A 57671-nucleotide genomic window follows, 5' to 3' on the forward strand; every position below is an offset into this window, starting at 1 on the left:
TTTTTTTTATGCCCGAACGCGCCCGCCGGATCCTGAGGAATGCTCAGTCCGCGAGCCGTGGATCGGACTGTTCGTGAAAGGACTTGCCGTGAGAGCACAGCTCCACTCGTTTGCTGCCTGCGGTGATGAGCTGGTCAGTGCGAGCCACAGAGACACCTCCGCGACACAGTTCCGCTGTTCGAACCGGTTGTGCCGTACAGGCGGGAGTCATCAGCAGGTGGCCGGGTTCCACACATCACGAACGAGCCGTGGGACAGGTCCTCTTGCGTAGGGGATGGGTAGACTGATCCGTCGTGTGGACTGTTGTGCCGCACGGGAAACCTGATGTCGGTGTCGACCAGTTCGCCGCCGGCCCACCAGCCATCCGCGCCGGGGGAATCACGCTGTGAACACCCCGCCGACTTCCAGGAGAGCCATGCCGTCCTCGCTGCCGGTCGTCCCCGAGATCGATGAGCAGCTCGCATCGCGCGTCGCCGAGCAACTCGCGATCATCGAGAGTCGACTGCGGGAGTCCGTGGCCACCTCGGATGACATGGCCCGCTGGACCGCTCGGCATCTGATGGACGCCGGGGGCAAGCGGGTGCGTCCGATGCTCGTGCTGCTGGCCGCTTCTCTCGGGGAGATCGACCGGGAGAGCGTCCTGGACGCGGCTGTCCTCGTCGAACTCACCCATCTTGCGAGCCTCTATCACGATGACGTCATGGATTCCGCGCCCACTCGGCGCGGAGCTGACAGCGCCCACTCCCTCTGGGGCAACAACGTCGCGATCCTCACCGGTGACTTCCTCTTCGCGCGAGCCAGCGGGCTGAGCGCGAAGATCGGCGTCGACGCGGTGCGCGTCCATTCCGAGACTTTCGAGAGATTGTGCCTGGGGCAGCTGCACGAGACCGTCGGCCCCTCGGAGGATGACGATCCCTTCGAGCACTACATCTCGGTGCTCGCCGACAAGACGGCCTCGCTGCTCGCCCTTGCCGGCGAACTCGGCGCGCTGCTGTCCGGGGCCCCGTCCGGGACGGATGACGTGATGCGTCGTTACGGGGAGAAGGTCGGCGTCGCCTTCCAGCTGGCCGACGATGTGCTCGACCTCGGAAGCGATGCCGCGACGAGTGGGAAGACTCCTGGCATCGACCTTCGTGAGGGTGTGCCGACGATGCCGACCCTGCTCGTGCGTCGGCGCGCCGCGCAGACAGCGGACGCGCGGAGCCTGGAGATCGTCGCTCGGCTGGATGGTGACCTCTCCGAGGATGATGCGCTGGACGAACTGGTGACGATGCTCCGTGAGGATCCTGCGCTCCAGGAGACGCGCGAGCTTGCCGAGCGCACAGCCGATGAGGCCGTGGAGATTCTCGGCGAGCTTCCGTCAGGCCCCGTCCGTGACGCGCTGGTGGAGTTCACCCGGTCGCTGGTGCAGCGCCGTCGATGACAGGTGCGGGGGACCGTGCCATGGCGGAGTCGCTCTGTCACCAGCGCACTGTGGATGAGTAGGCCCCCCGGTCCGGGCTCGCACGTACTCTGAGGCGGCTTCGCGCGCAGCGGAGCCGGGACCGCGGTTCGGCCCTGGCTGAGGACCGTGGGTTCTCCGTCAGCTGCGACGCACCCGTCGTCGCTTCTGGGGGATCCGACCATGTCCGTCACGTCAGCGCAGATGCTCCGGCGACGGCGCTCCACTGCCGTCTCCTCCGCGGTGCTGGCCGTGATCGCGCTGGTGATCACCGGGTTCGCCGTCAGATATCCCGGGCAGTCGTCCTCGGAGGTCGTGGTCTCCAACGGTGGAGTCTGGGTGATGAACCACGAGGCCGGTCTCGCGGGGAGGATGAACGTCGATGCTGCGGAGCTCGATGCTCGGCTGACCGCGGTCGGAGCGGAGCTCGAGCTCCTCCAGGACGGGTACACCGTGCTCCTGACCAGCCCCCGGGAGATCACGCCCGTGAACACGGCGAGCATTGACCGTGATCAGCTCGTCGAACTCGCCCTCGGCTCCACCGTACGGATGGCCCGTGACCGGGTCGCCATCGCGTCACAGGAAGGCAGGGTCTGGATCCTGTCTGCGGGACAGCTGCCGGCATTCAGCCCGGTGGACGTGGAACCGGCCTATGCGACCGGGGGCAGCGCGGCCGAGATCGCCGTGGGCCGGGACGGGACTGTCTGGGTTCTCGACGGGACCACCCTGATGTCGTTCCCGGACACCGATGATCCTCGCGGTTCCTCAGCGGAGGACCCGATCGTGGTCGACGGCCTGTCCGCCGCGGCGGACCAGGTGCAGCTGAGCGCCGTGGGCGAGGAGCCGGTGATCCTCGACAAGGAGCACAGCGTCCTTCGGCTCGGGGTCTCGGCCACGGTGCACGACCTCAGCGCGGACGGAGCCGGCCCCCTGGACACCGCCCAGCTCCAACAGGCCGGGCCTGCGGCCGACGACGTGGCTCTCGCGACGGGATCGACCCTCCTCAGGGTGCCGCTGGACGGCGGGAGGGCTCGCACGACCGAGGCCGGAGCGCCAGGCACCCCGGTCCCGCCGGCCCAGGTCGGTGAGTGCGTGTATGGGGCGTGGACGCAGTCGAACCTCTACACGCGAGTCTGCGACGGCCTCGACCCCGTCGTCGGGCCGATTCCCGGGGCGGACTCCGCAGCGGATCTCACCCTTCGGGTCAACGGCGATCTGGTGGTCCTGAACGATCAGCAGTTCGGCCAGTCCTGGAGGATCACCGAGAACATGGAACCGGTGGACGACTGGGTCCTGACGCACCGCACCACCTCCCGACAACCCACGAACGCAGGCCCTCGCCGTGACCATGACTCCTGAGCAGGCCCGTTGGTTCGCCGAGACCTTCGACAAGCTCGTCCAGAGCGTCGGTCAGGCGGTGCTCGGCAAGCACGAGGTGATCCGCCTGGTGCTGACCGCGATGATGGCGCCCGGGCATGTGCTGCTCGAGGACGCCCCCGGCACGGGGAAGACGTCTTTGGCCAGGTCGATCGCCGCCACGGTGCGGGGCACCAGCAGCAGGATCCAGTTCACCCCGGACCTCCTGCCCTCCGACGTCACCGGTGTGACGATCTACGACCAGAGCTCGAAGTCCTTCGTGTTCCACCAGGGGCCGGTGTTCGCCGACGTCGTGCTCGCCGACGAGATCAACCGTGCCTCGCCGAAGACCCAGTCGGCACTGCTCGAGGTGATGGAGGAGGGCCGGGTCACCGTCGACGGCGTCACCCATGATGTCGGCAGCCCGTTCATCGTGATCGCGACCCAGAACCCGATCGAGCAGGCCGGGACCTATCGCCTGCCCGAGGCGCAGCTGGATCGCTTCCTCCTGAAGGCCTCGATCGGTTACCCGGACCATGCCTCGAGCGTGCAGATCCTGCAGGGTGCCGCCATCCGTGATCGCAGCAGCCAGCTCTCCCCGCGGATCTCTCTGCAGGCCGTCGACGACATGACTCAGCTCGCCTCCACGGTGCACGCGGACCCGGCGGTGCTGGAGTACGTCTCCCGACTCATGGAGGAGACGCGGATGGCACCGGAGGTCCGCGTCGGAGTCTCCATCCGGGGCGCGATCGCCCTGATGCGTGCGGTGAAGGTCTGGGCGGCGGTCAACGGTCGCCACTACGTGGTCCCCGACGACGTCAAGCATCTCGTCGAGCCGGTCTGGCTCCATCGCTTCGTCCTGGATCCCGAGGCGGAGTTCGCCGGATCCACCGCGGCGTCGGTCATGGCGAAGATCCTCAGCGAGGTGGCACCGCCCCAGGCTCGACAGCACACGTCATGAGTTCGCGGAGCGCCCGCTGCTCGAACGCGGAAGAATGCCGGGCGCACGGTACTGCAGACGGCGGAACGCTCGGCACCACAGACGGCCGGGAGCGCAGCACAGTCGGCCTGTGGAGTCGCCGCGTCGAGCTCGTGCTGGACCACGTGTCGCCGATCGGCCGGGCGGTCGTCGCCGCTGCCGTGGGCTGCTGGACGCTCGGGCTGCTGCTCCACGTCACCGAGCTGAACGTCATCGCCCTGACGCTGACGGTGATGCTCGTGCTCGCCGTGCTGTACGTGCTGGGCAGAGCCGACTATGTGGTCACCCTGGATCTGCAGGCGCATCGCGTCGAGGCCGGCGCCCGGGCCGTTGGCCGTATCAAGGTGGCCAACCCCTCCGGACGCCCGATCCTGCCCTCCCGGGTCGAGCTCACCGTCGGCCGAGCCACCGCCCAGCTCCTGGTGCCGCGACTCACCCCGGAGGGTACGCATGAGGAGCTGTTCGCGGTCCCGACCACACGACGTGAGGTGCTGATCATCGGCCCCGTGCGCTCGATGCGCGATGATCCGCTCTCCCTCGTGCGCCGCCAGGTGACCTGGGCGACGAAGCAGGATCTGTTCGTTCACCCGCGGACCGTGCGCCTCGACGGGGCGTCCAGCGGGTTCCTCCGCGACCTCGAGGACACGCCGTCGGCCGATCTCTCAAGCTCTGACATCGCCGTCCACACCCTGCGGGAGTACACCCCCGGCGACGACCGGCGCCACGTGCACTGGCGGACGACGGCACGCACCGGCACTCTCATGGTCCGTCAGTTCGAGGAGACCCGCCGCTCCCATGTCGTGGTGGCCCTGGACAACCTGTCCGCGCAGTACGAGAGCGCTGAGGAGTTCGAGCTGGCCGTGTCGGTCGCCGCCTCGATCGCCGTCCAGACCCGGCGCGAGGAGAAGGAGCTGACCGCCTTCACGGTCGATGACCGCCAGCGCACCCGCACCCATCGCCAGCTGATGGACGACTTCACGGTCGTCGATCAGCTCCGCGACCGCTTCCCGTTCCACGTGCTCGGGCGGAAGGCCGCGGATCTGGCGCCCGGGGCGTCGGCCGTCCTGATGGTCACCGGCCCCCGGACGACCGCGAGCGAGCTGAACACCGCGGCTGGTCAGCTCCCGGTCGGTGCCATGGCGGTGGCGATCCGCTGCGAGGAGGGCGCCGACGTGAGGCGCTCCGCCATCGGCAGGCTTGACGTGGTCACGGTGGACTCCCTCGATGCCCTGCCGCGGGCGCTCCGGGCGCTCCGGGAGGTGGGACGGTGACCACAGCGACGACAGGTCCCCGCCCCTGCTCCTCGAGCATCCGGAACAGTCGCAGGGCCATCGACATCGCTCTGCTCGGGTGTCTGTTCTTCCTGGCCCTTGCCGGATTCCAGCCCGCCTACGGGGGCGTCGGCTATCTCCGCACCGGTGTCATGGCGACTGTTCTCGGCACGGTGGTCGCCCTGATCGGCGCACACTTCCGCTGGGGCCCGCTGCGCATCACGGCGCTCCTGGTCCTCGTCTACGCCGTGTTCGGCTCGATGTTCGCGGCGCCCGTCAGGGCGCGGTGGGGTGTCCTGCCCTCCCGAGGATCGCTCCGGGAACTTCTCGCCGCCCCGGTCGCCACCTGGAAGTCCGCCCTCACGGTGACACCTCCGGTGGGCACCGCCGAAGGAGTGCTCGGCGTGGTCTGGATCAGCACCCTCCTGCTGACGGTGCACGGGATGAGCGTGGTGCTGCGCAGTCGTCGCTATCTGACCGCCTGGCTCTTCCCGCTCGCTCTGCTGCTGCTGTCCATCGCCTTCGGCACCACGGAGTCCTTCCTCCCGGTAGTCCGGGGAGTGTGCTTCGCGGTGCTGTCCGTGGGGTGGCTGACCTGGCGCTTCGAGGGCGAGAGGCCGGGTGGCGCGCGATCCACGATCATCTCGGATCCGAGGCGACCCGGGGCCAGAGGGTCCCCGGTGCTCCGGCAACGGATGATCGGCGGCGCACTGGTGATGCTGCTCGCGGGGGCCACCGCCGTCGGTGCGCACTCGCTGCTCGATCCGCCGGAGGGGTCCGGACGATTCGCGGTGCGCGATCGGATCACGCCGCCCTTCGATCCGCGGGAGTACGTCTCTCCCCTCACCGAGTTCCGGGGTTATCTGAAGGACCAGCGTGATGCCGAGCTGTTCTCCATCAGCGGGGTCGCGCCGGGGGAGCACGTGCGACTGGCCGCGATGGACCAGTACGACCTCCAGGTGTACAACGTCGCGGGAACCGTCGAGGAGGACAGCCCCTCCGGAGCGTTCCTGCGGATCGCGGACGGGGTGGATCTGCAGCGGCCGACCGACCAGCAGCGCACCTCCACCGTGCGGATCAAGGACTACACCGGGGTGTGGCTGCCGACCGTCGGCGAACGGACGAACCGCGTCGAACTCGAGGGCATGCGGTCCACGAGAGCCGGAGCCACGTCCGAGAACCTGTTCCTCCAGGGCGGATCCCAGACCGCGGTGAACGCCGACGGGGTCCGGGAGGGAGACATCTACGAGCTCCGGTACGAGCCGTACACGGCGCCGACCACCGAGCAGCAGAACGCCGCGACGTTCGCCGACGTCCCACTGCCCGAGAACGCGGATATCGACGCGATGACCGAGCTCGCCGAGCAGTGGGCCGGCGACTCGGCGTCGGACTACCAGCGATTCCAGAACCTCTCCCGCTCGATCACGGCAGACGCCACGTTCTCCCACGGCATCGATGATGACGAAGCCACCTCCTTCTCCGGCCATGGCGCGAGCAGGCTGCTGGCGATGCTCGAGCCCGCCGGCTTCGACGAGGGCACCGCGGACGCGCAGCCCCTCGGCCGCATCGGCGACCAGGAGCAGTTCGCCGCCCTCACCGCGGTGATGGCGAGGTCGATCGGGATGCCCGCTCGGGTCGTGATGGGCTTCGAGGTCCCCGAGGTCCCCGAGGTCCCCGAGGTCCCCGAGGTCCCCGAGGTCCCCGCAGGGGCGGCGGGCGCCACGGGGACGGCGACGATCACCGGCGCGGACGTCACCGCATGGGTCGAGGTGAAGTTCGAGGACCTCGGCTGGGTGCGCTTCGCCCCCGCGCCCGACGAGGACCAGACCCCGACGGAACCGGCTCCCGAGACGGTCGATGAACCGCTGCCCCTGGTGGCGCAGCCGCCCCCGTCTCCGGGCGCCATGAGCGGGGACTCCGAGGACGACGGGCTGCCGACGGCAGGGTCCGCACCCTGGACGGTGAACGTCGCCTCGACGGTGATCCCGGTGGCGCTCGCGCTCACCCTCGTGGTCGCGATCCTTGCGGCCAAGACGGTGCGGCGAGGCCGTCGTCGGACCCGGGGCACGGTGGCCGACCGCGTCGGCGGCGGGTGGCAGGAGATCCTCGACCTGCTCACGGATCTCGGGTGCTCGCCGGATCCCATGCGGACTCGTGCGGAGACCGCGGCGCTCCTGGAGGGCGATCTCCCAGCGATGGGTGCCACGGCGCTCGCCCGGGACGCGGATCGGGCGGTCTTCGGGCCCGACGACCTGCCCGATTCCTGGGGCGAGGAGTACTGGTCGCAGGTCATGGCCTCGTGTCGCTGCCTGACCGGTTCGGTCCCGTGGTACAGGCGACTGCGAGCGGCGCTCTCCCTGAGATCGCTCCGTAGCCGGGCCCCGAGGAGCGATGACCTCTCCAGGTCGTCCGCCACCAAACCGCCTGTGACCAGGCAGTCCGCCGCCAAACTGTCTGTGACAGGGCCGTCCGCTCCCAGGACGTCGACTACTGCAGCGCGGGAGGGCCGGCCCTCATGAGCCAGACGCGATACTGCAGCACCTGCGGATCCTTGCTGTCCGAGGACGCGGCTCTGTGCGGGGAGTGCGGTGCGCGTTATCGACCCTCGCCCTATGAGCGACGCGCCACCGACGCCCCCGGGTCCTGGACGCATGCGCCCCGCCCGCGGTCCCGTGACCGGGGCCCCGAGGGCCGGCCGACGGAGCCGGTCGAGCAGATCGAGCTGATCTCCCGGGACTTCGTGGACCCGCGGAAGCAGCGGACGACGGCACCGAGCCCTGCAGAACAGTACGATCTGATGATGGTCACTCAGCCACCGCCCACTCAGAACGGTCCCGGAGCTCCCGTCGGGCAGCCCAGCGGCCCCGGCTCGCCGGGCCCTTCAGCGGACGCCGCGATCCCGGCCACGGGCACCTCAGCCGAGATGGAGCCGCCGTTGGACGGCTGCCGCCCCGCCTCGCCGGTCAAGCGGCTCGCGGCTGCCGTGATCGACGGGGTGATCGCGACGGTCCTGCTGATCCCGCTGATCGTCGCGATCGTGCTGCTGGCCATCCAGGACCCGATCACCCTGTTCACGCAGATCCTGTCCGGGTTCAGCGTCGCGCTCCTCGCCGCTTACACCCTTCTGGTGGTCTGGCTGACCGGCGCGAAGGGGTTCTCGTTCGGCAAGCTGATCATGGGCCTGCGCATCGCCCGGACCAGCAACGGCACGGGGATCGGCTTCCTCCGCGCCGCCGGACGGTGGGTGCTCTACGGCATCATCCCGTGGCTGATGGGGCTGTCGATCTTCCTCGATCCACGATCGCACCTGCGCGGCTTCCACGACCGCGCGGTGGATTCCGTGGTCGTCGACGTCAAGACCGGGCGGAATCCGTTCGTGAAGCGGGCCGATGACTACGAGCGCGCCGATGCGGACCACTATCTCGGCGATCCGTCCGTGGCAGTGGGCGCTCATCAGAATCTGCTCGCCGAGCCCGGAGCGGCGTGGACGGGCGGGTACCAGGGCACCGCTGCCGAGGCTCAGCCCGTCGGGGCCGGCGTGGACGGTCCCGCGGCGAGCGGTGACCGCTCAGTTCCGTCCAGCGGTGCGAGCCCCGTTCCGTTGAGCGGTGCGAGCCCGTACGCGGTGAACGACTGGGCGCCTCCCCGCGAGGAGCCCGCCGGCCACCAGCAGTGGGGACCTCCCGCTCCTGCTGCTCCCCAGCCGGCCCAGCAGTGGGGATCGCCGGCGCCGCAGTCGTCGGCAGCGCCGTCCTGGGACGCTCCCGTCGAGGAGCGGACCGAGGCTCTTGACGAGCCGATCGCGGCCTCGTGGGGTGCGCCGGATGGCGGCATCGACGAGCACACCCGCCTGGTCCCGAGCGAGGAGCCCCACGAGGACCTCGAGCAGACGAGGGTCACCGCCGTTTCGCCACCGGCCCGGAAGAAGCTCCGTCTGATCGCGGACGACGGCACGGAGCATCTCGTGGACACCGCGGCCGTGATCGGCCGCAACCCGGCGGCCGCGGACGGCGCCGGGCAGCTCGTGCTGAAGGACAGCACCAGGTCGGTCTCCAAGACGCACCTGCGCATCGACGATTCCGGAGAGGACATCACCGTCACCGACCTCGGCTCGACCAATGGATCGGCCATCCTGCACGAGGACGGCTCCCGGGAGGCCCTGGTCCCGGACGCCGTCACGATCCTGCCGCCCGGCGCTCAGCTCACGCTGGGCGACCGGACCCTGTCGGTGGAGCGAGAGCAGTGATCGACCGCTCCCTGTCGGACCCGGACGTCCACGGCACGGTCCGGGTCGTCTCGGCGGCTGCCACCCACGTGGGCCATGTCCGCGCCACCAATGAGGACAGCATCCTCAACGCCACCCCGATCTATCTGGTCGCCGACGGGATGGGCGGGCACAACGCCGGCGAGGTGGCCAGCGCGATCGCCGTGGAGGAGTTCGAGAAGCTCACTCTGCAGGAGAACGTGACCGTCGAGCAGCTGGGCGAGTCGCTCGGCTCCGCTGCCGAGCGGATCGCGGATCTCGGGGGCGAAGGCACCCAGGGTGCTGGGACCACGGTCGCCCTGGTCGCGACGATGGTGCTCGACGGAGTCGGGTACTGGGTGGTCATGAATCTCGGGGATTCCCGGGTCTACCGTCTCTCGGGAGATATCTTCGAGCAGGTCAGCGTGGATCACTCCGTGGTCCAGGAGCTGATGGACCGGGGTGACATCACCCCGGAGGAGGCTCGAGTCCATCCGTACCGGCACATGGTGACCCGGGCTCTCGGCGCCGGACCGGATTCCGATCCGGACTACTGGCTGATCCCCGTCGAGGTGGGGGACCGGATGCTGGTCTGTTCCGACGGACTGACGGGGGAGATCAGCGACGCCGCGATCGAGCGTGTGCTGCGCAGCTCCTCGGACCTGCGCACCCTCAGCGACGACCTCGTGCATCAGGCCCTCGACAGCGGCGGGCGGGACAACGTCAGCGTGGTCCTCGTCGAGGCCGTCGAGGTCGTGGGCCTCGCGCCGACGGTCGAGGACACCACCGCAACCGCTTCGTCCCCTGCTCCGGAGGACGAGGTGGACGAGGACACGCTCCCGAGAGCGGGCGCCGACGACACGGCCAGCGCATGATGACCCCGGCGAGGGATGCCTCTCCTGGAGCTCTTGCAAATCCCGGAGTTCCCGGAGTTCCCGGAGATCCTGCAGACCTGCTCGGGACCGGTCTCTGGACCCGTCAGGGGCCTGCCACTCTGGTGGCCAGGGAGACGGGATGGGTGGTGCTGGTGCCCGGCGCCCCCGCGGAGCTCGTCGAAGCGGGCTGGAGCCTGCTCGGTGAGGCGCCGCCCGCCGAGGGGTTCGTCGACGAGCTGATCGCCGCTGCCGGCCTGGACAGTGCTGACGCCGTCACCGCGATCCTGTTCGCGATCTTCGACGGCACCACGGCGACCCTCGGGGTGAAGGGCAGCACCCCGCTCGCGGTCTTCACCGCCGACGGCGCGCAGCGGATCGCCGGGACCGAGAAGGGTCCTTTCGTCGTGCAGGCGTTCCAGGACGTGCACCGCATCGCCTTCGGTGACCTTCCGCCGGAGAAGTCCCTCGGTGCACCCCGCGTCGTGGCCGGCGTGGCCCGCGTGCGCGGATTCGTGCACGCCGTGGTGGACCCTGCTTCCCTGGACGAGGAGGCCCGCGCCGCGCTCGCCGGGCAGGTCGAGGCCGACGGCAGGTCGATCGAGGACCCCGAGGAGACACGTCGTCGCACCGAGCGGGCAGCTCCGGCTGCGGCGAACCCGACGAACGCAGCTCCGGCGACGGTGAATTCGACGAGCGCGGAAGAGCGCCCGGCGGCCACGGACGAGCGCCCGGCGGTGAGGCCCCGTCCGCCCGCCTTCGCCGATCGGGGACAAGATGCGCTGCACGCGCTGCACGCGCTGCACGCGGTGCCCGGGCACGGCAGCTTCTCGACCGCGTCGGTCACTGCGGCGACGGACTCCGATCAGCCCAATGTGTTCGACAGACTCCTCGTCAGCCCCTCGTCACCGGCCGCAGCCCCTGTACCGGAACCGGCACAGGATCCGCCAGGACAGGTTCCGCAGGGCCGATCGGGCCCGCGCCCGGACCCCGCTGAGCTGGATCAGGCTCCGCGACGTCCCCTGGTGCGCACCTCGCTGTTCGATCGTCCGCGTCATGTCCCCGGAGGACAGGCGGGGAGCACCGGTGACGCCGAGAACGGACGGGCGGCCGCGCCTGCTGCCCCCACGGCGTCGCCTCCGTCGACCGCCTCGACGACCACGGCATCGCACGCGGACGACGACGCCCGGGCAGCGGACACCCTGATCGTCCCGATCGACGACGGGGAGGGGACCCAGGCGGCCGAGGGCACGGCGCCGCGATATCGATCCCGATCCCGCAGCAGCTCGCTGTCCCGCAGCGACCGGCCGGCACCGGATCCTGGCCAGGCGTCCGCCGCCATCGGGACGTACGACGACCTGTTCGGCGAGACTCTGCACCGCCGGGTCGAGGATGCGGCGGTGCGCCGGCCCGAGCAGGTGACGGCCCGCCAGACCGAGGGCGACGCGATCGTGACGCCGTCCGCGCCGGCGCGGCCCGACGCATCCACCACACCGGCCTCCGCGTCGGAGACGCCGTCCGGCGACTCCGCGGCAGCCCGGCCGGCTCTCCGCTCGCAGGGCGTCGACTCCGTCACTGCAGGTCCTGACACCGTCCCCGTCAGCGGCGAACCGGGTTCGACGCCTACTGGCTCGGGCACGGCGACGAGCCCCGGCGGTGATCTCATCGACTGGGTGCCCGGTGTCGGGCGCGCAGCGCCGGAGATCTCCCAGGCCGCCGCCCGACGCCCGTCGGCGCCGCAGCAACCGGCCCGTTCAGGGCAGCCCAGCACTGTGCAGCCTCGAACGGTGCAGCCCCCAACAGAGCAGCCTCGAACGGTGCAGCCCCGAACGGTGCCGTCCGGGACCGGGTCCACGCCGACCCGGCCGGTGGCCCGCCCCGCGGGCACGGCCACGACGCCTTCTGCCTGCTCGGACTCGTCCGCGCACGGGCACAGCACTACGGGCGCCATGAGCGCGACCGCCGTTCTGCTGTCTGGCCTGGTCTGTCCTCACGGTCATGCCAACTCGCTCGAGCGCATGACATGCGGTCCTTGCGGCGCGCCGCTGACCGGCACCCCGCGCACGGTTGCACGCCCGCCGCTGGGCGTCATCGAGCTGTCGACGGGAGCGCGGATCGTGCTGGACCGCTCGGCGATCCTGGGGCGTCGGCCGCGCGCCTCCCGGGTGAGCGCGCACGACGTTCCCCAGCTGATCGCCGTTCCCAGCCCGCAGCAGGACATCTCCCGGTCCCACCTCGAGCTGCGCCTCGAGGGCTGGCACGTGGTCGCCTTCGACCTCGGCACGACGAACGGCACCACGCTGCTCCGGGAGAACACGGAACCGGTGCGTCTGCGCCCGCGCGAGGGGGTCGTGCTCCGCGAGGGGGACACCATCGATCTCGGCGACGGGGTCCGGCTCCGGCTGCGGGAGCGCCGGTGAGCTCCCGCCCGCCGTCGCCGCCTCCGCAGCTGCCGGGCTATGAGCACGAGCAGCTTCTGGGCTCCGGCGGGTTCGCCGATGTCTTCCTCTACCAGCAGTTCCGTCCGCGTCGCCAGGTCGCGATCAAGGTCCTGCTCGCGACCGCGCTCGAAGAGTCCGTGCGGCGTCAGTTCGACGTCGAGGCGAACGTCATGGCCCAGCTGTCCACGCACCCCTCGATCGTCACGATCCATCAGGCGGAGGTCTCCGGCGACCATCGGCCCTACCTCGTCATGGAGTACTGCCCCCGCCCGAACTACGGGATCCGTTTCCGCCGGGAGCGCATCACCGTCGCCGAGGCGCTGCGCGTGGGCGTCCAGATCGCCGGTGCCGTGGAGACCGCGCATCGCGCAGGGATCCTCCACCGCGACATCAAGCCCGCGAACATCCTGGTCACCGACTACAACCGGCCCGCCCTGACAGATTTCGGGATCTCGATCGCCGCCGGGCAGGCACATGAGGTCGACGACTCCCAGGGCCTGTCGATCCCGTGGTCGCCCCCGGAGTTCTTCGCGGATCCGCCGCGCGCCGATGTGCGCAGCGACGTGTTCTCCCTCGCCGCGACGGTGTATTCGCTGCTCGCCGGACGGACCCCGTTCGAGGTGCCGGGGCGGCGCAGCACGGCCGCCGATCTCGTCCACCGGATCGAGTCGGAGCCGCTGCGGCCCCTGAACAGGCCGGATGTGCCGCCTGCGCTGAACCGGGTGCTGTCGATCGCGATGGCGAAGGATCCGGCGAGCCGCTATGACACCGCGCTCGCCCTGGGGCGTGGTCTGCAGCAGGTCGAGCAGGCGCTGTCGCTGCCCGTCACCCAGATGGACGTCCTCGACGAACGGGGCCCCGATCCCGCGCACGATGACGACGAGCTGGAGATGCATACGCGGATCCGGAAGGTCGCGACCGTCGATCCCGACGCAGGATCCTCCACGGCGGGCCGGCGCCGACCGCCGGACCGATACGCCGGGATCGCTCCAGCGCTCGTACCGCACGCCGCCCCGCGTCCGGTGTCGAGGGGCCCCGCCACACAGCCCTCCCAGGGCGCGACGGTGCTGCGCCCGGCTGGGGCCCCGGCACCGGCGGATGACAGCTCAGCGCCCCCGCCCGGTGCCGCCGGGTCGGGGGAGGGCGAGGACGAGCGACCCAGGGCGATGTGGCCCTACGTCGCGCTCGCCACGGTGGTCGTCATCGCGCTCGGCGTGGGCACGACCCTGGGGGTGCGATACTTCCTCGTCGAGGAGGAGCCCGAGCTCGAGACCACGGATCTCAACGTCGTCCAGACCCCTGTCGAGCCGCCGGGTGAACCCACGGGAGTGTCCGTCGAGATCACGGTGCCCGAGGCCCCTGGAGGGGTACGAGGCCGTGCGCAGATCTCCTGGGAGTATCCGACGGGGTACTCGGAGGGGGACTTCTTCGAGGTGCGATGGAAGGACATGCCCGAGGAGTACCAGGAGTACGGCACCTCGACGCCCGTCATGGGGCGGAATTCGACCGTCCGCTTCGTCCCGCCGGGCTTGACCGGACGATGTGTGGAGGTGCGGACCGTCACGACCAGCGGTGTTGCGAGCATGTGGGTACAGGACTGCCTCGATGGCGACTGACCGGTACGGTTCAGGGACGGCGAGAGACCGGACGCGTCGATCCGACGGCGCGACCGAGCACAGCAGGAACGACAGAGGGGAAGCCTGACGATGGCGTCGACGATTTCGGTCGAGTTCTGCGGGGAGTGGTACCGCGTCGAAGAGGGCGAGGAGCTGACGATCGGCCGGGAGGCCGATCTCGACGTCGACGACGACAACCCCTTCCTGCACCGACGGTTCCTCACGATCGTGCAGGTCGAGTCGATGTGGTGGCTGGTGAACGTCGGGTCCCGGCTGTCGGCCACTATCACCGACGGCACGGGCTCGATGCAGGCCTGGCTCGCGCCGGGAGCCCGGATCCCGCTCGTCTTCGACGAGACGAAGGTCGTGTTCACCGCGGGCCCCACCACGTACGACCTCTCCGTCCACGCCGACTCCCCGGAGTTCGCCCGTATCGCCGGGCAGGACGACCCGGCGGGGGAGACGACCATGGGGTCGGTGCAGCTGACCGCGAGCCAGAAGCTCCTGATCCTCGCCCTGTCCGAACCGATGCTTGCGCGCGAGGGTTCCGGCATGAGCTCGGTGCCGACGTCGGCGCAGGCCGCCGAGCGGCTCGGCTGGCAGATGACGAAGTTCAACCGCAAGCTGGACAACGTGTGCGACAAGCTCGACCGGCTCGGGGTGCGTGGGCTGCGGGGTGGCCCGGGGAAGCTCGCCAGCAACCGTCGCGCGCGGCTGGTCGAGCACGCCGTGCTCTCCCGTCTCGTGGTCCGGGAAGATCTCTCGCTTCTGGACCAGGTGGACGAGGTCGACGAGGACTGACCACGACCGTCGGGTCGGGGCGGACCGGACCGGGTCGGATCGGCTCCTCGAGAACCGGACCACGGGCTACGACGGCGTTCGCCAGGGGGAGGATGACCGATGCGTATCAAGCTCACGCTGCGCAGACCCGAGGACCGGATGACAGACCTCGAGGTCACTGCTGATGCCACCGCGACGGTGGCCGATGTGGCCGACGCGCTGTACCTCGCGGACCCGTTGCGCTATGTCTCCGAGCCCCCAGAGCTGTTGACCCTCCAGGTGCAGGACCCGGGCGCCGGGACAGGGGCGGATGGTGTGCGGAGCCTGGATCGGGAGATCGATCTGATCCAGGCCGGGCTGCGCTCCGGCAGCGTCGTCTCGATCGCACGGTCCTCGACCACCTATCGGACCCGTTCCGAATCACGCGGTGCCGCTGTGGCTCTGATGCGGATCCTCTCGGGGCCGGAAGCCGGCCGCGAGCATCCGCTGCCCAGCGGGTCGAGCATCGTCGGCCGCGAAGGTGATCTCGACATCCGCATCGCCGACCCGATGCTCTCGACGCGCCATGCTCGGATCAACGTCGGCGCGTCCATCGAGATTGTCGACCTGCAGTCGGCCAACGGGGTCGTCCTCGGCGGGGAGCAGGTGCACCGAGCGGTGATCGGTCCGGCGGACACCGTCCTGATCGGTCAGACCACGTTCTCCGTGACCGCCCTGCACCGGCTCGGAGGGACCGCCCCCAGTTCCCCGGTGGTCGAGTTCAACCGGTCCCCGCGCGTCGTGCCCCGGTTCCCGTACCGTCCCCTCAAGGCACCGACCCCGCCCAAGGAGCCGACGCCGCCGTTCTTCCCCGTGTTCATGATGTTCGCCCCGCTGCTCCTGGGCGGGCTCATGTTCGCCATGACGCACAGCCCGTACTCGCTCATGTTCGTGGCCATGATGCCGATGATGGCGACCGCCGGATACCTCAACCGGAAGCTCCAGGGCACGAAGCAGCTCGAGCGGCAAATCGCGAACTTCGAGGACGCCCTGGCATCCCTCAAACGCCGGGTGAGCGCCGCCCAGGAGCTGGAACGCGCCGTGCGCCTCGTCGAAGCCCCCTCGGCGGCGGACACCGTCGACGCCGCCTTCCGTCTTGGGCGGCTGCTGTGGACCCACCGTCCCGAGCACAGCGCCTTCGCGACGCTGCGCCTCGGACTGGGGATCGCGGAGTCCCGGGTCGGGATCGAGATGCCGGGGGAGAACGACGCGATCCCGCAGTACTACGACATGCTCGACGACATGCACGAGGAGTACCGGCTGATCGCCGGGGTGCCGATCGTCGTGCAGCTCCGCCACGCCGGGAACATCGGCATCGCCGGCGGCGGAGAAGAGGCCGACGGCGTCGCCCGCGGCATCGTCACCCAGCTCTTCGCCCTGCACTCCCCGGCCGAGATGGCGATCGCCGCGATCACGTCGCGGTCCAGCCGCGACAGGTGGGAATGGCTGAAGTGGCTCCCGCACACCTCGAGCCCGCACTCCCCGCTGCCCGGTGACCACCTCGCCGATACGCCGGGACGCGGAACAGCGCTGCTGGCGCGGATCGAGGAGCTCATCGAACAGCGCACGAGCGGTGCGGCTCCGGCGCTGCGCACCCCGGCGACCGTCGACATCACGGAATCGCCCGAGACCCCTCCGGAGCCGATCACCCCGATCCTGGTGGTGATCATCGAGGACGATGCCCCGGTGGACCGAGCCCGACTGGTGCGCATCGCCGAGCGCGGCCCCGACGCCGGCGTGCACGTGATCTGGAGCGCCTCGAACATCGCGGCCCTCCCGGCCGCCTGCCGCACCTACGTCTCGGACGAGGAGACGGCGGACGGGGCGAACGCCGGCCATGTGCGGGTGGGGGAGCGGTTCTCTCCGGTGGCGGTCGAGACCGTGTCCGTGGAGGTGGCCGCCGGGGTGGCGCGCCATCTCTCCCCGGTCGTCGACGCCGGGGTCCCGATCGATGACGACTCCGATCTTCCCCGGGCGATCTCCTACCTCGCGCTCGGCGGCATGGAGCTCGCGGAGGAGCCCCACGTCATCATCGAACGGTGGAAGGAGAACGGCTCGCTGACCACTCGTGACGGCTACGCGCCCCAGCGCCGCACGCAGGATGCGGATCTGCGCGGACTGATCGGACACAACGGGCAGGAGGCATTCCACCTGGACCTGCGCTCAGATGGTCCCCATGCCCTGGTGGGCGGCACCACCGGCGCCGGCAAGTCCGAGTTCCTCCAGGCCTGGGTGATGGGCATGGCCACCGCCCACAGCCCTGACCGGGTGACGTTCCTGTTCGTGGACTACAAGGGCGGTGCGGCGTTCGCCGATGCCATCGAGCTGCCCCATGCGGTCGGCCTGGTCACCGACCTCTCCCAGCACCTGGTGCGCCGAGCGCTCACCTCTCTGCGCGCTGAGCTCCACCACCGCGAGCATCTGCTGAACCGTAAGAAGGCCAAGGATCTGGTGTCCCTGGAACGCACCGGCGACCCCGAGACCCCGCCGAGCCTGATCATCATCGTGGACGAGTTCGCGGCCCTGGCCCAGGAGATCCCGGAATTCGTGGACGGCGTCGTGGACATCGCCGCCCGGGGTCGTTCACTGGGCCTGCACCTGATCCTCGCGACGCAGCGCCCCGCCGGAGTCATCAAGGACAACCTGCGCGCGAACACCAACCTCCGCATCGCTCTGCGGATGGCGGACGAGGCCGATTCCCAGGACATCCTCGGAGACCCGATGGCGGCGCACTTCGACCCGGGCATCCCGGGCCGAGCGGCGGCGAAGACCGGCCCCGGCCGGGTCGCGACCTTCCAGACCGGCTATGCGGGCGGCTGGACGACGGACGAGCCCGACCATGCGCGCATCGACATCGTCGAGAAGGACTTCGGCACCGGCGAGCAGTGGGACATCCCGACCCCGCCCACCACGGAGATCGCGGACCCCGGGCCCCACGACATCTCGCGAGTGGTCGCCACCGTCCGGGCCGCCTCGACGCAGGCTGGTGTGCCGGCTCCGCGCAAGCCGTGGCTCTCCGAGCTCGCCGACGCCTACGACCTGTCCCGTCTGCCGTCCCGGCGGACCGACGAGGAGCTGCTCCTGGGCGTCCTGGACAAGCCCGAGGACCAGGCGCAGCCGACGGTGGCGTACTACCCGGACAGGGACGGCAACATGGCCATCTACGGGACCGGCGGGTCCGGCAAGTCCACGACGCTGCGCACCATCGCGATCTCCGCCGCCTCGACCGTGCGCGGCGGACCCGTCCACGTCTACGGCCTCGACTTCGGCGCCTCCGGACTGACGATGCTCGAGGAGCTCCCGCACGTGGGATCCATCGTCCCCGGGGATGACGAGGAGCGCGTGATCAGACTGCTGCGCACCGTGCGCGAGCTCATCGACCGCCGTGCCAAGGAGTTCGCCCGGATCAGGGCGGGATCGGTGACCCAGTACCGCGAGCTCGCCGACGAGCCCGGTACCCCGCGCATCCTGCTCCTGGTGGACGGGATGGCGGCATTCCGCGAGGCGTACGACTACTCGAACCTGTCGAAGTGGTTCACCGCCTTCGTGCAGATCGCCACCGACGGACGACAGGTGGGCGTGCACGTCGTCGTCACCGGGGACCGTCCCACCGCGATCCCGACCTCGCTCGGCTCCTCGATCCAGCGTCGACTCATCCACCGCATGTCCAGCCCCGATGACTACGCAGGCTTCGGCGAGGCCAGGGACGTCCTGGACGGCAGCTCGCCGGCCGGCCGAGGGATCCTGGATGGGCATGAGGTCCAGGTCGCCGTCCACGGCGGCGACTCCAACGTCGCCATCCAGTCGCGGGAGGTGGCCAAGCTGGCGGAGGCCATGCGTCGGGCCGGAGTCCCTGAGGCACCCTCCATCGGACGGCTGCCCGAGCGGGTGGAGCTGTCGGACCTGCGACCGGTGGTCGCGGGACGGCCGGTGCTCGGGCTGGCCGACGAGACGCTCTCGGAGATCGCCCTCGAGCCCCGGGGATCCTTCATGGTCTCCGGCCCGACGGGTTCCGGCCGCACCACCGCGATGCTGACGATCGCCAGGGGGCTCCAGGCGCTGGAGGACCCGATGCGCCTGGTGCGTTTCTCCGCCCGCCGCACACCGCTGACCGGGCTGCCGATCTGGGACGTGGAGGGCTCGGACCCGGACACGGTCCGGGAGCTCGCGGCGCAGCTGCACCGGACCGTCGAATCCGGCGCCGTGGGGGAGGGACGGCTCGCGCTGTTCGTGGACGGCGTCGCCGATTTCACCGGGACCGGTCTCGAGGCGGACCTCGACAAGCTCGTCCGTGCCTGTATCCGGGAGGGCCAGTTCGTCGTCGGCGAGAACGAGTCGGCATCGTGGTCGCAGGCGTACGTGCTGGCCCAGCCTTTCAAGGCCGGGCGGCGAGGACTGCTGCTCCAGCCGGGGGAGATGGACGGCGAATCCCTGCTCGGCACAGGACTGGGGAGGATCCGTCGGGCGGACCTCCCCGCTGGGCGAGGATTCCTGATCCACGGCGGTCGAGCGATGAAGCTGCAGGTCGCGCAGGTGACTGGCTGAGCTGTCCGCTCGGGGGCGACGCACGGCGGACGGAGTTATCCCCAAGGGGACACGTCCCCATCGTCCAGTCGGCCACGTCGCTCTAGAGTGTGCCTCTCGACCATCGACGGGCCGGCGCCCGGCGCGAGCGCGAGTCACCAGGAAGGGGACACCACATCGTGAATGCCACGAAGGGTATGAACGTCGAAGAGGTCCGCCGGATGTCCGGCCAGCTGCGCGAAGCGGCCGAGGAGATCGGCCAGATCGAACAGGAGCTCACCACCGGCCTCGAGGGCGTGGACTGGACCGGACCGGACGCCGATCGCTTCCGGGGCCAGTGGGCGAGCGACATGGTCCCGGCGCTGCAGCGGATCATGAACTCGGTCCACGAGCTGGGCGATACTGCCGATCGCAACGCCGCCGAGCAGGACGGGGCCTCCTCGACCTGATCGCTCTCGACAGTCCCGACCTCGTGCCGGAGCGCCCCTCCGGGCAGTCGTTCTGCTCGAGATCCTGCATCGGGCTTGCTGGTATGTTTGGCGCCGTTGCCGACGGGAAGAATGGAGTTGTGAATGCCCAGGAGCATTTCGTACCCGAGCGCAGATTTCCCTGGTCCGCCACGGATCACGGTCGAGGTCCCCGACGGCTGGGAGACGCTGACGGTGCCCGGAGTCCAGCTCGCCGTGGCCCAGCCGAGGGTGGACGGCCAATTCCGCGCGAACGTCGTCGTCACGGTGCAGCGGTTCGGTCCTGAGTTCACCCTGGAAGAGGCCAGAACCGGCCTCGAGCAGCGCAAGGCCGCGCTCCCTGGGCTCGAGGAGATCGGCACGGGCGAGGTCGAGGTCGACGGCATCACCTGGATCGCCAGCGAGTACGGGTACACCCAGGAGGATCGGCCGACGGTGGTGCAGGCGGCCCGCTACGCGGTCGTCGACCGTGGTGGGGTGGCCAAGGACGTGGTGGAGCTCGTGGGCAGCTGCGGCGCCGAGCTGGCCGACGACGAGATCGAGATCGTGCGCTCCATCCAGGACTCGGTGGTCCTCGATCTGAGCTGAGGAGCCTCCGGCTCCGGACTCCCTGCACAACCCCGGTACTGCTGACGCGGTACCGGGGTTCTCTACGTCTGGGAGCTGGGAGCTGGGAGCTGGGAGCTGGGAGCTGGGAGCTGGGAGCTGGGAGCTGGGAGCTGGGAGCTGCGAGCTGGGGTCGTACCCGAGCGCGGGGAGCGACGTTGTCCACAATGGGCGGGATGGGTGGATAGTGCTCCTGGCCTGGGAAATCGGGGCGTTCTCGCGATGTGGAGGACGGTGGGTGCATGCCCCCATGGTCTCGACCCGAGCACCCGGCCTAGGGTTGCGCCATCACCTGGAGAGCCGGGGTTGAGCAGGCGGTCGCAGACCGTGGGTCAGCACGGAGCACCGCTCGGGTGGGGACCTTGGTAACGACCACATGGAGGACACCATGAAGAAGGGCATGACCCCGGAGTCCGTCGAGCAGATGGGCAGCCAGATCACCGAAGCCGGTGATCAGATTCAGCAGATCTACACCCAGATCCAGGCACGCGTCGCGGAGCTCGACTGGACGGGCGAGGACCGCGACCGGTACGTGGCCGAGTTCGATGGCGACCTCGGTACGCAGGTTCAGCAAGCGGTCACGAAGACCGTCGACCTGGCAGAGCGCGCCGTGCGCAATGCAGTTGCCCAACGGCAGGCCTCCGCCTGATCCCTCAGGGAATCCCTGATTTCTTCGGTGCAGTTTCCAGACGTTCCAGCAAGGGGTAGATGATGACTTTCAAGGGCATGAATCCGGACGAAGGGCGCGATGTGGCGACCGCCGTGAACGAGGCGGGTCGCCAGATCCTCGATCAGGTCGACGCGGTGACCGCGACGGTGACCTCGGTCGACTGGATCGGTCCCGACTACGAGTCCTTCCGGGAGGATTGGAACGGGTTCGTCTCCGGTGCGGTGAACGCACTGGTCGAGGGGTTCCAGCGCCGTTCGGAAGGCCTGACCACGCATGCGGATCAGCAGGACACCACGTCGGACATGCAGTGACACACTGACCGCGGCTCCTTGAGGTTCGCGCACGGCGCCTCCGGAGGGGCCGTGCCTCCGGAAGTCCGCGTCTCCGGATGGTTGCGCAGCCAGGAGCTCACGCGGGCAGACAGGCGACCAGTCAGACAGAAGGTCCCGTCCCCACCAGGGGGACGGGACCTTCTGTCTTGCTCGGCGCCGAGTCGTCAGAGCCCGAGTGGAATCACCGGTAGTTCACGAACTGGAGCGCGACATCGAGATCCTTGCCCTTGAGGAGCATGATCACGTCCTGGAGGTCGTCGCGGCTCTTGGAGGACACTCGCAGCTCGTCGCCCTCGATCCTCGCCTTGACTCCCTTGGGCCCTTCATCGCGGATCAGCTTGGAGATCTTCTTGGCATCCTCGGTGCTGATGCCTTCCTTGAGGCTGGCGGCCAGGCGGATCTCCTTGCCGGACTGCTTGGGCTCGCCGACGTCGAGGGACTTCAGCGAGAGGTTGCGGCGGATCAGCTTGGACTGCAGGACGTCGAGGATGGCGAGCACCCGCTCCTCCGCATTGGCCGTCATCACGATCTCGTCGCCGCTGAGGGTGATCGACGCACCGGTGTTGCGGAAGTCGTAGCGCTGCCCCACCTCCTTGATGGCCTGGTTGACGGCGTTGTCGACCTCCTGGCGGTCGAGCTTGCTGACGATGTCGAACGATGAATCTGCCACGGTGCGTCCTTCCCTCCTGCGGCCGCCCTGTGGCGGCCCTGTGGTGTCTGTCCGGCCGGAAGTGGTCCGGGGGCCTCCTGACGAGCCTGCCTGGTGGAGCGGTCAGGCCTGGTCAGGAGCCCTTGTGACCTTCTTCATGCGCCGCAGACGGCCTCTGGGTTAGCGCCGTCGGCGGAGCGCCGGTATGCTGTTTGACGTCCGCTTCCGGCGGCCACCCGATCTGATCGGGCAGGCATCGGAGGTGAACGTCTGGCAGGTTACCCGAGTGGCCAAAGGGAGCTGACTGTAAATCAGCTGGCATCGCCTTCGTGGGTTCGAATCCCTCACCTGCCACCGCGGAAGATCCACGTGATCGGATGCAGCGGAAGATCCTTGTGATCCGAAGCACGGGGACCGACCTCGAATTGCCTCGCGGCAAGGACGAGGGTAAGGTTCACCGGGTTGCCCTGATAGCTCAGTCGGCAGAGCGTCTCCATGGTAAGGAGAAGGTCAAGGGTTCGATTCCCTTTCAGGGCTCTGATGGATGCGGCGGCCCGGTCTCATTCGAGATCGGGCCGTTTCATCGGTCATGCCGGGGTAGCTCAGACGGTTAGAGCGCACGACTCATAATCGTGAGGTCGCGGGTTCGATCCCCGCCCTCGGTACCACGCCGGCTACCGCCGGAGTGCACGATCCACATCCCCCGAGTACGGGGACCCACGAGGCGCGCCGTCGGGCGCGCCACCCGGACGAAAGAGGCGAACCGTGGCGAGCAAGAGCTCTGACGTGCGTCCCAAGATCACCATGGCATGTGTTGATTGCAAGGCGCGCAACTACATCACCAAGAAGAACCGTCGCAACACCCCCGATCGGCTCGAGCTCTCGAAGTTCTGCCCGACCTGCGGCAAGCAGACGGCGCACCGCGAGACCCGCTGACCAGGTCGAGCACACTTTCACCAAAGGCCACACGGGCATGTCCCGGGTGGCCTTTCGTGCATCCAGAGCCGGTGAGCCGAGCATCAGCGGCCGGTCCCTCCGAGAGCCGTGCTGCGGCGGTCGGACGTTCCTGAGATCATCGGTCGAACAGCAACCGTCGGCCCCACTGGCCGTGTCCCCTCGGGAGATGACATGACGACCACCCCAGACCCTGCCTTCGCGGGTCGCACGTACCCGGCTGGACCCACCCACACCGTCTCGGCCGCGAAGATCTCCGAGTTCGCCCGGGCGACCGGGGCGAGCTCGCCCCTGCACACCGATCCGGAGGCCGCGCGTGCGGCTGGTCACGCCGACGTGGTCGCCCCGCCCACCTTCCTGGTCTCGCTCGCCCAGGCCACGGAGGCCCAGTACATCGAGGACCCTGCATCGGGCATCGACTTCGCCCGGGTCGTCCATGGTGAGGAGTCCTTCACCCTGCATCGGCCGGTCGTCGCCGGCGATTCGCTGGTCCCCACGCTCACCGTCGAGTCCGTGCGTGCCGCCGGCGGCCACTCGATGATCGCGACCCGCGTGGACCTCGTCGACGACTCCGGGGCTGAGGTCGCCGCTGTGCGCAGCATGATCGTCGTCCGCGGAGACTGAGCCCGCGGAGACTGAATCGTCCCGCATCCTCGATGTCCCAGGCGCTATGACCCGGGCGCAACGATCCGACAGCAACGATCCGACAGCAACGATCCGACAGCGACCATTCGGCATCGAGGACAGACCAGACCCGCCTCCAGCGGCCGCTTCGTCCCGGCCCGCGCAGAGATCCCAGGAGCAGACATGACCGCAGCACCCGCCACCCCGTTCGACCTCCCCGACCTGAGTGTCGGTCAGGAGATCGCCCGCACGCAGCATGAGATCACCCGTGACACGCTCGTGCGCTATGCCGGAGCCTCGGGAGACTTCAACCCGATCCACTACAACGATGCCGTCGCCACCGACGCCGGGCTGCCCGGCGTGATCGCCCACGGCATGCTGACGATGGGCGTCGCGGTCACCGGGCTGCTGGATGCCCTGGGCGACCCCACAGTCGTCCAGGCCTACACGGTGCGCTTCACCAACCCGGTCCCGGTGCCGGCCACCGGATCGGTGACCCTCGAGGTCGTCGCCGTGGTCGGAGCGATCGACGAGGGCGCCGGGACCGCGCGGGTGGACATCGCCGCAGAGGTCGACGGCACCAAGGTGCTCGGTCGCGCCCGCGCCACGGTCGCGCTGCCGGCCTCGGCCGCCACGACTGATCAGGGCGCCACGGCATGAGGCTCTCCGACCTCACCACGCTGCACATCGGCGGCGAGATCTCGAACCTGGTCGAGGCCACCACGGCGGACGAGGTCATCGAGGCGGTCCGCACCGCGGACGCGGCCGGAGAGCCGCTGCTGGTCCTCGGTGGCGGCTCGAACCTGGTCGCGTCGGACGAGCCCTTCACCGGGACCGTCGTGCTGCTGCGAGATCCGCAGGAGCCGCCCCTGCTCGACGCGACCTGCGAGGTCGGCGCCGCCGGTGAGCCGGACGGCATCCCCGTCGATCCGGCGGAGCTGACGCCGCTGGACCCCACCTGCGGGGGAGCGATCGTCGAGTACTTCGCGGGCGTCAACTGGGATCGGGCGGTGCGCTATGCGATCGCCCGGGAGATGGTGGGCATCGAAGCACTCTCCGGGATCCCCGGGACCGTGGGCGCCACTCCGATCCAGAACGTCGGCGCCTACGGGCAGGAGGTCGCCTCGACGATCTCCCGCGTGCGCACCTGGGACCGTGAGCAGAACGCGGTGCGCACCTTCTTCGCCGCGGACTGCGACTTCGCGTATCGCGACAGCGTCTTCAAGCGCACCCGGTATGACGGGCCCGTGCCGTCGCCGACCGGGCGCTACGTGGTGCTCTCCGTCACCTTCCAGCACACCATCGGCAGCCTCTCCGCCCCGATCCGCTACGGGCAGCTCGCCGAGACCCTCGGTGTCCAGGCGGGGGAGCGGGCACCGATGCAGGAGGTGCGGGAGGCCGTGCTCGCCGTGCGTGCGTCGAAGGGCATGGTGCTTGATCCCACTGACCACGACACCTGGAGCGCCGGCTCGTTCTTCACGAATCCGATCCTCGAGGCGTCCCGTGCGGCGGAGCTTCCCGAGGGTGCTCCGCAGTTCGACGCCGGGGACGGCAGGGTCAAGACCAGCGCGGCCTGGTTGATCAGCCACGCCGGCGTGGAGCGCGGCCACTCCGTGGGTGAGCACGCGGCGGTCTCGTCCAAGCACTCCCTGGCCCTGACGAACCGCGGCGGCGCCACGAGCGACGACCTGGTGGACCTCGCGCGCGACGTGCAGGGACGGGTCCAGGAGGCCTTCGGCATCCAACTGGTCCCGGAACCTGTCCGCCTCGGCATCGATCTCTGAGCGCGGCCTAGGATGGAGTCACGGCGCCCGTCGCCGCCCCGACCGTCACCGCAGGAGGCCCCGTGAACGTCCTCGATCAGTCCATCGCCGATCTCGATCCCGATATCGCCGCAGTCCTCGACCGTGAGCTCGCCCGCCAGCAGCGCACCCTCGAGATGATCGCCAGCGAGAACTTCGTGCCGCGCGCCGTGCTCCAGGCTCAGGGCTCCGTCCTGACCAACAAGTACGCCGAGGGATATCCGGGTCGTCGCTACTACGGCGGCTGCGAAGAGGTCGACGTCGCGGAGCAGATCGCGATCGACCGGGCGAAGGAGCTGTTCGGGGCCGAGCACGCGAACGTGCAGCCGCACTCCGGTGCGTCCGCGAACGCCGCCGTGATGCACGCCCTCGCCCGCCCCGGCGACAAGCTCATGGGCTTGTCCCTCGCCCACGGCGGCCACCTCACCCACGGCATGAAGATCAATTTCTCCGGCCGTCTCTACGACATCGTCGCCTACGAGACCGAGCCCGAGACGGGCCTGATCGACATGGACAAGGTGCGCGAGCTGGCCGTGGCCGAGCAGCCCAAGGTCATCGTCGCCGGCTGGTCCGCCTACACCCGGCAGCTCGACTTCCCGAAGTTCCGCGAGATCGCCGACGAGGTCGGCGCGGCCCTGTGGGTCGACATGGCGCACTTCGCGGGACTCGTCGCGGCGGGCCTGCACCCCAGCCCCGTTCCGTATGCGGACGTCGTCTCCACCACGATCCACAAGACCATCGGCGGCCCGCGCTCCGGCATGATCCTGTGCACCGAGAAGTGGGCCAAGAAGATCGACTCCGCCGTGTTCCCCGGCCAGCAGGGCGGCCCGCTCATGCACGTCATCGCCGCGAAGGCCGTCGCTCTCAAGGTCGCCGCCACCGAGGACTTCAAGGATCGCCAGGCCCGCACCCTCGAGGGCGCGAAGCTCCTCGCCGAGCGTCTCCAGCAGGAGGATGCGAAGGCTGCCGGCGTGAAGGTGATCTCCGGCGGCACCGACGTGCACCTGGTGCTCGTGGATCTCGTGGACAGCGAGCTCGATGGCCAGCAGGCCGAGGACCGCCTCCACGAGGCCGGCATCACCGTGAACCGCAACGCGGTCCCCAACGACCCGCGGCCGCCGCGCGTCACCTCGGGCCTGCGCATCGGCACCCCGGCCCTGGCCACCCGTGGCTTCGGGGCTGCGGAGTTCACCGAGGTCGCCGACGTGATCGCTCTGGCCCTGACCGGTGGGGAGGATCTCGAGTCCCTCCGCCGGCGCACCGCGGCCCTCGCCGACGCGAAGCCGCTGTACGCGGATCTCGCGCAGTACTGATCGGCATTGTGGGACCCGGCATCTCCGTGCCGGGTCCCCGTCGTTCCGCGGCGGTCGCACGCGCTCCTGCGCGTGTTCCGGGAGAGCAGGTCCGCTCCCGACCACCCGCCGCACCCGTCCGCCTCGCACCCAGACCACAGCACCGACATCCCAAGGAGCGTCATGACAGCTCAGATCCTCGACGGCAAGGCCACAGCGAAGACGATCAAAGAGGAGCTCGCCGAGCGCGTCGCGCGGCTCGTCGGCGCCGGGCACGAGCGCCCCGGCCTGGCCACGGTGCTCGTGGGGGAGGACCCGGGCAGCGCCGCCTATGTGCGGGGCAAGCATCGCGACAGCGAGCAGATCGGGCTCCATTCCATCCAGAAGCACCTCCCGGCCGACGCCACGCAGGCCGATGTCGAGGCCGTGGTCGATGAGCTGAACGCCGACCCGACCTGCACCGGGTACATCGTGCAGCTCCCGCTGCCGAAGCAGATCGACACCGATGCGATCCTCGAGCGGATCGATCCCGCCAAGGACGCCGACGGACTGCACCCCATGAACCTCGGCCGCCTGGTGCTGAATGCCTACACCGAGATCTCGACGCCCCTGCCCTGCACGCCGCGCGCCGTGATCGAGCTCATGGAGCGTCACGGGCTCGACCTCGTGGGCAAGGACGTGGTGGTCGTCGGCCGTGGCATCACCGTCGGCCGGTCGATCGGCGCGCTCCTGACCCGCCGCGAGTACAACGCGACCGTCACGCTCTGCCACACCGGCACCACCGACCTCCCCGCCCAGCTGCGCCGCGCCGACGTGATCATCGCCGCCGCAGGTGCCGCCCATCTGGTGCGGCCCGAGGACGTCACGCCGGGAGCAGTCGTGCTGGATGTCGGCGTCTCCCGTCAGGAGGATCCCGAGGGCGGGAAGGCGAAGCTCGTGGGCGACGTGGATCCCGCCGTGGCGGAGGTCGCCGCCTGGATCAGCCCCAACCCGGGTGGCGTCGGCCCCATGACCCGCGCGCTGCTGATGAAGAACGTCGTCGAGGCGGCCGAACGCGCCGCCGGGATCGAGGAGTCCGCATGACCCTGAGCATCGCCACCGTCAACGTCAACGGCCTGCGGGCCGCTGCACGCAAGGGAATGTCCGAGTGGCTCGCCTCGACCGCGGCCGACGTGATCACCCTGCAGGAGGTGCGCGCCCCCGAGGAGCTGCTCGCAGGGCTCGTCGGCGAGGACTGGCGCATCGTCGGATCGGCGTCGGAGCTGAAGGGCCGAGCAGGCGTCGCGATCGCCGCCCGCACGTCGCTGGGCGGCATCGACCTCGAGTCGGCCCGTGCGGGTCTGCCGGGGCTGACCGAGCCCGCCCACACCGGACGCTGGCTCGAGACCGATCTGGAGGACCCCTTCGGCGATGGCCGCGCCCTCACGGTCATCTCCTGCTACATGCACTCCGGCAACACCGAGAAGCCGCAGACCATGACCGACAAGTACGCCTTCCTCGACGGCATGATGGATCGCCTCGAGCAGCTGCGGGTCGAGGGTCGCCATGTGGTGCTCACCGGAGACATCAACATCGCCCACACCGAATGGGACATCAAGAACTGGAAGGGCAACCTGAAATCCGCCGGGTTCCTCCCGGAGGAGCGTGCCTACCTGGACCGTCTCACGTCGGACGCCGGATATGTGGACGTGCACCGCACCCTGCACGGCGACGGCCCCGGCCCGTACACCTGGTGGTCCCAGCGCGGCAAGGCCTTCGACAACGACGCGGGCTGGAGGATCGACTATCAGCTCGCGACGAAGGATCTCGCCGACCGGGCGACGTCCGCCCAGGTGGACAGCGCGCCGAGCTACGACACCCGCTGGTCCGATCACGCCCCGCTCGTGATCACCTACGCCTGAGGACGGTGCGGTCGGGCGTTCCCGTGGGAGCGCCCGGCCGCAACCGCGCCGGCGCGCGTGACGAACCAAGAATGCGCCCTGAGGGTCGATGTTCGATGGAACATCGACCCTCAGGGCGCATTTCTTCCGGGCGGCTCAGGCGTGCAAGCGGCTCAGACGCGCGTGCGGCTCAGACGCGGCCGCGGATCACAGCCTGCTTGACCTCGGCGATCGCCTTGGTCACCTGGATGCCGCGGGGGCATGCCTCGGTGCAGTTGAAGGTCGTGCGGCAGCGCCACACACCCTCCTTGGAGTTCAGGATCTCCAGACGCTGCTCACCGGCGTCGTCGCGCGAGTCGAAGATGAAGCGGTGCGCGTTGACGATCGCGGCGGGGCCGAAGTACTGCCCGTCGGTCCAGAACACCGGGCACGAGGAGGTGCACGCGGCGCAGAGGATGCACTTGGTGGTGTCGTCGAAGCGCTCGCGCTCCTCGGCGGACTGCAGGCGCTCCTTGCTGGGCTCCTGGCCCTTGGCCACGAGGAACGGCATGACCTCGCGGTAGGAGTCGAAGAACGGCTCCATATCGACGATCAGGTCCTTCTCGACCGGCAGGCCCTTGATGGGCTCGACGGTGATCGGCTTCTTGACGTCGAGGTCCTTCAGGAGCGTCTTGCAGGCCAGACGATTACGACCGTTGATCCGCATCGCGTCGGACCCGCACACGCCGTGGGCGCAGGAGCGGCGGAAGGTCAGGGACCCATCCAGATGCCACTTGATCTCGTGCATGGCGTCGAGCACACGATCGGTGCCATGCATCGTGACGGTGAAGTCCTCCCAGTAGGAGCCCTTCTCGTCCTCGGGGTTGAAGCGGTTGATGCGCAGCGTGACGTCGAAGGAGGGGATCTCCTCGACCTCGGGCTGCGGGGAGTCGGACTGGGACTTCTCGGCGACGGCAGTCATCAGAACGTGCGCTCCTTCGGCTCGTAGCGGGTGATCACGACGGGCTTGGTGCCCAGACGGATCGAGGTGCCCTCTTCTCCCTGCTCACCCTCCAGGGTGCGGTAGGCCATGGTGTGCTTGAGGAAGTTGACGTCGTCGCGCTTGTCGAAGTCCTCTCGGAAGTGGCCGCCCCGGGATTCCTTGCGGTGCAGCGCACCGAGGGCCACGATCTCCGCGAGATCGAGCAGGAAGCCGAGCTCGACGGCCTCCATGAGGTCCAGGTTGTAGCGACGGCCCTTGTCCTGGATGGCCACGGTCTCGTAGCGCTTCTTGAGCTCGACGATCTTGGCGAGAGCGACGCGGCAGGTCTCGTCGGTGCGGAACACCTGGACGTTGGCGTCCATGACCTCCTGCAGCTCGAGACGGATGTTCGCCACGCGGTCCTCCGTGGCCGGACGATCGCGGAGTCGTTCGAGCAGCTCCACCGTGGGGGCCTCGAGGTTCTCGGGCAGCTCGGCGAGCTCCACGGTCTCGGCGTGCTCCGCGGCGGCGATACCGGCGCGACGACCGAAGACGTTGATGTCCAGCAGCGAGTTGGTGCCCAGGCGGTTTCCGCCGTGCACCGAGACGCAGGCGGTCTCTCCGGCCGCGTACAGCCCCGGGATCACGTCCGTCGCGTTGCGCAGGACCTCGCCGCGGATGTTGGTGGGGATGCCGCCCATGCCGTAGTGCGCGGTCGGGAAGACGGGCACAGGATCCGTGTACGGCTCGACACCCAGGTAGGTGCGGGCGAACTCGGTGATGTCCGGGAGCTTCGCATCGATGTGCGCGGGCTCGAGGTGGGTGAGATCGAGGTAGACGTAGTCCTTCTTCGGACCGCAGCCACGACCCTCGCGCACCTCGTTGGCCATGGCGCGGGCGACCACGTCGCGGGGGGCGAGGTCCTTCAGCGTCGGGGCGTAGCGCTCCATGAAGCGCTCCATGTTCGAGTTGCGCAGGATCGCGCCCTCGCCGCGGGCTGCCTCCGACAGGAGGATGCCGAGGCCGGCGAGGCCCGTCGGGTGGAACTGGAAGAACTCCATGTCCTCCAGCGGGATGCCACGACGGAACGCCATGGCGGGGCCGTCACCGGTGAGGGTGTGGGCGTTCGACGTGGTCTTGAAGATCTTGCCGAAGCCGCCGGAGGCGAACACGACGGACTTCGCCCGGAAGATGTGGATCTCGCCGGTGGCCAGCTCGTAGGTGACCACGCCGGAGGCGCGCACGCCCTCGTCGGTGCGGGGATCGCCCGTCATGAGGATGTCGAGCACGTAGTACTCGTTGAAGAACTCCACCTGCTGCTTCACGCAGTTCTGGTAGAGGGTCTGCAGGATCATGTGGCCGGTGCGGTCCGCGGCGTAGCAGGAGCGGCGCACGGGCGCCTCGCCGTGCTCACGGGTGTGCCCGCCGAAGCGCCGCTGGTCGATGCGCCCCTCGGGGGTGCGGTTGAACGGCAGACCCATCTTCTCCAGGTCGAGCACCGCGTCGATGGCCTCCTTGGCCATCACCTCGGCGGCATCCTGGTCGACGAGGTAGTCACCGCCCTTGACGGTGTCGTAGGTGTGCCACTCCCAGTTGTCCTCCTCGACGTTGGCGAGGGCGGCGCACATGCCGCCCTGCGCCGCACCGGTGTGGGAGCGCGTGGGATAGAGCTTGGTGACGACAGCGGTGCGGGAATTCTTGGAGGATTCCAGGGCGGCGCGCATGCCGGCGCCGCCGGCGCCGACGATGACCACGTCGTAGTTATGGGTCTGCATGTCTGGTGACTGCTCCGTTTCGGGGTCGACCGGTGAGAACTGTGTCGGGAGCCGGACCTGCCGGCCCCCGTGGGGAGGCCGTCAGCCTGCGCAGAAGGAGGGCAGCAGGCTGGGCTCGGCGCCGACGGGGCACGGGTTGAAGGTGAAGATCACCAGGGTGCCCAGGATGACCGTCACGACGACCGCGAAGTACAGCAGGCCCTTGAGGGTCAGCCGCAGCGTGGAGCTGCGCGCGTAGTCGTTGATGATCGTGCGCACGCCGTTGCCGCCGTGGAACAGGCCGAGCCACAGCATCAGGAGGTCCCAGACCTGCCAGAACGGGTTGGACCACTTGCCGCCGACGAAGGCGAAGTCGATGCCCTTGACGCCTTCGCCGAGCCATAGGTTCACGAAGAGGTGGCCGAAGACGAGGATCACGAGCAGGACACCGGAGACGCGCATGAACAGCCACGACAGCATCTCCGAGTTGATGCCGCGCTGGCCGGTGCGGCTGTAGCGCGTCGTGGGATCAGGAATCGAGGTTGCAGACTGTGCACTCATCATCAGGCTCCGAACATGTGCATGAGCTGACGGGGGACGAAGCCGACCATCAGGACGGCCCAGACGATCACGACACCCCAGAACAGGGCCCGCTGATGCGTGGTGCCCTTGGACCAGAAGTCCACGAGGATGATGCGCAGGCCGTTGAGGGCGTGGAACACGATCGCGGCGACGAGACCGATCTCGCCGAGACCGAACACGATCGTCTTGTAGTGGCCGATCACCTCGTTGTACGCCTCGGGAGAGACCCGCACCAATGCGGTATCGAGGACATGCACGAGCAGGAACAGGAAGATGAGCATTCCCGAGATGCGGTGAGCGACCCAGGACCACATGCCTTCGCGACCGCGATAGAGCGTCCCGGATTGGGCTGATGCCACGGAGTTCCTCCAGAAGCGACGGGTGAACGCCGGGAACGGGATGCGTCACCGCAGAGGTGGGGCGCGCGGGCCCCCGGGGGTTGCCCGGACGGCCTTCGCGGCGCTCGAGGCACCCCGTGGGCACCTGGTTCACGACACGGCGACATCATCATCGCCCCCGACAGGGGCAGAGTCAGCGTAGCACCGTGACGTGCAGGTCGGGGGCACCCTGCGGGGCCCGACGACACGTCCGGAAGTCCCTGCGACGGGCTGCTTCCCGGCCCGGATACGCTGGGCAGATGCCTGAGGCTCCGTTCGTTCCCGTGATCCCGGCCGGCGGTGCCGGCACCCGATTGTGGCCGCTCTCACGCCGTGCCCGACCGAAGTTCCTCCTGGACCTCACCGGGAGCGGCGCCTCGCTCCTGCAGCAGACCGTGCGGAGACTGGCACCGCTGGCGGACCGCCCACCGATCATCGTCACCGGGCACGACCACGCCCTCGCGGTGCAGGAGCAGCTGGACGAGATGGACTCCCCGAGCTCCGGCGCGTGGGCCCGGGTCGTCGCCGAGCCCGCCCCGCGCAACTCGATGCCGGCGATCGCGCTCGCGGCGGCGCTCGTGGAGCGGGAAGAACCCGACGCGGTGATCGGCTCCTTCGCCGCGGACCATCTGATCGCGGATCAGGAGGAGTTCGGCCGCACCGTCGCAACCGCGCGCCGGGCCGCGGAGCACGGCTTCCTCGTCACCCTCGGGATCCGGCCGACCTCTCCGGCGACCGGCTTCGGGTATATCGAGCAGGCCGAGGTCGAGAAGTCAGCAGCTGAGCAGGCCGGGGGCGGGAGCTCCGGGGGAACGTCCGGGGCGGGACCGACGGCTCTTCGCGCGCTCGGCGCGCTCCCGGTCTCGCGGTTCGTGGAGAAGCCGGACCTGGTCACCGCCGAGCAGTTCGTCGCGGCCGGGACCTTCTTCTGGAACGCCGGCATGTTCGTGGTGCGGGCCCGCGTGCTGCTGGACGAGCTCGCCGCGCAGATCCCCGGCCTTGCCCGGGGAGCGAGGGAGATCGCCGCGGCCGCCGGCACCCCGGCGTACAGCGAGGTGCTGGCCCGGATCTGGCCCACTCTGACGTCGATCGCGATCGACCACGCCCTGGCCGAGCCCCTTGCCGCGGCGGGACGGGTAGCCGTGGTGCCTGCCTCCTTCGGCTGGGACGACGTCGGCGACTTCGCGGCTCTCGCCCGTCAGCTGCGGGAGTGGGGTCCGGAGGGCGAGGAGTCTGCTGTCCGGGTGCTGGGCACCTCGACGGTCGATGCCATTGCCTCCACAGCCACGGTGTACGGTTCCACCGATCGTCATATCGCCCTGGTCGGCCTGCAGGGAATCAGCATCGTGGACACCGAGGACGCCCTGCTGGTCCTCGCCGATGAGCAGGCACAGGATCTCACCCGGCTCGTCGGCCTGCTCGACGAGCACGGACGTGGTCACCTGCGCTGAGAACCGTCGGACAGCGGACGTCGGCGGCCGACGACGGCCAGAGCGTCGATCCGGACGACGCATCGATCGGGCCGACGCACCGATCCGGTCGACGCATCGACAAGACATGCCACGGCATGGACGACCAGTGGGAACGGGGAGTGGACAAGGTGGAGCAGTCGCAGCAGGTCCTGCTGGGAACCGCGGAGCAGCGGTCGATGCTGGGACCGGAGGGTCTCATCGCGCGCACGGTCACGGAGAAGGCCGACGAGCTGCGCGATGTGCGTCGCCACCTCCACCGTCATCCCGAGCTCTCCCACGAGGAGCACGCCACCACCGACTACGTCGTGGACCGCCTCTCCGCGCTCGGGCTGTCCCCGCAGCGGCTCGCGAGCACCGGAGCGATCTGCGACATCCCCGGCAGCGAACCGGATCTCGCACCGATCGCCCTGCGCGCCGACATGGACGCCCTCGGCATCCCCGAGCTGTCCACCGTCTCCTACCGCTCCACGGTCGAGGGCGTCTCCCACGCCTGCGGCCACGACGTGCACATGAGTGCCGTGCTCGGTGCGGCGACCGCCCTCGTCCGCGTCGCCGAGGCCGGTGCGCTGCGGCGTGGGGTGCGCCTGGTGTTCCAGCCCTCGGAGGAGATGCATCCCTGCGGGGCGCTGGATCTCATCGGTCAGGGCGTCGTGGACGGCGTGGACTCGATCCTCGCGCTGCACTGCGATCCGGGTGTGGACGTCGGCCATATCGGGTTGAAGTCCGGACCGATCACCTCGGCCACCGACCCGGTGTCGATCCACGTGCGCGGCGCCGGCGGCCACACCTCGCGGCCGCATCTGACCCAGGACCTCGTGTACGCGCTCGGCTCGATCGTGACCCAGCTCCCTGCGGCGCTGACCCGTCGGATGGATCCCCGCTCCGGGGTGAACCTCACCTGGGGGAGCATCCACGCGGGATCCGCGTTCAACGCGATCCCCAGCAGCGGCACCCTCGAGGGGACCCTGCGCTGCTTGGACCACGATGCCTGGGACAGGGCCGAAGAGCTGCTGGAGTCGGTTCTCGCCGACCTCGTGCGCCCCTGGGGCGTCGACGCCCGGGTGAACCATGATCGTGGAGTGCCGCCGGTCTCGAACTCGACCACCAGCGTTGACGTCCTCACCGCCGCCGTGACCAGCGTGCTGGGCCGCGAGAACCTCGACCCCACCGCACAGTCCCTGGGCGGGGAGGACTTCGCCTGGTACCTCGAGAAGGTCCCCGGTGCTCTGGCGCGCTTGGGCACCAGGACCCCGGGCGGGCGCACCTACGACCTCCACATGGGCGACCTGATGATCGACGAGCGCGCCATCGGCATCGGCGCCTCGGTGCTGGCGAGCGCCTGCGTGCAGCGAGACCTCGCCGTCGGCTGACCCGTCGGTCCCTCGACACAGCTGATCCGGTGACGCTCCCGCCCGCCGACCTTCCGGTCGGCGGAGCCGCCGAGACGCCTCCGGCCCTGCGGCACGACGACGTATCCGCGTCGATTTCATAACGGTTCCCGGCCAGCACCGAGCGCGGCCACCGGGAGCCTCCCGGCACGGCTATGGTCCGAGGCGGAACGCGACAACGCTGTCGCCCGAGACCTACCGGGGCCCGATCGGCCCCGACTCTCCAGCGGAGGAACCCCCATGAAGAGCATCACGCGTGCGCTCGCCCTCACCGGGGCCGGCGTCCTCACCCTCGCATCGTGCGGCACAGCACCTGAGGAGGGCGGCGGCAGCAGCGGCAGCGATGCCGGCGGCGCCTCGAGCGACTACAAGGCCTGCATGGTCTCGGACTCGGGCGGCTGGGACGACAAGTCCTTCAACGAGTCGAGCCACAACGGTCTCAAGGCCGCGGTCGAGAACCTCGGCATCGAGCAGGCCGAGGCGGAATCCACCACCGACTCCGACTTCGCCCCGAACATCAACAACATGGTCACGCAGGGCTGCGACCTGATCGTCACGGTCGGCTTCCTGCTGGCCCCCGCCACCGGCGCCGCCGCCGAGGCCAACGCGGACACCGACTTCGCGATCGTCGACTCCACCGCGCAGGACGCCGACGGCAACCCCGTCGAGCTCGACAACGTCAAGCCCCTCGAGTTCAACACCGCCGAGGCCGCGTTCCTGGCCGGCTACCTCGCCGCGGGCATGACCGAGACCGGGAAGGTCGCCACGTACGGCGGCATGGACCTCCCCACCGTCACGATCTTCATGGACGGCTACGCCGACGGCGTCGCGTACCACAACGAGACCAAGGGCACCGACGTCGAGGTCCTCGGCTGGAACAAGGAGACCCAGAAGGGCTCCATCGTGGGCACCTTCGAGGACCAGTCCAAGGGCAAGGCCGTCTCCGACGAGTTCTACAACGCCGGCGCGGACATCATCATGCCGGTCGCCGGACCGGTCGGTGCAGGCACCCTCGCCTCCGCCAAGGAGGGCGAGGACCGCACCGTGATCTGGGTCGACTCCGACGGCTTCGAGACGAACTCGAGCGACGAGGACGCCCAGGACGTCATCCTCACCTCCGTCATGAAGGAGATGGACACCGCCGTCGAGGACGTCATCACCACCTCCGCCGACGGCAAGTTCGACGCCACCTCGTACGTGGGCACCCTCGAGAACGGCGGCGTGGGCCTGGCCCCGTTCCACGAGTTCGAGGACGACGTCCCCGAGGAGCTCTCCACCGAGCTCGAGACCCTCAAGCAGGACATCATCGACGGCAAGGTCACCGTCGAGTCCGACGCCTCGCCCAAGGCTGCCTGACCCCTCCGGAGCACGGCGGTCCCGGCCCCACCCGGGCCGGGACCGCCTCCTCCTGATCGCTCGGCCGATGATCTCGGCCGTCGCCGACGGAAGCGAGAGATGTGAAGCTCGAACTGCGCGGGATCACGAAGACCTTCGGGTCCTTCGTGGCCAATGACGCGATCGACCTGGTCGTCGAACCCGGGGAGATCCACTCCCTGCTGGGGGAGAACGGCGCCGGGAAGTCCACCCTGATGAACGTGCTGTACGGGCTGTACCGACCCGACGGCGGCCAGATCGTCATCAATGGGAAGCCCGTCTCCTTCTCCGATCCCGGTGACGCCATGGCGGCCGGCATCGGCATGGTCCACCAGCACTTCATGCTGGTCCCCGTCTTCACGGTGGCCGAGAACATGGTGCTCGGCCACGAGCCGACCAAGGGCGGCCTGCTCGACCTGGGTGCGGCCCGCAGGCTCGTGCGGGAGATCTCCGCGCGCTTCGGCTTCGAGATCGACCCCGACGCCCTCGTCGAGAACCTCCCCGTCGGCGCGCAGCAGCGCGTCGAGATCATCAAGGCGCTCAGCCGTCGGGCCGAGGTGCTCGTGCTGGACGAGCCCACCGCCGTGCTGACCCCGCAGGAGACCGACGAGCTGATGGCGATCATGCGTCAGCTGCGGGACGAGGGCACCTCGATCGTCTTCATCACCCACAAGCTGCGCGAGGTCAAGGCGGTCTCCGACCGCATCACCGTGATCCGTCGCGGCAAGGTCGTCGGCGAGGCGGATCCCTCCGCGGACCAGGCGGAGCTCGCCTCCCTCATGGTCGGCCGCCAGGTCTCCCTCGCCCAGGACAAGATCGAGGCGACCCCGGGCGAGATCGCCCTGCAGGTCACCGATCTGCGGGTGACGGACGACGCCGGCGTGCGCACCCTGGACGGCGTCACCTTCGACGTCCGTCATGGCGAGGTGCTCGCCATCGCCGGCGTCCAGGGCAATGGGCAGACGGAGCTCGCCGAGGCACTCCTGGGCCTCGAGGACACCGTGCACGGCTCCGCGACCCTGGAGGGTCGTGAGCTCGTGGGCCGCAGCACCAAGCAGGTGCTCGACGCCGGGGTCGGCTTCGTCCCCGAGGACCGCACCCATGATGCCCTGATCCCGGACTTCTCGGTCGCCGAGAACCTCGTGCTGGACCAGCACGACCGCCCGCCCTTCGGCAGCGCCGTCGCCATGTCTCTGCGGGCCGTGCGGGAGAACGCGGAGCGGCTGATCCCCGAGTTCGACGTGCGCACCCAGTCCGCCGACTCCGCCGTCTCCGCGCTGTCCGGCGGCAACCAGCAGAAGGTCGTGATGGCCCGCGCCCTGCACCGCGAGCTCACCCTGCTGATCGCCTCCCAGCCCACCCGCGGCGTCGACGTCGGTTCGATCGAGTTCCTCCACCGTCGGATCCTCGACGAGCGGGACAAGGGCACCCCCGTCATCATCGTCTCGACCGAGCTCGACGAGGTCACCCAGCTCGCGGACCGCATCGCCGTGATGTACCGCGGCCAGATCCTCGGGATCGTGCCCGGGGACGAGGACCGCGACGTGCTCGGCCTGATGATGGCCGGCTACACGGTCGACGCCGCCCGTGAGGCCGTCGCCGCCGGCGCGCGCACCACCGACTCGCAGCTCGCCGACGAAGGAGAGATCGTATGACCGCCGTCGTCGACCCCGAGAACACCGGCTCCGCCCCGGGAGTCGGGGCCGGGAGCAACGACTCCCCGCCGCCGCCCGAGCAGCAGGCCGAGGACCGACTGCGCGGGACCCTGCAGAAGATCGCACGCGGCGACCTGCTCGTGGTGGTCATGAGCTTCGTCTTCGCCTTCCTCATCGGCTCGGTGCTCATCGTCATCGCCGACGTCGAGGTGCGGGAGACGCTCGGGTATTTCCTGGACCGTCCGTCCGACGCCGTGACCGCGATCTGGCAGTCGGTGACCCAGGCCTACGGGGCCATGTTCCGCGGGGCCGTGTTCGACGGCGTCGGGTACTCCCGGGTCGCCGATGACCTCCGCGCTGCGGGCGGGAGCGGAACCTACGTCCTCCTCCCCGCGCTCGCCGCAGGCCTGCGACCGCTCACCGAGACCCTGACCGTCGCCACCCCGCTGATCATCGCGGCGGCAGGCATGGCGGTCAGCTTCCGTGCCGGGCTGTTCAACATCGGCGGCACCGGCCAGCTCATCGTGGGCGCGATGGCCGCCGGATACATCGGCTTCAGCTGGGACCTGCCGATCGTCGTGCACCTGCTGATCGCCCTGGTCGGTGGTCTGCTCGCCGGTGCGCTCTGGGGCGGCATCGCCGGCTTCCTCAAGGCGCGCTTCGGCGCCAACGAGGTCATCAGCACGATCATGCTGAACTGGATCGCCACCTATCTGCTGTTCTTCGCGCTCAAGACCGCAGCCTTCACAGGAGCCAACCAGTCGCAGCCGACCTCCCCCTCGGTCTCCGACTCCGCCGTCCTCCCGCAGCTGCTCGGCTCCGGCTTCCGGCTGCACGCCGGTTTGTTCCTCGCCGCCGGCGCCGCCGTGCTGCTGTGGTGGCTGATGAGCCGCTCCACGCTCGGCTTCCAGTTCCGGGCCGTCGGCTCCAACCCCCGTGCCTCACGGGTCGCCGGCATCTCCCCGTCCCGTACCGCCTTCCTGGTGCTGACCGTCGCCGGCGGGCTCGTCGGGCTCGCCGGCGCCGTGCACGTGCTGGGCACCGAGAAGCGGCTCACCGAGGGCGTCGCCGGCAGCATCGGCTTCGACGCCATCACGGTCGCTCTGCTCGGGCGGTCCGGACCGGTCGGAGTGGTCCTGGCCGGTCTGCTGTTCGCCGGCCTGTCCACCGGCGGCCGCTTCATGGAGAGCAGCCAGGGCGTCCCGCTGGACCTCGTGCAAGTCATCCAGGTCCTCGTGGTGCTGTTCATCGCGGCCCCGCCCCTCGTGCGCACGCTGATCGGCCTGCGCCGCATCGACCACCCCTCCTCAAGGGCACGAGTGCGCACGGCCCGACGGACGACGGCCGGCAGCGCGTCGATCTCGAACTCGGCGTCGACCTCGACGACTTCTCAGCCGTCGGCGTCGTCGGCGGATCCCGGGACGAGCGTGGCAGGTGATCTCCCGCCGGACGGCACCCCGGAGGGATCGACCGACCGCTCACCCGAACCCCGGGGACGTCACGCGGGAACGCCCCGCGACTCCGGCGCTCCGTCTCCCGATGCCCCCTCCTCCGACTCCACGCCGCGGACAGCACCCTCCGCCGGTGAGGGCGAGGATCCCACCGACGCGACGGGAGACCAGCGATGACCGCGACACCCACCGTGGCCCCGGACGATTCCGAGGTCCAGAAGAAGGTCACCGACGAGCGCCCCGACAGCTGGTGGCACCTCCCGGTCACCACCACCGTGCTCGGCCTCATCGCGCTGGTGTTCTTCGGACTGCGCGGCGTGCCCGGCGCGGAATCCTCGTTCGCGCTGGCTCGTGAGAGCGACCTCAACCCCCTCGGACTGGTCCCGGAACGGATCACCGTGCCCTCCATCGGTGGGGCCGTCGCCCTGGCCGTGATCGCGCTGGCGGCGTCAGCAGCGCTGTGGGTGCTCCATGCCCGCGCCGCACGTCCCCGGCCCGCCGCACGCATCGGCCTCATCGCCGTCTTCGCCGTGAGCTGGATCCTGGCTTTCATGACCTGGGTGATCTCCGAGCGCGCCCTGGACGTGGCGACGCTCCTCCAGGGCACCCTCGCCCTCGCGGTCCCTCTCGCCTTCGGCGCCCTGTCCGGTGTGCTCTCCGAGCGCGCAGGAGTCATCAACATCGCGATCGAGGGGCAGCTGCTGTTCGGGGCGTTCGGTGCAGCGCTCGTCGGCTCCCTCGCCGGGAGCGCCTGGGTGGGGCTGATCGCCGCACCGCTCATGGCCCTGGTGATGGGCGCTCTGCTGGCCATGTTCGCCGTCGGCTACCGGGTGCAGCAGATCATCGTGGGCGTGGTCCTGAATGTGCTCGCCATCGGCGTCACCTCGTTCTTCTTCGGCACCGTGATGCGGCAGAACCCGGGGCAGTTCAACTCGCCCCTGCGCCTGCCGACCCTGCGCATCCCGGTCCTCGCGGACATCCCCGTGATCGGCCGTGTGCTGTTCGAGCAGAACGTCCTGGTGTACCTGATGTGGATCATCGTCGCCGGCCTCACGGTCGCCCTGTTCCGCACGCGCTGGGGGCTGCGCGTGCGCGCCGTGGGCGAGCATCCGCGCGCCGCGGACACCGTCGGCATCCCCGTGAACCGCACCCGCTGGATCAACGTGATGCTCGGCTCCGCCGTCGCCGGGCTCGGCGGCGCCACGCTCACCATCGGCACCGGGGTCGCCTTCGGCGAGGAGATGTCCGCCGGCAAGGGGTACATCGCCCTCGCCGCGATGATCCTGGGTCGTTACCACCCCGTGGGCGCTCTGCTGGCCGCGCTCACCTTCGCCTTCGCGGATTCCCTGCAGCTGCGCCTGGGCACGATGTCCGCCGCGGAAGGGGGAGTCTCCATCCCGGGCGACTTCCTCCTCATGCTCCCGTACATCGTCGCCCTGTTCGCCGTGGCCGGCGTCGTGGGCCGTGTACGGGTCCCGGCGGCCGACGGTGTCCCGTACGTCAAGCAGTGAGAGAGCCCCGCAGTGAGCACCCCGACGAGCAGTGAGACCATCGACGTATGAGCACCTCACAGACCGCCGGCACCGACCCCACGGGCACCGGAGCGGACATCGATGCGGAGGATGACGTCGACTTCACGGAGCTGCTCGCCGCGGCCCGCGAGGTCGCCGAGCACGCCTACGCACCGTACTCGCGCTTCCGGGTGGGAGCGGCCGGCCTCACGACCGACGGCCGACTGGTGCGGGGCTGCAACGTGGAGAACGCCGGCTACGGCGTCACGCTCTGCGCGGAGTGCGGCATGATCAGCGAGCTCGTCGCCGGGGGCGGCGGGCGCCTCTCGCGCTTCGTCTGCGTGGGCGGGGACGAGCACCTTTCTCGCGAGGAGCGCGCCGTGGTGATGCCCTGCGGGCGCTGCCGGCAGCTGCTGTCCGAGCACGCCGCCGAGGACCTCGTGGTCCTCACCCCCGAGGGCTCGCGGACCATGGCGCAGGTGCTGCCCCAGGCCTTCGGCCCCTCCGACCTCCAGATGTGAGCAGGCGGCAGCAGGTGTGAGCAGGAGGCAGCGCCGGCCAGAACCGATTCCAGCCCAGCACCCAGCAGAACCCAGCGAGACCCAGCAGGTCCCAGCGAGACCCAGCAGAGCCCCGCCGGGATCTGATCTCACAGACCACTCCCACACGACGATCCGACCTCCCCGCGATTCCAGGAGACCTTCCATGACCACTGCACCCGCCGGTTCGACCGGAACCTCTCCCGCCGTGGAGCCCTTCGACGTCGTCGACGTCATCCGCACCAAGCGCGACGGCCAGGCGCTCGCCGACGGCCAGATCGACTGGGTGATCGACGCCTACACCCGCGGCGTGGTCGCCGAGCAGCAGATGGCGGCGCTCGCGATGGCGATCTTCCTGCGCGGGATGGAGCGGTCGGAGATCGCCCGCTGGACCCACGCGATGATCGCCAGCGGCGAGCGGATGGACTTCCAGGCGCTGTCGAAGCCGACGACGGACAAGCACTCCACCGGCGGCGTGGGCGACAAGATCACCCTGCCGCTGGCACCCCTGGTGGCGAGCTTCGGGGTGGCTGTGCCGCAGCTGTCGGGCCGCGGCCTCGGCCACACCGGCGGCACCCTGGACAAGCTCGAGGCGATCCCGGGCTGGCGCGCGGATCTCAGCAACGCCGAGATGATGGCTCAGCTCGAGAGCGCCGGCGCCGTGATCTGCGCCGCCGGCTCGGGCCTCGCTCCGGCCGACAAGAAGCTCTACGCCCTGCGCGACATCACCGGGACCGTCGAGGCGATCCCGCTGATCGCCAGCTCGATCATGTCCAAGAAGATCGCCGAGGGCACCGCCGCGCTGACCCTGGACGTGAAGACCGGAGCCGGTGCCTTCATGAAGGACGAGGCGGATGCGCGCGAGCTCGCGCGCACCATGGTGGAGCTCGGCACCGACGCCGGAGTGCACACCGTCGCGCTCCTGACCGACATGTCCGCGCCGCTGGGCCGCACCGCCGGGAATGGTCTCGAGGTGCGCGAGTCCCTCGAGGTGCTCGCCGGCGGCGGCCCGGCGGACATCGTGGAGCTCACCTGCGCCCTGGCCCGCGAGATGCTGGATGCGGCCGGGGTGCACGACGCCGACGTGGAGGCCGCACTGGCCGACGGTCGCGCGATGGACTCCTGGCGCGCGATGATCGCCGCCCAGGGCGGGGACGTCGACGCTCCGCTGCCGGTCGCGAAGCACGTCGAGGAGCTCCGGGCCACCGAGGACGGGGTCGTCACCGGGCTCGACGCGATGGGCGTGGGTGTGGCCGCCTGGCGACTGGGCGCCGGCCGCTCCCGCCCGGGGGAGGCCGTGCAGGCCGCCGCCGGGGTGGAGATCGAGGCGCACATCGGCGACGAGGTGAAGGCCGGCGACGTCCTGGCCCGTCTGCACACCGACACCGCGGAGCGGATGCCTCGGGCGCTCGAGTCGATCGACGGCTCCTGGACCCTCGCCGCCGCCGGCACCACGGTCCCGCCGCGGAAGATCGTGATGGACCGCATCGCCTGAACGCATCACCTGAGTGCTGAGCGCTGAGCGCTGAGCTCTGGGCTCTGGGCTCTGGGCTCTGGGCTCGACGCGCCGGCCGCTGGGAACTGAGCTCTCTGGGCCCAGGCCTACAGCGCGCGGAGTGCCGGCAGGATGTGCTCGACCATGAGCGGGGCCAGCCGGGCGCCGGTGCCGGGCTCGTCGATCCGCACCCAGCGATGATCGGCGAGCTCGGCCTGCACCACGAGCGGATCGGGCAGCGGGATGCGGGACGTGAACACCGTCGAGCGCACCATCGTGTTCGGCTCGTTCGCGGCGACCGCCTCGAAGTCGCCGAGCGGTGCGAGGTCCTCGGGAGCAAGCGTCACGCCGATCTCCTCGGCGACCTCGCGGATCGCCGCCTCCAGGGCGCTCTCGCCCGGCTCGAGCTTGCCACCGACCTGCATATAGGAGCCGGTGCCTCGCTTGCGCACCGCCAGCACCTCGGTGCCGTGCTCTCCCTCGCGCAGGAAGCACACCGCCGTGATCCGCAGGACGTCCCCGGCACGTGAGGGGTGGGCGTGCCGCTGCTCGCAGTCCGCGACGCCCGTGAGGCGGTGCAGCCACCGGGTCCCGGCGTGCAGGCCCTCGGGGCGCATCCCGGCGCGGACCCAGCCGTCGAGATCGGCGCGCTGATCCCGGGCGAGCCCCCATCCCCGGCGCAGCAGCGTCAGCGGTGGCTTGCGGTTCTGGCGCAGGTCCCTCACGAGGCGCAGGGCGAAGACGACCGGAGTGGGGCGGTGCAGCACGATGGCGTCGGCCAGCAGTCCGGCCGCCGCGAGCGGGGCGATCAGCTCGGCGGCGAAGATGCCCTCGGCGATGATCAGCGGCGCGTCCCCGGCCACGAGTCGCGTGGTCCCGGTGCGGCGCGAGGCGGAGATCGAGTACTCGGGGACCTCGGCGGCGCCGTCGTGGGCGAGGGCCGTCAGCGCCTCGAGGGCCGCGCCGGCGTTCCAGGAGGCGGGATCGTCCCAGTCCACGATGCCGAAGCGGTGGGGGAGGCCGGGATCATCGTGCTCGCGGTAGAACTCGTCGAGCCCGAGGACGGGCAGTCCGGATCGGCGCGACATGACGCCCTTGCCGCTTCCCGACGGGCCGGCGAGCAGGACGATGCGGCGCGGCGTGCGGGGCAGGGCTGGCGCGATGGTCACGACCGTCGATTCTAGGCGCTCGGGGGAGCGCAGAGGCCTGCCTCGCAGGCATCGCGGCGTTCCTGTGATGGTCTCCTCAGGAAGCCGTTCGTGGGAAGATCTCTCCATGACCACTCTCGATCGCGCACAGCTCGCACCCCTCATCGATCACACGCTCCTCAAGCCCGAGGCCACCCGCGCGGACGTCGACGCACTCGCCCGCGAGGCCGAGGAGCTCGGCACCTACTCGATCTGCGTCTCACCGTCGATGCTGCCCGTGGAGACCACCGTGAAGGTCGCGACCGTGTGCGGGTTCCCGTCCGGCCAGCATGCGCCGGCGATCAAGGCCGCCGAGGCCGCGGACTCCGTGGCCAAGGGCGCCGACGAGGTCGACATGGTCCTGAACGTGGGACTCGCGCGCTCCGGGGAGTTCGCCGCCGTCGAGGACGAGATCCGCGCCGTGCGCGAGGCCGCCCCGACGCCTGTCGTGCTCAAGGTGATCATCGAATCCGCCGCGTTGGAGGACGAGCAGATCGTCGGCGTCTGCGAGGCCGCCGAGCGTGCCGGCGCCGACTTCGTGAAGACCTCCACGGGCTTCCACCCCGCCGGGGGAGCGAGCGATCACGCCGTGCAGCTGATGCGCGCCACCGTGGGCGACCGCCTCGGGGTGAAGGCCTCCGGCGGGATCCGCACCCGTGAGGCCGCCGAGGCGATGGTCGCTGCTGGCGCCAGCCGCCTGGGCCTGTCCTCCTCGAAGGCCATCCTCGAGGGCGGCAGCGGCACCGGGTACTGAGCCGTGACCGCGACGCTCCGGGCCAGACGCCGGCTTCCGCGCGCAGCGAGCCTTGCCCTCGCCGGGCTCGTGGTGCTCTCCCAGGTGCTCCTGGGCGTCGCGAATCCTGCCGGGGCCTGCGCCTGCGGAGCCTTCATCGACCCGGTCGGGCAGCGCACCGAGTCTGCCGTTCTGCAGGAGACGGCTGTGCTCTCCCTGCGGGACGGCACGCAGAGCATCGTCATGGGACTTCAGCTGGATACGGAGCGCACCGGCTCGACGCTGTTGATGCCCACCCCATCCGTCCCCGAGGTCAGCGCCGCGCAGTCCGGCACCCTGCGGGAGATGGCGGCGGCGACCGCTCCACGCGAGGTCGTCGAGTACGACATCTGGGGCGACTTCCCGTTCCTCGCCGGCAGCGGGGAGGGCGGTGCGCCCGGGGCGGGCGCAGGGGCACCGGCGGTGACCGTCCACGAGCAGGCCCGTATCGGGAACTACGACGTCGCCGTGCTCGGCGGGGAGGCCGACGGGGTGCGCGACTGGCTCGGCGAGAACGGCTACGACCTGGCCGATCCGGTCTCCTCGTTGATCGACCCGTACGCCCAGGAGGACTGGACCTTCACCGCGGTCCGGTACGCGGAGGACGCGGTGCTCAGCGGGGACGTGGAGCCGTTGCGGTTCGACTTCGCCACCGACGAGCTGATCTACCCGGCGCGTTTCTCCCACGCCGCACAGAGCACTCAGCACATCCAGCTCTTCGTGCTCTCCGACGAGCCCGTGGAACGCACCGACGACTCAGCGGGGAAGCAGCAGGTCGAACGTCCATGGATCGGGGACCCCACCCATCACGACTGGGCGTGGTCCGACGCCACGCTGCGGGAGCTCGTGGGGGAGGACCTTCCGGAGGATCCGGAGTCCGGTCTGCAGGACGACCAGAACCGGATCGTCACCGAGTTCTGGATCTCCGGCGAGCCGGAGTCCTTCACCACGGACCTGACCTTCGGAGCAGATGCAGAGGCGGAGTGGGAGATCCCCACCTACACCACGACCGAGACGGTGACAGTGGCCGGGATCCCGGTCGGATACCTGCTCGTCGCCGCGGGGATCGTCACCCTGCTGGCACTGCTCGGGTCGCTGATCGCGATCCGGAGCGCCAGGCGCTCACGATCGCTTCTGCGCCAGGAGCGCGCTCAGTCCTGAGAGGGCTGAGCGCGCTGCGCCCTCGGGCTGCCCGAGACCCCTCAGGCCAGTCCGAACTCCTTCAGGCCAGTCAGAGCTCCTTCAGGACAGTCAGAGCTCCTTCAGGACAGTACAGGCGCCCTCAGGCCTGCCCGAGCACTCCGCGCAGCTCGTCCTTCAGCTGCGCCAGGCGCTCGCCGGCATGCTGACGGATCGCCGCCATCTCCGTGGCGGACGTTCCCGCCGGAACGTCCTGGACGACCTCCAGATAGCACTTGAGCTTCGGTTCGGTGCCCGAGGGTCGCACCACCACGCGGGTGTCCTCCGCGCTGAGCAGCAGCATCCCCTCCGTGGGCGGCAGACCGGTGCTGGCCACGGATCCCTCGGAGAGGTCCTGGGTGGTGACGACGTCGGAGCCCAGCAGGTGCGCGGGCGGCGCGGAGCGCAGCTGCTGCATCATGGCTGGGATCTCGGCGAGGTCCTGCACCCGGATGGACAGCTGCGAGGTCGCGTACAGCCCGTGCGCCGCGGCGAGCTCGTCGAGGCGGCCGATCAGCGTGGTGCCCTCCGCCTTCGCGAGCGCCGCCATCTCCGCGACCATCAGTCCTGCGGAGAGGCCGTCCTTGTCACGCACCACCGCGGGGAGCACGCAGTAGCCGATCGCCTCCTCGTAGCCGAAGACGATGCCGGGGGCGCGGGCGATCCACTTGAAGCCGGTCAGCGTGGTGGGGGAGTCCACGCCGGCGGCCTCGGCGACCTTGCCCAGCCAGCGGCTGGAGACGATCGATCGGGCGAAGGCGCCGCGATAGCCGTGCCGGCGGATCAGGTGGTCTCCCAGCAGCACCCCCAGCTCGTCACCGGTGAGCATCCGCCAGTCGCCCAGGTGCGGGTCGAGCACGGCGGCGGCGCAGCGATCCGCGTCGGGGTCGTTCGCGATCACCACGTCGGCCTCGACGGTGCGGGCGAGCTCGAGCGCCAGATCGATCGCCCCGGGCTCCTCGGGGTTGGGGAAGGCGACCGTGGGGAAGTCCGGATCGGGATCGGCCTGCTTGGCGACCGTGTGCACCTCGGCGAAGCCGCTGCGGTGCAGCGCCGCGAGCGCCGTCTCGGTGCCCACGCCATGCATCGCCGTGTGCACGATCCGCACGTCCCGGGGCCCGTCGAGATCGGGGAGGGTGCAGATCGCCGCGAGATAGTCCTCGCGCAGCTGCTCGCCCAGCAGCTCCCAGCCGGCGTCGGCCACCGGGATGTCCAGCACGGGGCCGACGGCGGCGATGCGCGCGGCGATCTGTCCGTCCGAGGGCGGCACGATCTGCACACCCTGCCCGTCCCTCTCCTGCGCCCGGCCCCCGAGATAGACCTTGTACCCGTTGTCGGCCGGTGGGTTGTGGCTCGCCGTGACGACGATCCCGGCGTCGGCGTCCAGGTGGCGCACGGCGAAGGCGACCAGCGGCGTGGGGCCGGAGCGCTCCAGCAGCTGCACGCGGCAGCCGGCCGATGTCATGATCGCGGCGGAGCGTCGTGCGAAGTCCTGCGAGTTGTAGCGGGCGTCGTAGCCGATCACCACGAGGGGCTCCCCGAGTCCGAGGTCGCCCAGGAGATGGTCGGCGAGGCCCCGGGCGGCGCGTGAGACCACCGCGAGGTTCATCCGGTTCGGACCGGGCCCCATCCGTCCGCGCAGACCGGCCGTGCCGAACTCCAGGTCTCCGGAGAAGGCATCGGTGATCTCGTCGATCGCGGGCTCCCCGCCGGAGGCGGCCTGCTCGAGCAGCGAGGTGAGCGCGGAGCGCGTCGCCGGACCCGGATCGTCCGCGAGCCAGGCCTCGCCGCGCTCGCGCAGAGCAGGATCCAGCGCGGTCATCATGCCTGCGCCCCGGAGGCCGACGGGTCCGAGGAATCCGACGTGCTGGAGGAATCCGACGAGTCCGAGGAGGCGGCGCCGCCGGTGATGCGGCGGACGGTCTCGGCGAGCAGCGCCGAGATGCGTGGGCCCGCGTCCCGGCCCGCCTCGAGGACCTCCTCATGGCTGAGGGCCTGGGCGCTGATCCCCGCAGCGAGGTTCGTGACCAGGGAGATCCCGAGCACGTCCATCCCGGCCTCGCGGGCGGCGATCGCCTCGAGCGCAGTGGACATGCCGACGAGGTGGGCCCCGATGGTCCGGGCCATCCGCACCTCGGCCGGGGTCTCGTACGTCGGCCCTTGGAACTGCATGTAGACGCCCTCGTCGAGAGACGGGTCGACCTCCCGGGCGATGTCGCGCAGCGCCGGGGTGTACAGATCGGTGAGGTCCACGAAGTTCGCGCCCGACAGGGGAGTGGCACCGGTGAAGTTGATCTGGTCGCTGATCAGCACCGGGGTGCCGGGGGTCCAGGACGGGTCGATGCCGCCGCAGCCGTTGGTCAGCACCATCGTGCGAGCACCGGTGGCCGCGGCGGTGCGCACGCCGTGCACCACGGCGCCCACCCCGGCTCCCTCATAGAAGTGGGTGCGGGCACCCAGGACGAGCGCCCGGGCACCGCTGCCCTCCACGCGGATCGAACGGAGCGTGCCGATGTGGCCGGCGACGGCCGGCGGGCGGAATCCCGGGATCGTGGTGGCGTCGGCCTGCCAGACGGTCTCCCCGAGCAGGTCCGCGGCGCCGGCCCAGCCGGACCCGAGCACCAGGGCGAGATCATGGGTGGCCACCCCGCTGGCCTCGGCGATCGCGGCGGCGGCGTCGCGGGCGAGCAGGTACGGGTCAGAGGCGGTTTCAGTCATGGATCGAAGGTAACGCAGCGAGCCCCTGCACAACACCGGAACCGGGCCCCCGTCGAGCCTTCTGAGACACAATGGAGACGTGAGCGATCCCAGCACTGCCCTTCCGTCGGACCCCCATCGAGTGACCCGTGCCGGTGACCGCACGCGGGTCGTGATCATCGGCGGCGGCCCGGGCGGCTACGAGGCCGCCCTGACCGCCGCCCGCCACGGCGCCGACACCGTGCTGATCGAGGACCGGGGGCTCGGCGGTGCCGCGGTGATCACCGATGTCGTCCCCTCCAAGACACTCATCGCCACCGCCGATGTCCTCGACCAGGTCGCCACCTCCCAGGAGCTCGGCATCCGCCAGGCCGACGACGGCTCGGCCCCGGGCACCGGAGCCCTGACCGTGGACCTCGCGGCCGTCAACGCCCGGGTCCAGCGGCTCGCGACCGCGCAGTCCGAGGACGTCCGCGCCTCCCTGCGCGAGGCAGGGGTGCGCGTGATCGAGGGCCGCGGCCGCCTGCGGGGACCCTCGACCGTCGAGATCCGGGACGGCGCGGGGGAGGACGCCGCCGTGCTCGATCCGGCCTGCGAGGCGGACGTGATCCTGCTCGCCGTCGGTGCCCGACCCCGCGAGCTGGACTCCGCCCCCTGCGACGGGGAGCGGATCCTGAACTGGACCCAGCTCTACAGCCTCGAGCAGCTGCCCGAGCACCTGATCGTCGTCGGCTCCGGAGTCACCGGCGCCGAGTTCGCGAGCGCCTACCGCGCCCTGGGCAGCGACGTCACCCTCGTCTCCTCCCGCCAGAAGGTGCTGCCCGGCACCGACGGCGACGCCGCCGACGTGCTCGAGGAGGCCTTCGCCCGCCGCGGCGTCACGGTGCGCTCACGAACCCGCGCCGCGTCCGCGCACCGCACCGAGGACGGGGTGGTCGTCACCCTCACCTCGGGGGAGGAGATCGCCGGCAGCCACGTGCTGATGGCGCTCGGCGGGATCCCCTGGACCGGGGACCTCGGCCTCGAGCAGGCCGGGGTTCGGGTGAAGGACAGCGGTCACATCGACACCGACCGCGTCTCCCGCACCAGCGTGCGGGGCATCTACGCCGCCGGCGACTGCACCGGGGTGTACCCGCTCGCCTCGGTGGCCGCGATGCAGGGGCGCATCGCCATGCATCACGCGCTCGGCGATGCGGTCTCCCCGCTGATCTCCGCGCAGGTGTCCTCGGCGATCTTCACCAGCCCGGAGATCGCGGTGGTGGGCGTGAGCGAACAGGACGTCGCCGACGGGGTCCTCTCCGGCGAGGTGCTCGTGCTGGGCCTGGACACCAACCCGCGCGCCAAGATGCAGGGGCTGAGCGAGGGCTTCGTGAAGCTCATCGTGCGCTCCGGGTCGCACACCGTGATGGGCGCCGTGGTGGTGGCCCCGCGGGCGAGCGAGCTGATCCTGCCGTACACGCTCGCTGTCGCCCACCGGCTCACGGCCGAGCAGGTCGCCGGGACGTTCACCGTGTACCCCTCGCTCACGGGGTCCTTGGCCGAGGTGGCGCGACGGGCGAGCCAGACCGGCACCGACTGAGGCCGGTCCGGCACCGACTGAGGCCAGACCGGCACCGGCTGAGGCGCCGTCCGCTGCCGGGTCGGGTCGAGGTCAGTCCTCGATGGAGCAGAGCACGGCGCCCGCGGAGACCGTCGCCCCGATCTCGGCACCGAGCCCCTTGAGGACGCCGGAGCGGTGCGCGGTGATCGGCTGCTCCATCTTCATCGCCTCGAGCACGACGAGCAGGTCGCCGTCGGAGACGCTCTGGCCCTCCTCGGCGACCACCTTCACGATCGTCCCCTGCATGGGGGCCGTGACCGCGTTGCCGTTGGCCGCGGACTCCCCGACGGACTTGTGCTGGCGCTTGCGGCGCGAGCGCACGGCGGCCTGCGGTGCACGCAGCGAGGCGGGGAGGCTGATCTCGACCCGGCGGCCGTCGACCTCGACCACGACGGCCTCACGGTCCTCAGCCTCCTCGGGCTGCGACGGCAGCGGGGCTGCGGGGAGGTCGTTGTCGAACTCGGTCTCGATCCAGCGGGTGTGGACCGTGAACGGCTCGTCCGGATCCTCCGGGGCGAAGGCAGGATCGGCGACGACGGCGCGGTGGAAGGGGATCACCGTGGGGATCCCCTCGACACGGAACTCGGCGAGGGCACGACGGGAGCGCTCGAGCGCCTCCTGGCGGGTGGCCCCGGTGACGATGAGCTTGGCGAGCATCGAGTCGAAGGCGCCGGAGATCTCGTCGCCCGCGCGCACACCGGAGTCGACGCGCACGCCGGGACCCGAGGGCAGCTCGTACCGGTGGATGCGGCCGGGGGCCGGCATGAAGCCGCGGCCAGGATCCTCGCCGTTGATGCGGAACTCGAAGGAGTGGCCGCGCGAGGCCGGGTCCTCGGAGCTGATGGTGCCGCCCGCCGCGATGCGCAGCTGCTCGCGCACCAGGTCCACGCCGGCGACCTCCTCGGTGATCGTGTGCTCGACCTGGAGGCGGGTGTTGACCTCGAGGAACGAGATGGTGCCGTCGATCCCGACCAGGAACTCGCAGGTGCCGGCGCCGATGTACCCGGCCTCGCGCAGGATCGCCTTCGAGGAGGACACCAGCTGCGCGTTCTGCTGAGCGGTGAGGAAGGGCGCGGGCGCCTCCTCGACGAGCTTCTGGTGGCGGCGCTGGAGCGAGCAGTCACGGGTGGAGACGACCTGGACGTTGCCGTGCATGTCCGCCAGGCACTGGGTCTCGACGTGCCGGGGCGAGTCGAGGTAGCGCTCCACGAAGCACTCACCGCGTCCGAAGGCGGAGACCGCCTCGCGGACCGCGGAATCGAACAGCTCGCGCACCTCGGACTCCTCGCGGGCGACCTTCAGGCCGCGACCGCCGCCTCCGAATGCCGCCTTGATGGCGATCGGCAGACCATTCTCCCGGGCGAAGTCGACGACCTCGTCGGAATTCTGGACGGGATCCTTGGTGCCGGCCACCAGCGGTGCCCCGGCCTTCTGCGCGATGTGCCGCGCCGAGACCTTGTCGCCGAGCTTCTCGATGGCCGACGGGGGCGGCCCGATCCAGGTGAGCCCGGCGTCGGTGACGGCCTGGGCGAAGTCGGAGCGCTCGGAGAGGAAGCCGTAGCCGGGGTGGATCGCGTCGGCGCCGGAGCGCTTCGCGATGTCCAGGATCTTGTCGACGACCAGGTAGGAGCTCGCGGCGGTGGTGCCGCCGAGGGCATAGGCCTCATCGGCGATCTGCGTATGCAGCGCATCGCGATCGGGGTCGGCGTACACGGCCACGGAGCGCAGCCCGGCGTCCCGGCAGGCCCGAGCGATCCGCACCGCGATCTCTCCACGGTTGGCGATCAGCACCGTGGACAGCGGGCGGGGCTTGGAAGAGCGTGCGGGCATGAGGGAGGGTTCCTTCCGGGAGTCAGCAGTGGCCGAGTCTAGTACCGAGTGCGCTCAGGCGGACGCAGGGTCGGGCATGGTGCCTGGTGAGTCGGTCGCTGCAGCCGTGGGCAGTGCGGAGTCCCACAGCTCATGGATGCCGACCCCGATCTCTCCCAGCAGGCGGCGCAGCAGCGGCAGGGACAGGCCGACCACGGCATGAGGGTCCCCGGAGACGCCCTCGATGAAGGGGCCCGCCAGACCGTCGATCGTGAATCCACCGGCCACGCCGAGCGGCTCGCCGGTGGCGACGTACGCCTCGATCTCCTCGTCGGACAGCTGGGCGAAGGTGACCTCGCAGCTCGCCGTGGCGCCGAAGGTGGCTCCGGTGCCGCCGTCCTCCTCGTCGCGGTCGTCGACCAGCCAGTGACCGGAGTGCAGGATGCCGGAGCGCCCGCGCATCGCCTGCCAGCGGGCGATGGCCCGCTCCGCCGTGTGCGGCTTGCCGATCACCTCGCCGTCGAGCTCGAGCATCGAGTCGCAGCCGAGGACCACATAGCCGCCGTCGCTGCGGGACGTCGCCGCCACGGCCTTCTCGCGGGCCAGCAGGAGCACCTCGTCGGCCGGCGTCAGGGCGTCCTCCGGGGCCCCGGTGGCGGCGGCCCGCTCGCGGGCGGCCGCCAGGATCGCGTCCTCGTCCAGGTCCACCGGGAGGGTGCCGTGCTCGATCCGGGCGGCGCGCAGCGTGGCGCGGCGGCCGGCCGAGGCCGAGGCGAGCAGGAGCAGCGGATCGTGGTCGGGGGACGGCTGCTCGGAGACCTGCTCCGTGGTGTACTGCTCAGCGGTGTTCTTCTCCGGGGTCGTCATGACAGGGCTCCTTCGAGGACGGACAGCGGCAGGCTCCCCAGCTCGAGGGCCCGACGGTGGAATTCGCGGGCGGGCTGGACGGACTGCTCGCGCAGCTGTTCCCAGACCCGCTGGCCGATCTTGTAGGACGGCGCCTGACCGGGCCAGCCCAGGTAGCGGTTCAGCTCGAAGCGGCGCTCCGCCTCGGTGACTCCCCAGTGGGCGGTCATGAAGTCCCAGGCGGTGTCATAGGTCCAGTCGCCGCCGGCGGATCCGGCGAGACCCTCCGGCATCGGCAGGCCGACGTGGAGACCGATGTCGAGCACGACTCGACCAGCTCGCAGGCGCTGCGCATCGAGCATGCCGAGCCGGTCCCCGTCGTCCGAGAGATACCCGAGCTGGTCCATCAGACGCTCGGCGTACAGGGCCCAGCCCTCGCCGTGCCCGGAGACCCAGCACATCATCGCGCGCCAGCGGTTCAGAGTGGAGGCCTGCATGGTCTGGGTGCCGACCTGCAGGTGATGGCCGGGGACGCCCTCGTGGTAGACCGTCGTGGTCTCCAACCAGGTGTGGAACTCGGTGGTGGTCGCCGGAACGTCCCACCACATGCGGCCGGGCCGCGTGAGGTCCTCGCTGGGGCCGGTGTAGTAGATGCCGCCTGAACCGGTGCGGGCGATGCGGCATTCCAATCGACGCAGCGGATCGGGGATGTCGAAGTGGGTGCCGGCGAGCTCCTCGATGGCGCGATCGCTGAGCTCCTGCATCCAGCTGCGCAGCGCCTCGGTCCCGTGCAGGATCCGGGCCGGGTCGCTGTTCAGGCTCTCCTTCGCGGCCTCGACCGAGCTCCCGCCGCCGTTGCCGTGGCGGTCGTTGATCCGTCGCGCGACCTCCTCCTGCTCGGCGACGACCGCGCGGAGCTCGTCGATGCCCCAGGCGTAGGTCTCGTCGACATCGATCTCGGTGCCCAGGAAGGTGCGCGAGGACAGGAGGTAGGCGTCGCGGCCCACGGCATCGGCCTCCGGGGCGCGCTGGACCAGGGAGGTCAGCTCCTCGGCGAGGGAGAGATAGCCGTCGGCCGCGGTGCGGGCCGCCGCGGCGACCCGGTCGCGCTGGGCGTCGTCGCCCTGCGCCTGGGCGGCGAACTCCGCGAAGAACCCGTCCTTCGCCGCGAATCCACGGGCCTGCTCGGCGCCGAGCAGCAGCTGGCGGCGGGCGGAGACCACCCCGTGGTCCGCAGCCTCCCGGAGGGACTGCGCCCAGCTGGACAGCGACCCGGGCATCGCGTCCAGGCGCTGGGCGATCACCTGCCAGTCGTCGGCGGTGTCGGTGGGCATCTGATCGAGCACATCGCGGGACTGCAGCGGGGAGGCGAGATTGTTGACGGTCGCGATGTCCAGGCGCCGCTCGGCGCGTTCGATCTCGAGGCCGAGGCGCTCGGTCAGCGCGGCGCGGGTGACGGCGTCGGTGTCGTCCTCGTCGAGGACGGTCGAGAGCGAGGCCAGCAGGTCGCGCGCCGCGTCGGTCCGTGCCGACACCGCCTCCGGGGAGTAGTCGGTGACCTCGGTGTCGTGCCCGGCGATGCCGAGCTCGGTGGCCAGGAACGGGTCCAGTCGGACGCTGAGATCGACGTAGTCGTCGGCGAGGCGGTCCAGGGCGGACGCCGTGCGCGCGGGCTGGGGAGAGGGGGTCTCGGGCATGTCCGCGAGTCTAGTGGCGCACGACGCACCAGGCGAAGACCGGCGCTGTGCTCGACGGCCGGCGGCCACCGCTCAGCGGTCGGCGAACTGCCAGGCCGTGGGGGAGGCGTGACCGCGCAGGGCGTGGGCGCGGGGATGGCTGTGCACAGGGCCGTTCCAGGCGCTGGGCCCGCCGCCGCGACCCTCCGCGAGGGCGCGCTCGTCGGCCTCCAGACGGCTGGTGACGCTCATCGCCGAGACCACCACGGCGATCGCGGCGAGCTCGTCCGCCGCGAGCCGGCCCTGGACGAGCTGGACGTCCGTGTGCGGCGTGCTCACAGCGGGATGTTCCCGTGCTTCTTGGTGGGCAGGGTGTCCCGCTTGGTGCGCAGTGCACGCAGCGCCCGGGCCACCTCGATGCGGGTGTCGGCCGGCTGGATCACGTTATCGATCCAGCCGCGCTCGGCCGCGGTGTACGGGGTCGCGAACTGCTCGTCGTACTCGGCCTCGAACCTGGTGCGCTCGGCCGCGACGTCCCCGCCCTGCTCGGCGACCTGGCGCAGGTCCCCGCGATGCAGGATGTTGACCGCACCCTGCGAGCCCATGACCGCGATCTGCGCGGTCGGCCAGGCCAGGTTGATGTCCGCCCCGAGATCCTTGGATCCCATGACGATGTACGCACCGCCGTAGGCCTTGCGCGTGATGACGGTGACCAGCGGCACGGTCGCCTCGGCGTAGGCGTACAGCAGCTTCGCCCCGCGACGGATGATGCCGCCGAACTCCTGGTCGGTGCCGGGCAGGAAGCCGGGCACGTCCACGAAGGTCAGGACCGGGATGTTGTTGGCGTCGCACAGACGCACGAACCGGGCCGCCTTCTCGGAGGCGTCGATGTCGAGGGTGCCCGCGAGGTGCGAGGGCTGATTGGCGACGATGCCGACGCTGTGTCCCTCGACCCGGCCGAAGCCCACCAGGATGTTGCGGGCGAAGAGCGGCTGGACCTCGAGGAACTCCTCGTCGTCCAGGACCGTGCGGAGCACGGTGAGCATGTCGTAGGGCTGGTTCGGGGAATCCGGCACGAGGGTGTCCAGTGCCGTGTCCTGCGGTGTCCGGCTCTCCTCGAGGAGCACCGGGAAGGACGGCGCCGGGCTCAGCGTGTTCGCCGGCAGATAGCTCAAAAGATCCTTGACGTACTCGATGGCCTCGCCCTCGTCGGGGGCCATGTAGTGGGCCACGCCCGAGCGGGAGGTGTGCGTGCGGGCACCGCCGAGCTCCTCGAAGCCGACGTCCTCGCCGGTCACGGTGCGGATCACGTCGGGACCGGTGATGAACATGTGGGAGGTCTTCTCGACCATCACGATGATGTCGGACAGTGCGGGGGAGTACACCGCACCGCCGGCGGCCGGGCCCATGATCAGGGCGATCTGGGGGATGACGCCCGAGGCGCGGGTGTTGCGCCGCATGATGCCGGCGAACATGGCGAGTGAGGCCACGCCCTCCTGGATGCGGGCGCCGCCGCCGTCGAGGATGGCGATGATCGGCACGCCCGTGCTCAGCGCGAGATCCTGGATCTTCTGGATCTTGCGGCCGTGGGCCTCGCCGAGGGACCCGCCGAAGACGGTGAAGTCCTGGGAGTAGACGCAGACCTGCCGGCCGTCGATCGTGCCGTAGCCGGTGACGATCCCGTCGCCGGCAGGGCGCTTGCGGTCGATGCCGAAGTTGCTCGCCTGATGCTTCACGAAGCGATCGGTCTCCGAGAAGGAGCCGTCGTCGAGGAGGTCGGTGATGCGCTCGCGAGCAGTCTTCTTGCCTCGCGCATGCTGCTTCTGGACTGCGATCTCATCCGCTGCGGAGACCGCCGCGGCGTCGCGCTCGCGAAGGTCTTCAAGTCGCTGAGCGGTGGTGAGCGGCCGCGGGGCGTCGGTCACGGAGCCTCCTGAGGCAGCCTTCAGGCCGCCAAGAATACGGGGAGATGAACACCGGGATACTACGCTACGACGTGCCGACGAGGGCCGACCCGACCCGGCATGGAGTGACATGTCCCGTCGCGGACGGCGCAGCGGCACCGGACATCTGCTCCAGGAGGGAGATCACGCGTGGCAGAAGACGCGGCAGAGGACTCAGCGGGTATCGGCCCGCGGCCCGTGGCTCCCGCATACCTGAGGCCCACTGCGGCGAACTCCGCTCCGCACGCTCCGTCTGCCCAGCACGTCACGCCGATCCACCGGATGGGCGAGGTGACCTCCACGCAGGACGAGGCCGGGAGGCGGCTCGACGCCGGCGAGAAGGCTCCCTTCGCGGTCACGGCGCGGCGGCAGCAGGCCGGCCGCGGGCGGCTGGGGCGCCGATTCGTCAGCCCCGACGGCGGCAACGTCTATCTCACCTACGCCCACAGCACCGGACTCGCGCCCTCGCAGCGCACCTGGATGCCGCTCGTGGCCGGACTGGCCGCCGTCTCCGCGATCGACGAGGTCCTCGGAGCAGTCGACGTTCTCGGGACGGGCGAGGTCA

At 70.2% G+C, this 57671-nt stretch carries 47 protein-coding genes and 3 tRNA genes (1 of these 50 running past the window's edge); 37 read left to right on the forward strand and 13 right to left on the reverse strand.

From position 1 onward, the window contains the following. The first annotated feature begins 415 nt into the window (after positions 1-415). The 15 genes from ACT3T5_RS11860 (at position 416) to ACT3T5_RS11930 (ending at position 21616) form a co-directional block, all read left to right on the forward strand. Positions 416-1423 carry a polyprenyl synthetase family protein gene (locus ACT3T5_RS11860; RefSeq protein ID WP_444577811.1) on the forward strand — a complete coding sequence of 336 codons (1008 nt, stop codon included), beginning with the start codon at positions 416-418 and terminating at the stop codon, positions 1421-1423. Between the two features lie 201 nt (positions 1424-1624). Beyond that, on the forward strand, positions 1625-2800 hold the full coding sequence (locus ACT3T5_RS11865) for a hypothetical protein (RefSeq protein WP_444594430.1): 1176 nt from the start codon (positions 1625-1627) through the stop codon (positions 2798-2800). After that, positions 2784-3758 carry an AAA family ATPase gene (locus tag ACT3T5_RS11870; protein WP_444594431.1) on the forward strand — a complete coding sequence of 325 codons (975 nt, stop codon included), beginning with the start codon at positions 2784-2786 and terminating at the stop codon, positions 3756-3758. Before ACT3T5_RS11865 ends, ACT3T5_RS11870 begins: the two co-directional genes overlap by 17 nt. After that, positions 3755-5047 carry a DUF58 domain-containing protein gene (locus ACT3T5_RS11875; RefSeq protein WP_444594432.1) on the forward strand — a complete coding sequence of 431 codons (1293 nt, stop codon included), beginning with the start codon at positions 3755-3757 and terminating at the stop codon, positions 5045-5047. The genes ACT3T5_RS11870 and ACT3T5_RS11875 overlap by 4 nt, the downstream gene beginning before the upstream one ends. Beyond that, complete coding sequence (locus ACT3T5_RS11880; protein WP_444594433.1) at positions 5044-7566, forward strand: transglutaminase-like domain-containing protein; 2523 nt, start codon at positions 5044-5046, stop codon at positions 7564-7566. Before ACT3T5_RS11875 ends, ACT3T5_RS11880 begins: the two co-directional genes overlap by 4 nt. Further along, entirely contained in the window at positions 7563-9293 is a 1731-nt protein-coding gene (locus ACT3T5_RS11885; RefSeq protein ID WP_444594434.1) for an RDD family protein, read from the forward strand. Before ACT3T5_RS11880 ends, ACT3T5_RS11885 begins: the two co-directional genes overlap by 4 nt. After that, on the forward strand, positions 9290-10165 hold the full coding sequence (locus ACT3T5_RS11890) for a PP2C family protein-serine/threonine phosphatase (protein ID WP_444577817.1): 876 nt from the start codon (positions 9290-9292) through the stop codon (positions 10163-10165). The genes ACT3T5_RS11885 and ACT3T5_RS11890 overlap by 4 nt, the downstream gene beginning before the upstream one ends. Before the next feature lie 122 nt (positions 10166-10287). After that, positions 10288-12582, forward strand: a complete 2295-nt coding sequence (locus ACT3T5_RS11895) for an FHA domain-containing protein (RefSeq protein ID WP_444594435.1) — start codon at positions 10288-10290, stop codon at positions 12580-12582. Continuing rightward, the gene (locus tag ACT3T5_RS11900; protein WP_444577819.1) at positions 12579-14219 is read left to right on the forward strand and encodes a protein kinase domain-containing protein; all 1641 of its coding nucleotides are present in this window, start codon (positions 12579-12581) and stop codon (positions 14217-14219) included. Before ACT3T5_RS11895 ends, ACT3T5_RS11900 begins: the two co-directional genes overlap by 4 nt. A gap of 90 nt (positions 14220-14309) precedes the next feature. Further along, on the forward strand, positions 14310-15020 hold the full coding sequence (locus tag ACT3T5_RS11905; protein ID WP_444577820.1) for a hypothetical protein: 711 nt from the start codon (positions 14310-14312) through the stop codon (positions 15018-15020). Between the two features lie 99 nt (positions 15021-15119). Further along, a complete protein-coding gene (locus ACT3T5_RS11910; protein ID WP_444594436.1) occupies positions 15120-19583 on the forward strand; it encodes an FtsK/SpoIIIE domain-containing protein in 4464 nt (1487 codons plus the stop codon). A 158-nt stretch (positions 19584-19741) separates the two neighbouring features. Then, positions 19742-20011, forward strand: coding sequence for a hypothetical protein (locus ACT3T5_RS11915; protein ID WP_444577822.1), 270 nt, complete (start codon positions 19742-19744; stop codon positions 20009-20011). Positions 20012-20134: 123 nt separating this feature from the next. Then, complete coding sequence (locus tag ACT3T5_RS11920; RefSeq protein WP_444594437.1) at positions 20135-20617, forward strand: hypothetical protein; 483 nt, start codon at positions 20135-20137, stop codon at positions 20615-20617. Positions 20618-21023: 406 nt separating this feature from the next. Continuing rightward, positions 21024-21284: a hypothetical protein gene (locus tag ACT3T5_RS11925; RefSeq protein ID WP_444577824.1), complete on the forward strand. Its 261-nt coding sequence runs from the start codon at positions 21024-21026 to the stop codon at positions 21282-21284. 59 nt (positions 21285-21343) lie between these two features. Beyond that, on the forward strand, positions 21344-21616 hold the full coding sequence (locus ACT3T5_RS11930) for a hypothetical protein (RefSeq protein WP_444577825.1): 273 nt from the start codon (positions 21344-21346) through the stop codon (positions 21614-21616). 202 nt (positions 21617-21818) lie between these two features. Here ACT3T5_RS11930 and ACT3T5_RS11935 read toward each other — a convergent pair whose 3' ends face one another. Continuing rightward, positions 21819-22307 carry a YajQ family cyclic di-GMP-binding protein gene (locus ACT3T5_RS11935; protein WP_444594438.1) on the reverse strand — a complete coding sequence of 163 codons (489 nt, stop codon included), beginning with the start codon at positions 22305-22307 and terminating at the stop codon, positions 21819-21821. A 251-nt stretch (positions 22308-22558) separates the two neighbouring features. On the opposite strand from ACT3T5_RS11935, the gene ACT3T5_RS11940 reads away from it, so the two are divergent. The 10 genes from ACT3T5_RS11940 to ACT3T5_RS11985 all read left to right on the forward strand — a co-directional run bounded on the left by ACT3T5_RS11940 (position 22559) and on the right by ACT3T5_RS11985 (position 28859). Next, positions 22559-22640, forward strand: a tRNA-Tyr gene (locus ACT3T5_RS11940). Between the two features lie 110 nt (positions 22641-22750). Next, positions 22751-22823: transfer RNA gene (locus ACT3T5_RS11945), tRNA-Thr, on the forward strand. A gap of 54 nt (positions 22824-22877) precedes the next feature. Continuing rightward, positions 22878-22954 (forward strand) — tRNA-Met (locus ACT3T5_RS11950). 97 nt (positions 22955-23051) lie between these two features. After that, positions 23052-23222 carry a 50S ribosomal protein L33 gene (rpmG, locus tag ACT3T5_RS11955; RefSeq protein ID WP_029360274.1) on the forward strand — a complete coding sequence of 57 codons (171 nt, stop codon included), beginning with the start codon at positions 23052-23054 and terminating at the stop codon, positions 23220-23222. Positions 23223-23414: 192 nt separating this feature from the next. Then, positions 23415-23864, forward strand: a complete 450-nt coding sequence (locus ACT3T5_RS11960; protein ID WP_444594439.1) for an FAS1-like dehydratase domain-containing protein — start codon at positions 23415-23417, stop codon at positions 23862-23864. 183 nt (positions 23865-24047) lie between these two features. After that, positions 24048-24524: a MaoC/PaaZ C-terminal domain-containing protein gene (locus ACT3T5_RS11965; RefSeq protein WP_444577828.1), complete on the forward strand. Its 477-nt coding sequence runs from the start codon at positions 24048-24050 to the stop codon at positions 24522-24524. After that, the gene (locus tag ACT3T5_RS11970; protein WP_444594440.1) at positions 24521-25648 is read left to right on the forward strand and encodes a UDP-N-acetylmuramate dehydrogenase; all 1128 of its coding nucleotides are present in this window, start codon (positions 24521-24523) and stop codon (positions 25646-25648) included. The genes ACT3T5_RS11965 and ACT3T5_RS11970 overlap by 4 nt, the downstream gene beginning before the upstream one ends. Before the next feature lie 62 nt (positions 25649-25710). Beyond that, positions 25711-26979: a serine hydroxymethyltransferase gene (gene glyA, locus ACT3T5_RS11975; RefSeq protein WP_444577830.1), complete on the forward strand. Its 1269-nt coding sequence runs from the start codon at positions 25711-25713 to the stop codon at positions 26977-26979. A gap of 162 nt (positions 26980-27141) precedes the next feature. Continuing rightward, positions 27142-28041 carry a bifunctional methylenetetrahydrofolate dehydrogenase/methenyltetrahydrofolate cyclohydrolase gene (locus tag ACT3T5_RS11980; protein WP_444594441.1) on the forward strand — a complete coding sequence of 300 codons (900 nt, stop codon included), beginning with the start codon at positions 27142-27144 and terminating at the stop codon, positions 28039-28041. Continuing rightward, entirely contained in the window at positions 28038-28859 is an 822-nt protein-coding gene (locus ACT3T5_RS11985) for an exodeoxyribonuclease III (protein WP_444594442.1), read from the forward strand. The genes ACT3T5_RS11980 and ACT3T5_RS11985 overlap by 4 nt, the downstream gene beginning before the upstream one ends. A 169-nt stretch (positions 28860-29028) precedes the next feature. Here the strand turns inward: ACT3T5_RS11985 and ACT3T5_RS11990 are convergent, their stop codons facing one another. The 4 genes from ACT3T5_RS11990 to sdhC form a co-directional block, all read right to left on the reverse strand. After that, on the reverse strand, positions 29029-29799 hold the full coding sequence (locus ACT3T5_RS11990) for a succinate dehydrogenase iron-sulfur subunit (RefSeq protein ID WP_444577833.1): 771 nt from the start codon (positions 29797-29799) through the stop codon (positions 29029-29031). Beyond that, complete coding sequence (gene sdhA / locus ACT3T5_RS11995; protein ID WP_444577834.1) at positions 29799-31574, reverse strand: succinate dehydrogenase flavoprotein subunit; 1776 nt, start codon at positions 31572-31574, stop codon at positions 29799-29801. Before sdhA ends, ACT3T5_RS11990 begins: the two co-directional genes overlap by 1 nt. Before the next feature lie 81 nt (positions 31575-31655). After that, positions 31656-32114 carry a succinate dehydrogenase, hydrophobic membrane anchor protein gene (gene sdhD, locus ACT3T5_RS12000; protein ID WP_444577835.1) on the reverse strand — a complete coding sequence of 153 codons (459 nt, stop codon included), beginning with the start codon at positions 32112-32114 and terminating at the stop codon, positions 31656-31658. A 2-nt stretch (positions 32115-32116) separates the two neighbouring features. Beyond that, positions 32117-32494, reverse strand: coding sequence for a succinate dehydrogenase, cytochrome b556 subunit (sdhC, locus tag ACT3T5_RS12005; RefSeq protein WP_444577836.1), 378 nt, complete (start codon positions 32492-32494; stop codon positions 32117-32119). A 278-nt stretch (positions 32495-32772) separates the two neighbouring features. Here sdhC and ACT3T5_RS12010 point away from each other — a divergent pair, with 278 nt between their 5' ends. From ACT3T5_RS12010 to ACT3T5_RS12045, 8 genes are all read left to right on the forward strand, one after another. Next, positions 32773-33963, forward strand: coding sequence for a mannose-1-phosphate guanylyltransferase (locus ACT3T5_RS12010; RefSeq protein ID WP_444594443.1), 1191 nt, complete (start codon positions 32773-32775; stop codon positions 33961-33963). Between the two features lie 116 nt (positions 33964-34079). Beyond that, positions 34080-35354, forward strand: a complete 1275-nt coding sequence (locus ACT3T5_RS12015) for a M20 family metallopeptidase (protein ID WP_444577838.1) — start codon at positions 34080-34082, stop codon at positions 35352-35354. A 258-nt stretch (positions 35355-35612) separates the two neighbouring features. Then, positions 35613-36728, forward strand: coding sequence for a BMP family lipoprotein (locus tag ACT3T5_RS12020; protein ID WP_444577839.1), 1116 nt, complete (start codon positions 35613-35615; stop codon positions 36726-36728). Between the two features lie 101 nt (positions 36729-36829). Beyond that, positions 36830-38401, forward strand: a complete 1572-nt coding sequence (locus ACT3T5_RS12025) for an ABC transporter ATP-binding protein (RefSeq protein ID WP_444577840.1) — start codon at positions 36830-36832, stop codon at positions 38399-38401. Then, complete coding sequence (locus ACT3T5_RS12030) at positions 38398-40029, forward strand: ABC transporter permease (RefSeq protein ID WP_444594444.1); 1632 nt, start codon at positions 38398-38400, stop codon at positions 40027-40029. The genes ACT3T5_RS12025 and ACT3T5_RS12030 overlap by 4 nt, the downstream gene beginning before the upstream one ends. Further along, on the forward strand, positions 40026-41363 hold the full coding sequence (locus ACT3T5_RS12035; protein ID WP_444594445.1) for an ABC transporter permease: 1338 nt from the start codon (positions 40026-40028) through the stop codon (positions 41361-41363). Before ACT3T5_RS12030 ends, ACT3T5_RS12035 begins: the two co-directional genes overlap by 4 nt. 47 nt (positions 41364-41410) lie before the next feature. Further along, positions 41411-41884 carry a cytidine deaminase gene (locus ACT3T5_RS12040; protein ID WP_444594446.1) on the forward strand — a complete coding sequence of 158 codons (474 nt, stop codon included), beginning with the start codon at positions 41411-41413 and terminating at the stop codon, positions 41882-41884. Positions 41885-42068: 184 nt separating this feature from the next. Continuing rightward, positions 42069-43397 carry a thymidine phosphorylase gene (locus tag ACT3T5_RS12045; RefSeq protein ID WP_444594447.1) on the forward strand — a complete coding sequence of 443 codons (1329 nt, stop codon included), beginning with the start codon at positions 42069-42071 and terminating at the stop codon, positions 43395-43397. Positions 43398-43504: 107 nt separating this feature from the next. Here the strand turns inward: ACT3T5_RS12045 and ACT3T5_RS12050 are convergent, their stop codons facing one another. Beyond that, entirely contained in the window at positions 43505-44566 is a 1062-nt protein-coding gene (locus ACT3T5_RS12050) for an NUDIX domain-containing protein (protein ID WP_444594448.1), read from the reverse strand. Positions 44567-44672: 106 nt separating this feature from the next. Here ACT3T5_RS12050 and deoC point away from each other — a divergent pair, with 106 nt between their 5' ends. Both deoC and ACT3T5_RS12060 read left to right on the forward strand, forming a co-directional pair. Continuing rightward, positions 44673-45338 (forward strand): deoxyribose-phosphate aldolase, encoded by a 666-nt coding sequence (gene deoC / locus ACT3T5_RS12055; protein WP_444594449.1) that lies wholly within the window; start codon positions 44673-44675, stop codon positions 45336-45338. 3 nt (positions 45339-45341) lie between these two features. Further along, positions 45342-46517, forward strand: coding sequence for a DUF2330 domain-containing protein (locus ACT3T5_RS12060; protein WP_444594450.1), 1176 nt, complete (start codon positions 45342-45344; stop codon positions 46515-46517). A gap of 121 nt (positions 46518-46638) precedes the next feature. Here ACT3T5_RS12060 and ACT3T5_RS12065 read toward each other — a convergent pair whose 3' ends face one another. Together ACT3T5_RS12065 and ACT3T5_RS12070 are read right to left on the reverse strand one after the other, a co-directional pair. Then, positions 46639-48357, reverse strand: a complete 1719-nt coding sequence (locus ACT3T5_RS12065) for a phospho-sugar mutase (protein ID WP_444594512.1) — start codon at positions 48355-48357, stop codon at positions 46639-46641. Then, on the reverse strand, positions 48357-49253 hold the full coding sequence (locus tag ACT3T5_RS12070) for a purine-nucleoside phosphorylase (RefSeq protein ID WP_444594451.1): 897 nt from the start codon (positions 49251-49253) through the stop codon (positions 48357-48359). Before ACT3T5_RS12070 ends, ACT3T5_RS12065 begins: the two co-directional genes overlap by 1 nt. A gap of 79 nt (positions 49254-49332) precedes the next feature. Here ACT3T5_RS12070 and ACT3T5_RS12075 point away from each other — a divergent pair, with 79 nt between their 5' ends. Further along, positions 49333-50811 (forward strand): NAD(P)H-quinone dehydrogenase, encoded by a 1479-nt coding sequence (locus ACT3T5_RS12075; RefSeq protein ID WP_444594452.1) that lies wholly within the window; start codon positions 49333-49335, stop codon positions 50809-50811. A 72-nt stretch (positions 50812-50883) separates the two neighbouring features. Here ACT3T5_RS12075 and ACT3T5_RS12080 read toward each other — a convergent pair whose 3' ends face one another. The 5 genes from ACT3T5_RS12080 to ACT3T5_RS12100 form a co-directional block, all read right to left on the reverse strand. After that, the gene (locus tag ACT3T5_RS12080; RefSeq protein WP_444594453.1) at positions 50884-52662 is read right to left on the reverse strand and encodes an acetyl/propionyl/methylcrotonyl-CoA carboxylase subunit alpha; all 1779 of its coding nucleotides are present in this window, start codon (positions 52660-52662) and stop codon (positions 50884-50886) included. Positions 52663-52716: 54 nt separating this feature from the next. Then, the gene (locus ACT3T5_RS12085; RefSeq protein ID WP_444594454.1) at positions 52717-53508 is read right to left on the reverse strand and encodes a Maf family protein; all 792 of its coding nucleotides are present in this window, start codon (positions 53506-53508) and stop codon (positions 52717-52719) included. Further along, entirely contained in the window at positions 53505-55184 is a 1680-nt protein-coding gene (locus ACT3T5_RS12090) for a DUF885 domain-containing protein (protein WP_444577850.1), read from the reverse strand. The genes ACT3T5_RS12085 and ACT3T5_RS12090 overlap by 4 nt, the downstream gene beginning before the upstream one ends. Positions 55185-55256: 72 nt before the next feature. Next, positions 55257-55502: a hypothetical protein gene (locus tag ACT3T5_RS12095; RefSeq protein WP_444577851.1), complete on the reverse strand. Its 246-nt coding sequence runs from the start codon at positions 55500-55502 to the stop codon at positions 55257-55259. Further along, positions 55499-57088, reverse strand: coding sequence for an acyl-CoA carboxylase subunit beta (locus tag ACT3T5_RS12100; RefSeq protein ID WP_444577852.1), 1590 nt, complete (start codon positions 57086-57088; stop codon positions 55499-55501). The genes ACT3T5_RS12095 and ACT3T5_RS12100 overlap by 4 nt, the downstream gene beginning before the upstream one ends. Before the next feature lie 300 nt (positions 57089-57388). On the opposite strand from ACT3T5_RS12100, the gene ACT3T5_RS12105 reads away from it, so the two are divergent. Then, positions 57389-57671: the beginning of a biotin--[acetyl-CoA-carboxylase] ligase gene (locus tag ACT3T5_RS12105; protein WP_444577853.1), read on the forward strand. It continues 668 nt past the right edge of the window; only the first 283 of its 951 coding nucleotides appear in the window; its start codon is at positions 57389-57391; the stop codon falls past the right edge of the window.

Origin of the sequence: Brachybacterium sp. AOP3-A1-3, from assembly GCF_052378285.1 — a bacterium.
Lineage (GTDB): Bacteria > Actinomycetota > Actinomycetes > Actinomycetales > Dermabacteraceae > Brachybacterium.

Excerpts from the sequence above, each read along its gene's own strand:
- ACT3T5_RS12090 (WP_444577850.1), bottom strand. The coding sequence starts at position 55,184 with ATGCCCGAGACCCCCTCTCCCCAGCCCGCGCGCACGGCGTCCGCCCTG.
- ACT3T5_RS12080 (WP_444594453.1), bottom strand. The coding sequence starts at position 52,662 with ATGCCCGCACGCTCTTCCAAGCCCCGCCCGCTGTCCACGGTGCTGATC.
- deoC (WP_444594449.1), top strand. The coding sequence starts at position 44,673 with ATGACCACTCTCGATCGCGCACAGCTCGCACCCCTCATCGATCACACG.
- ACT3T5_RS11885 (WP_444594434.1), top strand. The coding sequence starts at position 7,563 with ATGAGCCAGACGCGATACTGCAGCACCTGCGGATCCTTGCTGTCCGAG.
- ACT3T5_RS11970 (WP_444594440.1), top strand. The coding sequence starts at position 24,521 with ATGAGGCTCTCCGACCTCACCACGCTGCACATCGGCGGCGAGATCTCG.
- ACT3T5_RS12010 (WP_444594443.1), top strand. The coding sequence starts at position 32,773 with ATGCCTGAGGCTCCGTTCGTTCCCGTGATCCCGGCCGGCGGTGCCGGC.
- ACT3T5_RS11860 (WP_444577811.1), top strand. The coding sequence starts at position 416 with ATGCCGTCCTCGCTGCCGGTCGTCCCCGAGATCGATGAGCAGCTCGCA.
- ACT3T5_RS11875 (WP_444594432.1), top strand. The coding sequence starts at position 3,755 with ATGAGTTCGCGGAGCGCCCGCTGCTCGAACGCGGAAGAATGCCGGGCG.
- ACT3T5_RS12065 (WP_444594512.1), bottom strand. The coding sequence starts at position 48,357 with ATGACCGCGCTGGATCCTGCTCTGCGCGAGCGCGGCGAGGCCTGGCTC.
- ACT3T5_RS11960 (WP_444594439.1), top strand. The coding sequence starts at position 23,415 with ATGACGACCACCCCAGACCCTGCCTTCGCGGGTCGCACGTACCCGGCT.
- ACT3T5_RS12070 (WP_444594451.1), bottom strand. The coding sequence starts at position 49,253 with ATGACTGAAACCGCCTCTGACCCGTACCTGCTCGCCCGCGACGCCGCC.
- ACT3T5_RS11865 (WP_444594430.1), top strand. The coding sequence starts at position 1,625 with ATGTCCGTCACGTCAGCGCAGATGCTCCGGCGACGGCGCTCCACTGCC.
- ACT3T5_RS11920 (WP_444594437.1), top strand. The coding sequence starts at position 20,135 with ATGCCCAGGAGCATTTCGTACCCGAGCGCAGATTTCCCTGGTCCGCCA.
- ACT3T5_RS11910 (WP_444594436.1), top strand. The coding sequence starts at position 15,120 with ATGCGTATCAAGCTCACGCTGCGCAGACCCGAGGACCGGATGACAGAC.
- ACT3T5_RS11980 (WP_444594441.1), top strand. The coding sequence starts at position 27,142 with ATGACAGCTCAGATCCTCGACGGCAAGGCCACAGCGAAGACGATCAAA.
- ACT3T5_RS11985 (WP_444594442.1), top strand. The coding sequence starts at position 28,038 with ATGACCCTGAGCATCGCCACCGTCAACGTCAACGGCCTGCGGGCCGCT.
- ACT3T5_RS12020 (WP_444577839.1), top strand. The coding sequence starts at position 35,613 with ATGAAGAGCATCACGCGTGCGCTCGCCCTCACCGGGGCCGGCGTCCTC.
- sdhD (WP_444577835.1), bottom strand. The coding sequence starts at position 32,114 with ATGAGTGCACAGTCTGCAACCTCGATTCCTGATCCCACGACGCGCTAC.
- ACT3T5_RS12030 (WP_444594444.1), top strand. The coding sequence starts at position 38,398 with ATGACCGCCGTCGTCGACCCCGAGAACACCGGCTCCGCCCCGGGAGTC.
- ACT3T5_RS11905 (WP_444577820.1), top strand. The coding sequence starts at position 14,310 with ATGGCGTCGACGATTTCGGTCGAGTTCTGCGGGGAGTGGTACCGCGTC.
- ACT3T5_RS12035 (WP_444594445.1), top strand. The coding sequence starts at position 40,026 with ATGACCGCGACACCCACCGTGGCCCCGGACGATTCCGAGGTCCAGAAG.
- ACT3T5_RS12085 (WP_444594454.1), bottom strand. The coding sequence starts at position 53,508 with ATGACGACCCCGGAGAAGAACACCGCTGAGCAGTACACCACGGAGCAG.
- ACT3T5_RS11990 (WP_444577833.1), bottom strand. The coding sequence starts at position 29,799 with ATGACTGCCGTCGCCGAGAAGTCCCAGTCCGACTCCCCGCAGCCCGAG.
- ACT3T5_RS11930 (WP_444577825.1), top strand. The coding sequence starts at position 21,344 with ATGATGACTTTCAAGGGCATGAATCCGGACGAAGGGCGCGATGTGGCG.
- ACT3T5_RS11965 (WP_444577828.1), top strand. The coding sequence starts at position 24,048 with ATGACCGCAGCACCCGCCACCCCGTTCGACCTCCCCGACCTGAGTGTC.
- ACT3T5_RS11925 (WP_444577824.1), top strand. The coding sequence starts at position 21,024 with ATGAAGAAGGGCATGACCCCGGAGTCCGTCGAGCAGATGGGCAGCCAG.
- ACT3T5_RS12040 (WP_444594446.1), top strand. The coding sequence starts at position 41,411 with ATGAGCACCTCACAGACCGCCGGCACCGACCCCACGGGCACCGGAGCG.
- ACT3T5_RS12015 (WP_444577838.1), top strand. The coding sequence starts at position 34,080 with ATGGACGACCAGTGGGAACGGGGAGTGGACAAGGTGGAGCAGTCGCAG.
- ACT3T5_RS12045 (WP_444594447.1), top strand. The coding sequence starts at position 42,069 with ATGACCACTGCACCCGCCGGTTCGACCGGAACCTCTCCCGCCGTGGAG.
- sdhA (WP_444577834.1), bottom strand. The coding sequence starts at position 31,574 with ATGCAGACCCATAACTACGACGTGGTCATCGTCGGCGCCGGCGGCGCC.